This window comes from Streptomyces sp. NPDC054863 (assembly GCF_053610825.1).
On record NZ_JBSGZD010000040.1, the window covers coordinates 1 to 40,523 of the forward strand.

Below are 40,523 nucleotides of genomic sequence, written 5' to 3' on the forward strand. Positions count from 1 at the left end.
TTCCGGGTGCGGCCCCTTCCGCGTGCGCCGTTACGCCGTCGCGGCCCGCACCAGCGCCCGCACCAGGTGTACGTTCTCGGGCGCGGCCCCGCCCGGGTAGGCGAACAGGCGGCGGTTGTAGCCGTACGCGATCCGGTTGCGAGGGTCGGCGAACGCCTGGGAGCCGGCCGCCCCGCTGTGCCCGATCGTCCCGTGGCCGAGCACCGGGTACTTCTCGGCGGACAACGCCCCGAAGCCCACCGCGAACACCGACCGGCTGCCGCCCACCAGGTCGGCGCCGTCGGACTGGATCTGCCCGAACTCGGCGAGGGTGTCCGGGGTCAGCAGCGCACCCTGCTCCAGGCCGTCGCCGAGGATCGCCCGGTACATCCCGGCGAGCCCGCGCGCGGAGCCGACACCGCCGAACGACAGCTGGCCGCCTGCCCGCAGGGCGTACGAATTGCCCGCCTCGACGATGTCGGTGGGCTTCTCGGCATTCAGGTTGAAGGCGATGCCGGTGAGGGAGTGCCGACCGCCCGGGTTCGCGGCGATCTCCGCCTGCTGGGCGACGGTCGGCGCCATCGGCAGGGTGTCCAGCACCCGCCCGGCCTCCGGGTCCGGCAGCCCGACGAAGAAGTCGAGACCGTACGGGGCGCGGACCCGCTCCTCGTAGATCTCCTGGATCGTCCGCCCGGTGACCCGCCGCACCACCTCACCGGCGAGCGCGCCGATGACGTACGCGTGATAGCCGACGGCGGTGCCGGGCCGCCAGTACGGGCGCTGTCCGGCCAGGCGTTCCGCGATCGCCCGGTCGTCGGCCAGCTCCTCGGCGGTGAACCCGGTGTCCGCGCCGACCACCCCGGACCGGTGCGCGAGAAGCTCGCGCACCGTCAGCCGGTCCTTCCCGTGCACCCCGAACTCCGGCCAGTAGTGGGCCACTTCACGGTCCAGGTCGAGTATCCCGTCCTGCACCAGCAGGGCCACCACCAGGTAGACGGCGCCCTTCGTCGACGAATAGACCGGAGTCAGTGAATCGGCCTCGATCTGCGGGCCGCCCCAGATGTCCACGACCAGCTCGCCGCGCACGTAGGCGGCGAGTTGGGCGGAGTGGCCCCGACCCTCGTCCGGGTTGTCGAGTGCTGCCGCGAACTCCTCGCGGACGTCCTCGTAGCCCGCGGCGACGGTTCCCTCGACTTCGATCCCGCTCATGCTGATCAACTCCCCGATGGTGGTGCTTGGTACCTGCACTTGCCTGCACGGGGGTCAAGCACCCGTCGCCGCGAGCTATTCCGGACCCGGCTGTCCATTTCATCGGGACGTTACGTACAGGGCCCGCGCGACCTGCGCGAACTCGCCCTTCGGGTGCGCACGGAACAGCGGCTGCGTACCGAACAGCACGACGCTCGTGCCGTGCGCGGACGTGCCGCTGACGACGGACGGCTGTCCGGCGGCGTCCTGCGGCCCGCCCCTGCCGTCCTCGCCCGCACGCCAGTGCCCGGACACGAGCGGATTGCCGCCCGCCTTCGCGTACGACTGGTCGGCCCTGACACCCTTCCCGAGCCCCGTGAACCAGGTGGGCGAGAAGACGAAGGTGTGCGCGGGCGCTCCGGCGGTGACGGGGCTGGCCGACGCGTTGTCCACCTTCACGACGCCGTTCGCGTCGCCGTTGCCGTGGACGGCCTTCGCGGCGATGAGCCCGGCGTCCGCGTTGAGCTTGGCACCGTCGCCGCCGAGCCCGACCAGCCCGTGCTCCTTGAGGAAGCCGTCGAGCCCCGCCTTCGCGGCAGGCTTCAGCTTCCCGTACTCCAGGTCCGCCGACACGTACAGGGTGTCGACGCCCTTCCACCCGAATCCCGCGTTGAGCACGTCCGTGGACACGGGCGTCACGTCGAAGCCCATCTCGCGCAGCGAGAACAGCTCACCGGGGGAGACGGCGGCGGCGACCCGGGTGCGTGCGATCGGTGCGACGCCCTTGGCCCGCGTGGCATGGAACGCGACTCCGTACCGGTCCGCCAGTCGTACGGCCTTCCCGCGCGCGGAGCCCGGCACGACGGCGGTCCCGTCGGCGGCCCGCCGCACCTTCACGCCGTCCGCGAGGAGGGAGTTGAGCGCGGTCACTTCCTTGGGGTCGTCGAGCCGCAGCCGCAGATCGCCCCACGGTGCGACGTACCCGGTCGCCGAAGCGGCGTGCACGGTCCGGCCCGGAACGTCGACCTTCCCGGACTTCACCTTGTCGACGCTCGCCCCCCACAGCAGCCCGAGGCTCCACCCGGAGATGTCGTACATCGCGGAGACGTCCGCGCTGATGTCCCGCCCCTCGGCCAGAATCACATTCGCCAGGCCGCGCTTGGGCTGCATCATGTCGACGACGTACGACCCGGCCGGATAGCTCTTCCCGCCGAGCCGGAACCCGCGCAGCGCCCGCTCCACCGACACGTCGTTGGCGACGAGATGGTCCACGAGCCGCGCGGCGGCCACGGCGGACCGCTGCCCGCTCCCGCCCGGAATCACATAAGCGCTCGGGAACTCGGTCGTGTAGACGTCCTCGGGCCCGATCCCCGGCACACCCGGCACGGTCTCCTCGGAGACCGGCACCTGCTCGGCCCCGGCCGCACCGCGCCGGAACGTCTCGATCTGGTCGGCGATCACCGAAGTACGGTTCGTGGAGGTGTAGTGGAGGGCCGCCTTGATGGCGGCACCCGCGATGTCCGTGTTGACGGCCGACCGGCGGCGCAGCTCCGCCTCCGGCTGCGAGTCGTACTCCTCGTTGTTGACCTGCAGCGGGATCTCGATGGTGTGCGTGGCGACCGCGCCCTGGAAGGGCATGTACTGCGGGGTGAAGACGGGCGGCCAGTCGTCCCAGCCCTCCTTCTGGTCCCGGAAGGGAATGATCACGGGGTCCACGCCGTCCTTGGCGGGCGTGTACCCGAGGCCGTTGACGGCCTTCTCCATGCCCAGCGCATTGGCGTAGCTGTTCTTCAGGAAGAGGTCGTACTCGTAGTTCTCGCCGTGCGGCGGGGTGGTGGGCTCGATCAGCGTCCCGTTCACATACCCGTGCATGTCGAGCATGACCGCGGGCTGCTTGTCGATGGCGATCTGCCGGATCGCACGGGCCTCGGGCTGCGTGGCCGTGATGAAGTCGCGGTTGATGTCGAACCCGTTGGAGTTCGGCCGGGTGCCGGCGATGCGCCCGTCGGGGTTGGCCGTCACATTGATGTAGATCCGGTTCTGCGCGAGGAGGCGGGCCGTCTTGGCGTCGTTCGCCTTCGCCAGCTCTTCGATGAGCTTCAGGGAGGCGTCCGTCCCCTCCCACTCGTTCCCGTGAATGTTGTTGTTGATGAAGACGGGCGTCTTGTACGCGTCCTTGATCCGCCGGTCCTTGGCGGCGGATGCGGGCTCGTTCTCGATCCGCTCCCGCATCCGCTCCTGCTCACGCGACTGCTTCGCGCTCTCGGGCGCGGTCACGGTGACCAGGTACAGGTCGTGCCCGCCGGCCGACTTCCCGGCCACTTCCACACTCACCCGGTCCCCCAGCTTCTGGAGGGAGTTCAGCTTCGGGGCGATGGAGTGGTACGGGGTGAGCCCGAGCTTGATCGACTTGTCGGCGGGGTTGGGCGCGGGCACGGTGAGCGCGGTCCGCCGGGGGTACCCACCCCGGCCGTGCCGAAGCTCCGGCGCCCCGCTGTCGAGAGCCCGCGCGGCGGAACCGGCGGAGCCCTTCGCCGCCGCCCCCTCCTTCAACTCCTGCGCCACCGGGACGCCTCCACGGTGGTGCGGCCCGTCCCCCTTGCCCCCGGGGCCGGGCCGGGCGGCGGCCGGAGCGGGCGCGAGCAGTGCGGCACCGGCGAGTGCGGCGATGGAGACGAGAACAGGTCTGGGTATGCGGTGTCGGGTGGGACCCATGCGCGAACGTACCTCCGGAGTGGGGCGGAAGATCGGTACGCAGGGGTCTACCGTCTCAACCCCCTTGAGAACAAGGGGTTATGGCTTGCCCGCCCGCCACGCCCGGCAACTCCCCCCACCCCTAGGACCTGGTTGCGCCGGCGCATCCCTCGCCCGAGCCCGCGGTTACCGGCCCGCTGCGGTCGTACGGGTCGAGCTCGGGTCCGCCGCTCGTCGCGGCGGGCCCGAACTCCGGGCGGAAGTAGGCGATGTTGCTGCCACAGCCGCCGTTGGTCATGTTCACCTTGTACGAGACGAGGGAGAAGGTCCCGGGCGAGGTCCGCACCTTGGCGGGGTCGTCCCAGCTCAGCACCACCTCGCGCCGCACGATCGTCCGTACGACCTCGGTGCTGCCCGCCGCCGCCCGCACCACCGGGTACACGTAGGTGACATCGGTGCTCACCCGGAGGGCCCCGCGCTCGCCCTCCCGGTAGGTGATCCGTCCCCGCGTCCTGATCACGTCCCCGACGAGCCGCGCCCGCTCCTGGTCGAACCGGCTGAAGAGCAGCAGCGGGTCGTTCTCCTTGCTCGGCGAGCGGAACGCCTTGCTCAGGAAGTCCTGCACGTCGCTCTGCTGCGGGTTGATCAGTGCGGTCGCCCTCGTGGGGTGCGCGCCGCGCAGTACGCCCGGATCGAGGTGGGACGCGGCGAGGAAGTCCCGGGTCCGGTCGAGGGCTTCCGCGACCTGGGCCGTACTCATCCACCCCGTGGCCCGGGCGGCGGGCACGGTGATTCCGGCCGTGCCGTCCGCCCAGCGCGCGGCGGGCGAACCCCGGAACGGGTCGTCCAGGGTGCCCCGTCGGGCCGAGCCCCCGGGCGGCGCCTCGGACGGCCGCGCCGACTCCGCGGCGAGCGGGCTCTGATCCGCACTCCCGCCGCCGAACCATCCGGCGAGCGTCCCCGGCACCAACGCCACGACCAGCAGAGCCAGTGCGGCCAGCAGTCCGACCACGTGCCAGGCCCTGATGCGCCGTGGTCGGGCCGGCGAGTGCGCCCGCCACGCCGCCGGGTCCGCGGGCTGCTCGCGCAGCCGCCGTGTCACCACCCGGGCCCGCGCGGACGGCTCCTTGGGCGCGTCCGGCACCCCGTTCACCGAGTCCCGGAGAAACCGCTCCCACTCCTCGTCGGAAACCGACGAGCCGTCCTGCTCCCCACCCGTACCCACGCCGAATCTCCCCCTGTCGCCCCCGGATCCACCGCATGATCGCACGGCGTCCCCGGCGCCCCTCCCGAAGGGCTCACCGCATGCGCATCCGCTCTCCCTGCTCCGGCGCGAAGGGCGGGCGGTAGTCGTCGCCGGGGTCGGACTTCAGCTGGTCGGGGAGGAGGACGACACGGGCCGTGTCCGCCAGGTCGAAGACCGTGTCGGGGCCGAGCCGTGCGCTCTGCGCGGCCGTCCGTGAGCCGTTGGCTCCGCCGTACACGCCGATGCTGTCGCACAGCAGCACGATCTCCTGCGAGTCCACCGCACACACCGCGAGTTTCACGGCGGGTTCCGGCAGGGGCCCGGTCAGCGCCGTGCGATAGGTGAAGTGCACGCTGGACTTCAAGGTTTCCCGCTCCGGCGGCAGGATCTCCCACTTCGTGACCCTGACCGTGAGCGGGTACGTCTCCTCCCCGCGTACGACGGTGACTTCGGACGCCGCGGGGCCGTGCGCGTCTCTCTCACCGTCCGACGGGGAGCCGCACCCACTGCTGAGGGCGGCCACCACCACCGTGCAGACACCCGCCACCACCCGCGCCGCCGTGCCCGCCCGGGCTCTTGCCCGCCGACCCATCGCCACCCCGCCCGTCCCCGTCGCCACCTGCCCGGAGCGGGCAGCCTAGCGAGGTTGCAGCCCCGGGCCCGCAGGAACGGCCGCAGGTACGCCCCATAGGGTTGTGGCCATGAGCGATCTCGGGGTGGGCTTCAAGTACTTGGCCAAGGGCCAGCGGTGGATGACGCAGCACGGCCGCAGCTACGGCCTCGGGCTGCTGCCCGGTCTCGTGACGCTCGTGCTGTACGCCGCCGCGCTGTTCGGCCTCGTCGCCTGGTCGGACGATTTCGTCGCGTGGGCGACCCCGTTCGCGGACGGGTGGGGCGAGACCTGGCTGACGATCTTCCGGGGGCTGCTGCGCGTCCTCCTCTTCGCGCTGGCGCTCTTCCTCGCCGTGATCACCTTCACCGCCGTGACGCTCCTCGTCGGGCAGCCGTTCTACGAGGCGCTGTCGGAGCGCGTGGACAAGTCCCGCTCGCCCGACGGCACCGCCCCCGAGTCCGGGCTCTCGCTGATGCGCGAGCTGTGGATCTCGGCGCGCGACAGCGTCCGGGTGCTGCTGCGCGTCCTGTTCTACGGGGTCGTTCTCTTCGCCTGCGGCTTCATTCCGGTGATCGGGCAGACCGTCGTGCCCGTCCTCGGCTTCTGCGTCTCCGGCTACTTCCTCACCGAGGAGCTGACCGCCGTCGCCCTCCAGCGCCGTGGCATCGAACTCAAGGAGCGCCTCGCCCTGTTGCGCAGCCGCCGCTCGCTGGTGCTCGGCTTCGGCGTGCCGCTGACCCTCGCCTACCTGGTGCCGTTCGTGGCGGTGTTCCTGATGCCGGGTGCGGTCGCCGGTGCGACGCTGATGGCCCGCGACCTGCTGGGCGAGCCGTCCGTGGACGACGGGAGCGACAGCGAGAACGGCGGCGGCGCGCCGGTCATCGCCGGGGGGCGGTAGACGGTACGTCGGCCAGGGTGAGGCCCGGCGTCCGCCCGTCGGCCTGCGCCAGCAACGCACCGTCAGGACCCCACACCGCACTGCGTCCGCACGTGTCGTACGGGCCGGCCTGCCCGACGTGGTTGGCCAGGGCCACGTACAGGCCGAAGTCCTTCGCCAGGGCGGGGTACACGGCGGCGATCTCGCGCTCGCCGTTGCCCCGGCCGTACAGCGAACTCGCCAGGTACACCGTGCAGTTGTCGGCTGCGGCGCGTTCCGCGATCTCGGGGAAGTGGTTGTCGAAGCAGGTGGCGAGGGCGAAGCGGACGCCGTCCAGCTCGAAGCGGCCGTCCGTGGTGCCCGCGCGGAAGACCTCGTCCTCACCGGTGTGCAGGTGCTGCTTCGCGTACCGGGCCAGCAGCTCGCCGCCCGGCCCGTACACGTGACTCATCAGCAGCCCGTCGGCCGCGCAGTTCACCACGGCCGCGGTGCCGGCCGCCCGGCAGGCGTCCCGGACCGGGTCCAGACGCGGGTCGTCGGGGGCCGTCCAGAGGGTGGGATCGGCTGCCAGCGAGGCCAACTCGTAGCCGGGCACGGCCAGTTCGGGGAAGACGGCGATCTGCGCTCCGGCCGCACCCGCCTCCCGTACGAGATCCGCCAGGGCGGCGGCGTTGCCCGCGACATCGGCGGGGCGGGACGTGAGCTGGGAGACGGCGATACGCATGGGGTCGGATTGTTCCAGCATCCGGAAAGGCCTTGATCGGCGGGGTGCCGGGGCGGACGATCATCCCATGACCGAAGTGACAGCCGTCGCAGTGATCACCCTCCTCGCCGTCATCAGCCCCGGCGCGGACTTCGCCATGGTCGTCCGCAACAGCTACCTCTACGGCCGTGCGACGGGCCTGCTCGGGGCGGCCGGGGTCGCGGCAGGCGTGCTGGTCCACGTCACGTACACCATGCTCGGCGTGGGGCTGCTGATCGCCTCGTCGACCGCCCTCTTCACGGCGATCAAGCTGCTCGGCGCGGCCTACCTCGTCTACATCGGGCTGCGGACCTTCTTCGCGAAGAACGACCTGGACGTCGACCTGGAGAACGGCGCGAAGCACACCCTCTCGCCGCTCGGCGCCCTGCGCACCGGCTTCCTCACCAACGTCCTCAACCCGAAGACGACCCTCTTCGTCGTGTCGACGTTCACGCAGGTCGTGGGCCCGGAGACGGCGCTCTGGCAGCAGGCGGGCTACGGGCTCTTCATGTCGGTCGCGCACTTCGGGTGGTTCGGACTCGTCGCGCTGTTCTTCTCCGACAGCAGGCTGCGCAGCGCGATGCTGCGCCGCCAGAAGGCGCTGAACCGGGGGATCGGATCGGTGCTGGTGGGGCTCGGAGTGACACTGGGTCTCGCCCGCTGAGCCCCACCAGCCGGTGGGCGGAGGCTACTCGGCCGCCGCCACCCGCAGGATCTCCCGGATCTGCGCGACGATGTCCGACCGGTTCTTCACGAACACCGGATCGGTGATCTCCGTGCGGTTCGCCTCGTCGAACTCCAGCACCGGCGTGTGCAGATGGCCGCCCGGGGTCTTCAGTCCGAGCCGGTCGCGCAGCAGGGTCGCCCGGTAGGCGATCTCGTTGGAGAGGTAGTCGCCGCCGCCCCCGGCCCGCGCCGCCGAGCCCGGTGTGGGCCCGTCCGGCCGCACCACGGCCCCGGCCCCGCCCGCCGGGACCTCCGTCACCGAGGTGTTGTCGTACACCGGGAACGGGCCGGTGCGCGCCGCGACGATGCGTGCGTACGGGAGGGACGTCCGCGTCCACTGGGGCTGCGAGGCAGGATCGGAGACGGGGACGGGCCCGGTCCGCCCGACGTTCAGGTTGTCGCCGAAGCCGCCCCGCCACGCCCCGTTGAACCGCTCGACGTCGAAGCGGCCCGCCCGGCCCTGGCTGATGGTGGTGAACAGGTCGACGTGGGGGAGGTGCGGGCGCAGCGCACGCTCCACCTCGCCGGAGGCGAAGTCGTCCCAGCGGACCGGGAAGACGGCCGTCTCGACACGGGCGAGCCGTCCGTCGGCGGTACGGATCACGGTGCCGTCCAGTGCGAGGGCGGTGGCCCCCGACGGATTGCCGATCCGGATGTCGCGGTCCAGCGTGAACGGGTCGAAGCCTGTCACCAGTACCCGCTTCAGGCCCTTGGACCGCGCGTCGGGACCGGCGTCGAGGCCGGCGTCGAGTCCCGCGTCGGGACGGGAGCCGACGCCGGCGCAGTGCCCGGGGAAGCTGATGCCGTCCTGCCCGCGCGAGGACCGCTCCAGGCGCTCAAGGAGACGGTCCCTGTTCCGGTCGGAGAGCCCGAACCCCGGTGCCCAGGAGCGGAGTTCGCCGGTCATTGCCAGGCGGGCCCAGTACAGCGGGCGGTCGTCGCCCCGGCTCAGGTCGCCGCGTGCGGGCCCCCGGCCCTGTGCCCGGTCGACCGCCCGCCGCCACAGCTTCGCCCCGTCCTCTGCGACGGCCCGCTCGGCCGCCCGGTAGGAACCCGCCCGCCGGAGCGCACGGGCGAACTCCGGCGCCACCGCGTCGAATCCGCTGCGCCGCAGGATCTCCTGGGGCACGTCCCCGGCCAGCCGCTGTTCCTCGACGGTCGGGGCGCTCGCGGGGGCCGCCGCGGCGAGGGCGGATCCGGCGTGCGCCGGGGTCTGGACCGCGAGGGTGGCCAGGACGGTGGTGCAGGCGAGTGCGGAGAGCGTCAGGGCGGTCAACCGCCGCCGGGCACCTCGCGGGTGTGGGGGTCGTCGCACGCCGGGTCCTTCCGTGGTTCCGGGTCCCGGGGTCGCCGGGCCGAAGGTCCCGCCCAGTATCGGAGCCGGGGCGGGGGTGACGGAAGGGGACACCGTGACGAGTGCGTCGGCAGAGGTGCAGTGACCGGAACTGCGCGTACCGCTACGGGCGCTGCTGCGGCTGTCGCAGCAGCGCCAGGAAGTGGCGGAACGACCCCGGCATGTCCACCGACTCCGGGTCCAGCAGCCACTGGTACTGGAGCCCGTCCATCACGGCCACCAGCAGCGGAGCCGCCTGTTCCGGGGTGAGCCCGCTCGGCAGCCGCTCACCGAACTCGGCGCGCAGCGCCCCCGCCATTCCGCCGCGCACGGCCTGGTAGCGGTGGGTGAAGAAGTCCCGGGCCGGGTGCCCGTCGGTGACGCTCTCACCGAGCAGGGCGGAGAAGGTCTGGACGACGCCCGGGCGCATCGCGTTGTACTCGACCAGGGAGTCCATCAGGTCCAGGCGCCACGACTCGGGGCTGAGCGCGCCGCCGGTGTCCCACTGGTCCCGCTCCTCCAGCACGGCGACGAGCAGCGCGTCCTTGGTCGGGAAGTAGTGCAGCAGACCCTGCTGGGTCAGGCCCACGCGCTCGGCCACCGATGCCAGCGACGCCCCGCGGTAACCGCGCTCGGCGATCACCTCGAAGGCGGCCCGCAGGATCTCCGCCCGACGCTCCTCGCTCCTTGCCCTTGCCCTGGCCATGCCGGTGTCCCTTCCCCTGGGCGCTGCCGTTGTGATCTTGCCGGTCAGGACGGTACGCCATCCGCAAAAATCACGAAGAGATAACGAAGCCTACCGAATTACAGGTGGACGGAGTAACTATGGGGCGACAGCAGATCTCAATGAGGAGGTACGGCCGTGGCAGGCGAGCCCACCACCCGCAACACCCATGACGACCAGGTCCGCGAGGACGTCGTCAGTGCCGCACTCGGCAAGCTCGACCTCGACGCCAAGGCCCGGCTGCTGGCCGGCCAGGACATGTGGTCGCTGCCCGCACTTCCCGGGATCGGACTGGGGTCGCTGGTCTTCTCCGACGGCCCGATCGGGGTGCGCGGCGTCCGCTGGACCGCCGACGACCCGTCGATCGCCCTCCCGTCCCCGACCGCGCTCGCCGCGACGTGGGACCCGGAACTGGCCCGCCGGGCCGGCCGTCTCCTCGCCCAGGAGGCCCGCCGCAAGTCCGTGCACGTCCTCCTCGCCCCGACCGTGAACCTGCACCGCTCGCCGCTCGGCGGCCGGCACTTCGAGGCGTACTCCGAGGACCCGTACCTCACCGGAGCGATCGGTTCCGGTTACGTGAACGGCGTCCAGGACGGCGGTGTCGGCACCACCGTCAAGCACTTCGTCGCCAACGACGCCGAGACCGACCGCTTCACCGTCGACAACGTCATCGCCCCGCGCCCGCTGCGCGAGCTCTACCTCGCCCCCTTCGAGGCGATCGTCGAGAACGCCCACCCGTGGGGCATCATGTGCGCCTACAACTCGGTCAACGGCACCACCATGTCGGAGCACCACCACCTCCAGAACGAGGTGCTGCGCGGCGAGTGGGGCTTCGACGGCGCGATCGTCTCCGACTGGATGGCGGCCCGCTCCACCAAGGGCGACATCGAGGGCGGCCTCGACGTCGCCATGCCGGGCCCGCAGACCGTGTACGGCGAGGCGCTCGCCGGGGCCGTCCGCGCCGGTGACGTCGAGGAGTCCGTGGTCGACGAGGCGGTACGCAACGTGCTGCGGCTCGCCGCCCGCGTCGGCATTCTCGACGGCGCCCCGCCGGTCGTCCCCGAGCCCGCGCTCCCCGCCGCGATCGACGGCCAGGCGCTCGCCCGCGAGGTCGCCCACCGCGCCTTCGTCCTCGTACGCAACGAGGGCGGAGTCCTGCCCCTCGACCCGGCCCGCACCGGCACGGTGGCCCTCGTCGGCGCCGCCGCCCGCGATGCCCGGGTCCTCGGCGGCGGCTCCGCGACCGTCTTCCCCGAGCGCGTCGTCTCCCCGCTCGACGGTCTCCGTGACGCCCTCCCCGCCGACGCCCTCACCTTCACGCTCGGCGCCGATCCGAGCGACGAACTCGCCGTCGCCGACAGGGGCTTCGAGCTGCGCGCGGTCTGCCGCGACGAGGCGGGCAACGTCGTCGGCGAGGGCTCCCTGCCGGGCGGCCAGGTGCAGTGGATCGGCGACGACCTCCCCGAGGGCGCCACCCACGAGAACCTGCACAGCATCGAGGTCACCGGCACCTTCACGCCGCGCGAGGACGGCGGACACGTCTTCGGCACGCGGGGCCTGGGGGCGTACACCCTCAAGGTCGCGGGCGAGACCCTCTTCGACGGCGTCCAGCGGATGAGTGAGGGTGCGGACCCCTTCGAGGCGTTCTTCGGCGCGCCGCAGGAGCGCGGCCGGGCCACGCTGACCGAGGGCGTGCCGGTCGAGGTCTCCCTCACCCACACCCTCGACAGGAACACCGGCGCGCCGATCCAGGCCGTCATGTTCTCGCTCACCCACCTCGGCCCGCAGCGCGACGCGGACGAGCTGATCGCGGAGGCCGTGGCGGCAGCCCGTACGGCGGACACCGCGGTGGTCGTGGTCGCCACCACCGACCGCGTCGAGTCCGAGGGCTTCGACCGCAAGGACCTCGAACTCCCCGGCCGCCAGAACGACTTGGTGCACGCGGTCGCCGCCGCCAACCCCCGCACCGTCGTTGTCGTCAACTCCGGCTCGCCGGTGGAGATGCCGTGGCGCGAGGAGGTCGCGGCGGTGCTCCTCACCTGGTTCCCCGGCCAGGAGGGCGGCGCGGCACTGGCCGACGTGCTCCTGGGCGCGGAGGAGCCGGGAGGCCGCCTCCCCACCACCTGGCCGGTGTCCTTCGCGGACGTGCCGGTGACGGATGTCGTGCCGGTGGACGGTGAACTCCCTTACGCCGAGGGTGTGTTCATCGGGTACCGGGCGTGGGAGAAGGCGGGTGTGGCTCCTGCCTACGCCTTCGGGCACGGGCTCGGCTACACGACGTGGGAGTACGAGTCGGTGACGGTGTCGGGCACGACCGCCACGGTCCGCGTCCGCAACACGGGCACGCGGCCCGGTCGCGAGGTCGTCCAGGCGTACCTGGCGCCGGTCGCCGACACGGCCGAGCGGCCGGGGCGGTGGCTGGCGGGGTTCGCAAGCGTGACGGCTGCGGCGGGTGAGGTGGTCGAGGTCGCGATCGAGCTGCCGCGCAGGGCGTTCGAGATCTGGGACGAGGCGGCCGGTTCCTGGTCGCTGGTGAAGGGTTCGTACGAGGTCCAGGTCGGCCGGTCGATCGCGGACCGGAGGGTGTCGGCGGCGCTGCAGCGATAGGGCAGCGGTCACGGAGGGGGCGCGCCCCGCGTGGGGGGCCGCCCCCTTGCCCACCCGCCCCCCCCGGGGGCGGGGGCAAGCATTTAGGGGCGCGGGGAACTGCGCGACCAGCCACGACGCACCCGCACGAAGCGCTACACACCCGCACCCGTACCTGCCTACGCACGCGCACTCGGCTACGCACCCGCACAGTCGCGTACAGCGGAACGCACTTCCGCCCTATCCGCCCGCGTTCGCCCCCGCCACTCCCCGATAAGCCATCTCCGCCAGCCGCCCCTGCCCGTCCCTGCTGGGATGGAACCAGTCCCAGGGGCTCAGCTGCGTTCCGGTGAACGCGTAGTTGAAGACCGCGCCCCCGTCGAACCGGCACTTCGCGTCCTTGGCGCACACGTCCGCGAGCACGCGGTTGTACGACACCACCCGCTCCCGCACCGTGTCGCGCCGTGTCATCGCCCGCTCGTCCATCGCGTCCGCGTCACCGAGCATCGACTGGCAGATCCCCAGCTTCCACACCTGCTTGCCGAGCGGATTGCCCCGGCCCTGCGACCACAGCCTCTTGAGGTCCGGCACGCTCGCCACGTACACCTGCGTCCTGGGCAGTTCGGCGCGGAGCGTCCGCAGGGCCGACTCGAACGAGGTGCGGAAGTCCGCGACCGGCGTCATGTCCCGCACCGAGCTGCGGCACGCGTCGTTGGCGCCGGTCATCACCGTGACCAGTTCCGGCCGGTGCTCCACGGCCCGTTCCATCTGCTGCGGCAGGTCGGAGATGCGCGACCCGGACACCGCCACGTTCCAGCTGCGCTCCGCCGCGCCCCGGGCGCCCAGCAGCCGCCGCGCCAGGCTGTTCACCGCGGCGTCCGTGCCGGTCGCCCAGGACGCCTCCGGGCAGTCCGCCAGTACCGAACACGCGTCGAACCCACGTGTTATCGAATCGCCGACGGCAACGAGCGAGGACGGCGAACGGTCCCACGTGGGAGTGGGTTTCGGCGTCGGCCGCCCCGCAGCCTTCGTGGCGGGCCCCGAAGGCCCCTCGCCGCCCCCGCCGCAGCCGGCCGCCCCGCCGAGCATCAGCACTGCCAGCGCCGCCGCCCCCGCACGTGAACGGCGGTCGCGCCCCCGCCCGTTCCCACTGCCGTTCCGCATGCTCCGCTTCCCTCCGAAAAGCCCGGAAACCCCGGTATTTCCCCGCTCCCGGACCGACAGTACGTCACACCCCGGCGCACGCCGCACGGTAGCTTTTCCCCACGGCGCACCGCAGCAGCAGCACGACAGCGCCCACCCTCCGGCACCCCGTCCGAGTGGTACCGGTAAATTACATGACGTCACATACTGTCCCTTTTCATGAGATTCACTCCTGATGCTGTTTACTGTTGACAACCTCGGGAGCCGGCCAGGTGCGTCACCTCGACCGAATGGCCAGGGAGCACGAGGCCGCAGGTGTTGGCGAACCTCGACCCACACAGCAGGAGGTCCCGGTGACGACACGTGGAGTTCTCTACGTCCACTCCGCACCGCGCGCGATGTGCCCCCACGTCGAATGGGCAGTGGGTTCCGTACTCGGTGTGCGCGTCGGTCTCGACTGGATCAGGCAGCCGGCGGCGCCCGGCACCTGGAGATCCGAATTCTCCTGGCAGGGCAGGCCGGGTACGGCCTCCAAACTCGCGTCCGCCCTGCGCGGCTGGGAGATGCTGCGCTTCGAGGTGACCGCGGAACCCTGTCCGACGGCGGAGGGCGAGCGGTACAGCTCGACGCCGGCGCTCGGGATCTTCCACGCGGTGACGGGCATGCACGGCGACATCCTCATCCCCGAGGACCGGCTGCGGGCGGCGCTCGCGCGCTCCGTACGGGGTGAGAGCGATCTGGAGGCGGAGGTCTCCAGTCTGCTCGGCAAGCCGTGGGACGACGAGCTGGAACCGTTCCGCTACGCGGGCGAGGGAGCCCCGGTCCGCTGGCTCCACCAGGTGGTGTAGTTCTCCGCGGGTGTGTGGTGGCTGGTCGCGCAGTTCCCCGCGCCCCCAAAAGCAGATGGCCCGCCCCTCGCACGAGGGGCGGGCCATCTGCGTACGTACGAAAGACTCAGACCGTCCGGAACGCCAGCACCACGTTGTGGCCGCCGAACCCGAACGAGTTGTTGATCGCCGCGATCGTGCCCTCGGCCGGCAGCGCACGCGGCTTGTCGCGGACGATGTCCGCCTCCGCCGCCTCCGGGTCGAGGTCGTCGACGTTGATGGTCGGCGGGGCCGTCCGGTGGTACAGGGCGAGGACGGTGGCGACCGTCTCGATGCCGCCCGCACCGCCCAGGAGGTGACCCGTCATCGACTTGGTGGCGGAGACCGCGACGTGGTCCAGGTCGTCGCCCAGGACCTTGCGCAGCGCCTTGATCTCGGCGACGTCGCCCTGCGGGGTGGACGTCGCGTGCGCGTTGAGGTGCATGATCTCGGACGGGGCGAGGCCCGTCGCGTCGAGCAGCTGCTGGAGGGCGGCGGCGATGCCGCGGCCCGTCGGCTCCGGCTGCGCGATGTGGTGGGCGTCCGAGGACAGGCCCTGGCCGATGGCCTCGCAGTAGACCTTGGCGCCGCGTGCGGCGGCGTGCTCCGCCGATTCCAGGATGACGATGCCGGCGCCCTCGCCGAGGACGAAGCCGTCCCGGCCGGTGTCGTAGGGGCGGGAGGCCTTCTCGGGATCGTCGTTGTTCTTCGACATCGCCATCATGTTGGCGAAGGCGGCGATCGGGAGCGGGTGGATCGTCGCTTCCGTACCACCGGCGATGACGACGTCGGCGCGGCCGGAGCGGATCATCTCGATCGCGTAGCCGACGGCCTCGGCGCCCGACGCGCACGCGCTGACCACGGAGTGCACGCCCGCCTGGGCGCCCATCTCCAGGCCGACGTTGGCCGAGGGGCCGTTCGGCATGAGCATGGGGACGGTGTGCGGGGAGACGCGGCGTACGCCCTTCTCCTTCAGCACGTCGTACTGGTCGAGCAGGGTGGTGATGCCGCCGATGCCGGAGGACACGACCGCGCCGAGGCGCTCGGGGGCGATGTTCTGGTCCTCACCGGCCTTCGCGGTGAAACCGGCGTCGGCCCACGCCTCGCGGGCCGCGATGATCGCGAACTGCGCGGAGCGGTCCAGCTTGCGGGCGAGCGGGCGGGGCAGGACCTCGGACGGGTCCACCGCCGCCTGCGCGGCGATGCGCACGGGCAGCTCGGCGAAGCGCTCGCCCTCCAGGGGGCGGACGCCGGACCGGCCGGCCAGCAGACCTTCCCAGGTCGATGCGGCGTCGCCACCCAGCGGGGTTGTTGCGCCGATACCGGTGACGACCACGGTGCGATTGGTCGGGCTCACAGGAATTCTTTCTCCACGTGTAGAGGGGGAAGTGTTCACGGCGCCACCGCCGGGTGGCGAGTGCAGCGCTACAGGCCTGATCAGCCCTGGTGCTTCAGGATGTAGGCGGCGGCGTCGCCGACCGTCTTGAGGTTCTTGACGTCCTCGTCCGGGATCTTCACCTCGAAGCGCTCTTCGGCGGCGACGACGACCTCGACCATGGACAGCGAGTCGACGTCCAGGTCGTCGGTGAAGGACTTGTCCAGCTCGACGTCCTCGACGGGGATCCCGGCGATCTCGTTGACGATCTCGGCGAGACCCTTGAGGATCTCTTCCTGCGTGGCGGCCATGGTGGCGCTCCTTCGGTGTATGTGAATCAGAGGGTGCGGGCGGTGTCGGGTATGAAGCGACAAGTGCCCTAGGGGAGGGTAACGACCGTAGCGGCGTACACGAGACCCGCCCCGAAGCCGATGACGAGGGCGGTGTCCCCGCTCTTCGCCTGACCGGTCGCCAGGAGCCGCTCCATCGCGAGCGGGATCGAGGCGGCCGAGGTGTTGCCGGTGGTCTCGATGTCACGGGCGACCGTGACGTGCTCCGGCAGCTTGAGAGTCTTCACCATCGAGTCGATGATCCGCATGTTGGCCTGGTGCGGAATGAAGACGTCCAGGTCGTCGGCGGAGATCCCGGCCGCGTCCAGCGCCTGCTGGGCGACCTTCGCCATCTCGAAGACGGCCCAGCGGAACACCGCCTGGCCCTCCTGCGTGATGGCCGGGAACTTGATCTCGCCCGCGCTGTCCAGGGGCAGTTCGGAGACGTCGCCGACGTGGAACCTGTCCCAGGAGACCGTCTGCTTGATCGTCTCGGACTTGTCGCCCTCGGAACCCCACACGGTCGGGCCGATGTGCGGCTCGTCGGAGGGCCCCACGACGACCGCGCCCGCGCCGTCACCGAACAGGAAGGCCGTCGCGCGGTCCTCCAGGTCGGTGAGGTCGCTGAGCCGCTCCACGCCGATGACCAGCACGTATTCGGCAGAACCCTCGACGATCATGCCCTTGGCGAGGGTCAGGCCGTAGCCGAAGCCCGCGCAGCCGGCGGAGATGTCGAAGGCGGCCGGGCGGCCGGCGCCGATCTTGTGCGCGATCTCCGTCGCGACGGCGGGGGTCTGCTTGAAGTGCGAGACGGTGGAGACGATCACCGAGCCGATCTGCTCGGGAGAGATCCCGGCGTCGGCGATGGCCTTGCCCGACGCCTCGATCGACATCATCGCCACGGACTCCTCGTCGGAGGCCCAGTGGCGGGTGGCGATGCCGGAGCGCGAGCGGATCCACTCGTCGGACGAGTCGATCTTTTCGAGGATCACCTCGTTGGGCACGACCCGGGTGGGGCGGTAGCCGCCGACACCGAGGATGCGTGCGTACGGGGCGCCCTTGCTGGGCTTGATCTTCGACATGCTGCTCGCTCCTTACGCGCCCGCGTGCTCGGCGAGGAGCGCGCGGGCCGCGTCGAGGTCGTCGGGGGTCTTGAGCGCGAGGGTCTTGACGCCGGGCATGGCGCGCTTGGCCAGCCCGACGAGCGTGCCGCCGGGGCAGACCTCGACCATCGCGGTCGCACCCAGCTCCTGGAAGGTCTCCATGCACAGGTCCCAGCGGACCGGGTTGGAGACCTGGCTGACCAGGCGCGAGACGACCTCGGAGCCGGCGGCAACGGACTTGCCGTCGGCGTTCGAGACGTACGTCAGGGTGGGGTCGGACACCGTCAGGTCCTGGGCGGCCTTGCCGAGTTCGGCGACCGCCGGGGCCATGTGCGAGGTGTGGAACGCGCCCGCGACCTTCAGGGCCACGACGCGGCGCACGCCCTCCGGCTTGTCCGCCTCCAGGGCGGCGATCTGCTCGGCGGTGCCGGCGGCGACGATCTGGCCGGCGCCGTTCACGTTCGCCGGAGTCAGGCCGAGCCGCTCCAGGTGAGGGATCGTCACCTCGGGATCGCCGCCGAGCAGGGCGGCCATGCCCGTCTCGGTGACGGCGGCGGCCTCCGCCATGCCGAGTCCACGCGTCCGTACGAAACGGAGCGCGGCGTCCTCGGCCAGTACGCCCGCGAACACGGCGGCGGTGATCTCACCGACGCTGTGCCCGGCGACGGCGCCGACGCGGGAGATGTCACCGAGCGCGGACGCCGAGAGCAGACCGGCGGCGACCAGCAGCGGCTGGGCGACGGCGGTGTCACGGATGGCGTCGGCGTCGGCCTTCGTGCCGTAGTGGGCAAGGTCGAGCCCGATGGCGTCGGACCAGGCCGCAATGCGGTCGGCAGCGCCGGGAAGGTCGAGCCAGGGGGTCAGGAAGCCGGGCGTCTGAGCGCCTTGGCCGGGAGCGACGAGTACGAGCACCCTCACACTCTCTCTTGTGGGCGGCGTCTTCTGCCCGTGGGGACTGGGACGAAGAACCGTCGGGGGAATTGTTTGTATCCAACAAAAGTCTAGGCCGGAGAGTCACCGTCGGCCAGGCGCCCCAGGATCAGAGCGATACGAAGCGTGAAGGCCGACCGGACATCGGACGGTGACCAGCCGGTGACGTCCGTCACACGTCGCAGCCGGTAGCGCACGGTATTGGGGTGCACGAAGAGCATCCGCGCGGCCCCTTCGAGACTGCTCGCCTGCTCCAGATAGACGCTCAGCGTCTCCAGGAGCGCGGAGCCGGCCTCCTCCAGCGGTCTGTAGATCTCCTCCACCAACTGGTCCCTGGCAGCAGGGTCGGAGGCGATCGCCCGCTCCGGCAGCAGATCGTCCGCCAGGACGGGCCGCGGTGCGTCCTGCCAGGCGGTGCACGCCTTGAGCCCGGCGGCTGCCGCCTGCGCGGACTTCGTCGCCGCGAGGAGGTCCGGCACGATGGGCCCCGCGACCACGGGCCCGGCCGCGTACGGCCCGATCAGCGCCTTCGCGACGTGCAGCGGATTGTCGTTGCCGCCCGCGATGACGACCAGCCGCGAGCCGAGCACTCCGGTCAGCACCTGGAGCTTGGCGTGGCGCGCGGCCCGCCGGATCGCCTCCACCGTCAGCTCGGAGTCGCCGTCGGGGGCGGGGCCCAGGACGACACAGACGTGCTCCGGCGAATTCCAGCCGAGGGCGGCGGCCCGGGACACGGCCCCCTCGTCGGCCTCCCCGGACAGCACGGCGTTCACGACCAGCGATTCGAGACGGGCGTCCCAGGCCCCGCGCGCCTCCGCCGCCTGCGCGTACACCTGGGCGGTCGCGAAGGCGATCTCCCGCGCGTAGACGAGCAGCGCCTCCCGCAGCACCGACTCGTCGCCGGGAGCGGCGACCTCCTCGATCGCCGACTCCATGACCTCGATCGTCGTACGCACCATCTCGACGGTCTGGCGCAGGGTGATCGCCCGCGTCAGCTCGCGCGGCGCGGTCCCGAAGACGTCGGTCGAGATCGCCTGCGGAGTCTCCGGATGCCGGAACCACTCCGTGAACGCCGCGATGCCTGCCTGGGCGACCAGGCCGATCCACGACCGGTTCTCGGGCGGCATCGCCCGGTACCAGGGCAGCGTCTCGTCCATGCGCGCGATGGCGCTCGCGGCGAGGCTGCCGGAGGACCGCTCCAGCCGCTTGAGAGTCGCGGAGTGCGGATGGGCGGCGGGCGCCACGGGCTCGGGCTGCTGCAGGGGCTGCTGGTCTGGCTCGGGTCGGGGCACGGGGACAAGACTGCCTTATCCGGCGGCCGACCCCGTGTGCCGGGGCATGTGCCGGGGCTACCGTGGTCCCGTGATATCCGTACGACGCGCCACGGACCGCTATCGCGGCGGCGACCCGGCCACCGGCATCGAGTCCCTGCACGCCTTCTCCTTCGGCCACTTCTACGATCCCGAAAACCTCCGCTTCGGCCCCGTCCTGGCCTGCAACGAGGAGCGGCTCGCCCCCGGCGCGGGCTTCGACGAACACCCGCACAGCCACACCGAGATCGTCACCTGGGTGGTCGAGGGCGAGCTGACGCACCGCGACTCCGCAGGTCACACCACGGTCGTAGGCCCCGGCGACGTCCAGCACCTGAGCGCGGCGGACGGGGTGCGGCACGTCGAGCGCAACGCGGGGGACGCGCCGCTCGTCTTCGTCCAGATGTGGCTCGCCCCGCGCACGCCGGGCGGCGACCCGGCCTACGAGCTGGTGCGCCAGATCGCCGACGCCACCCCGTACGCAGTGCCCGCGGCGGGCGCGGTGCTGCACGTGCGGCGGCCGGGACCGGGGGAGCGGATGCCGGTGCCGGAGACCGCCTACCTCCATGTCGTACGAGGCCAAGTGGCGTGCGGGGGCGAGGAGTTGGGTCCCGGGGACTCGGTGCGGGCCGACCTGGAGGCCGGACTGGAGCTGGCGGCCGTGACCGCTGCCGAGGTCCTCGTGTGGGAGCTGGCGGGCGGTCAGTAGCCGGACCTGGCGGGCTCCTCGGCGTTGCGCCACAGCGTGAGGTCCACGGTGACGTAGTCGCTGGGGTCGGACTCGGCGGACCTGCCGCGGAAGGTGACCAGGCCGATGTGGCCCGACTCCGTGTGGACGCAGATCTGCGAACCGGAGGAGACCTGGCCGATGGTGAGGCGCTCGGTGAAGCGGGTCTCGTCGCGGCAGGTCCGGAGGGAGCCCTTCTGGGAGTTGTTCAGGAGGGAGATCTTCTTGTCCCTGCTGCCCAGGTAGCGCTCGTTGCTCCAGTAGTAGAAGTCCGCGTCGTCCTCGTAGGCGGCGTCGCTGGAGCTGATGGGCTTGGGCGGGGAGTCGGCGAACCGGATGTAGTAGTCGTTCGTCAGGTTCACGCCCTTGTACGTGACGGGCTTGGGGTCGGGGCGCTGCTTGCCGTCGCTCCCGGCGGAACCGGTGGCGCCCGCGGACGCGGAACTGCTGCTCCGGTTCTTCTTGGCGGCGTCGGTCGCCATGCTCGCGAGGAACGCGGCGCAGCCGCCGACCGGCAGCAGCACCGCGGCGATGACGATGAGCGCGATGGCCCCGCCGCCCATCTTCTTCTTCGGCGGCGGCTGCGGCGCCCAGCCGGGCTGGGGCTGCTGCGGGTAGGGAGCGGCGTGCAGGCTGTGCGGCGGGGGCGGGGTGGGGTGCTGCCCGGGATACGTACCGGGGTAGGCGGGCCCGCCCGTCTGGGGAGCCTGGGTGGCACCCGGGTAGGTGCCGGGGTACGGCGGCGGCGTGTGCGCAGCGGCGGCCGCAGCCGTCGGATGGTGTGCGAGTCCTGGCGGGGTCGGGGGAGCGGCGGGCGCAGCCGGGGCCGCGGCCGGCGGCGTGGAGAGGTCGCCGGGGGCGGTCGGCGCACTCGCCACGGACGCCGGTGATCCGTCGGACGTCTCGGAAGGTTCCGCCTTCGCCGACATCGACGTCAGCATCTGTGCCGAGGCCCGCGTCCGCATCTCGATGTCCTCGGACATCCGCTCCGGCAGCCAGCTCCCGTGCTGGCTGAGCGGGGTGGCCGAGGCGGCCCGGCACAGTTCGATGATCTCGGCGGGCTCGGGACGCTGCGCCGGGTCCTTCGCCAGGCAGCGCGCCAGGAACCCCAGCTCCTCGGGCAGGCCGGTCAGATCGGGTTCCTCGTGCACGATCCGGTACAGCACGGCATGCGAATTGCCCTCTCCGTACGCCGTGTTGCCGAGAGCCGCGTACACCCCCACCTGCCCCAGCGCGAAGATGTCCGACGCCGGACCGACCTCCTTGCCCGCCGCCTGCTCCGGCGACATGAAGGCGGGCGTCCCGATCGTGACACCCGTCCCCGTCAGCGCGGTCGCGTCGGCCGCCCGCGCGATCCCGAAGTCGATGACGCGCGGCCCGTCCGACGCCAGCAGTACGTTCGCGGGCTTGAGGTCCCGGTGCACGATGCCCGCGCCGTGGATGACCTTCAGTGCCTCCGCCATCCCGGCGAGCAGCCGCAGTACGGTCGCCACCGGGAATCCGCCGTGCTCGGCGACGGCCACCGCGAGCGAGGGCCCGGGCACGTAGGCCGTCGCCAGCCACGGCCGGCCGCCCTCGGTGTCGAAGTCGATGACGGGCGCGGTGTACAGCCCCTGCACCCGCTGCGCCGCCTGCACCTCCAGCCGGAACCGCTGCCGGAACCCGGGATCCTCACCCAGCTCCGGCCGGATCACCTTGACGGCGATCGGATGGCCCCCGGGCGTGTACGACAGGTACACCTGCCCCATCCCACCGGCCCCGAGCCGCGCGGCGATGCGGTAGCTCGCCACCGTACGGGGGTCGTTCTCCTCCAGCGGGTGGAACTGTCCGCCTGTCGCCTGACCTTCGTGCATCTTCTTTCCCACCCGTTGGACTGTGTGCCGGTCGTCGGGTGGGAGGGTATCCGAAGGGGTCGGCGGACGCTCTCCACCGTGCGGAACGAGCCCTGGCCCGGCTCAGGCGGTGCGTGCCTCCGCCAGTACCGCGTCGATGAAGGGCGGCCAGGCCTCCGCCGCCCACGGGCCGAAGGCGCGGTCGGTGAGGGCCACGATCGCGATCCCCGCGTCGGGGTCGACCATCAGGAACGTACCGGACTGGCCGAAGTGGCCGAAGGTGCGCGGGGAGGCCGAACCACCCGTCCAGTGGGGGGACTTGGAGTCGCGGATCTCGAAGCCGAGGCCCCAGTCGTTGGGGTTCTGGTGGCCGAAGCCGGGGAGGACGCCCTTGGTGGAGGGGTAGTGGACGGTGAGGGTGGCCTCGGCGACGGTGCGGGGGTCCAGGAGGCGGGGGGCCTGGAGCTCGGCGGCGAAGCGGGCGAGGTCGTCGACCGTGGAGACGCCGTCCCTGGCGGGGGAGCCGTCCATGGTGGTGGCGGACATGCCGAGGGGTTCGAGGACCGCCTGACGGAGGTAGTCGGGGAACGGGATCTCGGTGGCCTTGGCGATGTGGTCGCCGAGCGCGTCGAAGCCGGCGTTGGAGTAGAGGCGCCGGGCGGCGGGCTCGGAGGTGACGCGGGGCTCGTCGTAGGCGAGGCCGCTGGTGTGGGCGAGTAGATGGCGGACGGTGGAGCCGGGGGGCCCTGCGGGCTCGTCGAGCTCGATCGCGCCCTCCTCGTACGCCACCAGGGCCGCGTAGGCGCCGAGGGGCTTGGAGACGGAGGCGAGGGGGAAGCGGTGCCCCGTCGGGCCGTGGGTGGCGAGGACGGTGCCGTCGGCCCGTACGACGGCTGCGGCGGCCGTGGGGACGGGCCAGGACTCGATCATCGTCACGCTCTGCATGCCCCGAGCCTAACCGGAACGGGAACGGGGCTTTCCGACTGCCGCCGCCCCTGGCTCCCCTTGGTCACTGCGGGGCCGCCGCCCCAGCCCCCGTGGTCGCGGCTGACGCCCCCAGCCCCGAGCCCCCTTGGTCCCGGGCTGGCGCCGCCGACCCCCGAGCCCTCTTGGGCAGCGGGGCCGCCCCCCCGGGGGGGCAGTGGGGTCTCCCCTGCTCCTTAAGAGCTTGGCGGGGGTCCCCCCTGCTCGAACGAAGTGGAGAGCTTGGGGGCGGGTGGGCAAGGGGGCGGCCCCACGCGGAGCACGCCCCTCCGCGATCGCGCAACCTCGCTGCCGCCGAGGTTCGGCGAGTATCCCGGCACACGAGCAAGCCGAACGAGGGGTGGCCCGCGGCGAGGGGGGCCGCCCTTTGCCCACCCGTCCCGCCCCTTCAGGGCGGCACCAGTGCCCACAGGGCGGGGCGGCACCAGTGTCCGCAAGGCGGGGGGGCGGAAGTGCCGACAGGGCGGGGCGGTGCCAACGCCGACAGGGCGGTGGCTGCCCGGCCCCCAGGCCGTGGAGTGCAAACTGTCCCAGGTATCCGCTTGCTTCGAGTGCACTCCAAGGTCCTAGCGTGGAGGCCATGACGGTGATCGACAGCAGTCCCGTACGGATACCGGCCGACTCGGAGCGGGCGCCGCTCACTTGCGGCCCCGGCGGCGGGCATCCCCTGCCCGAGGGCCGTGACCACTACACGATCAGCGAGGTGGCCCAGGTGACCGGGCTCACCGCGCACACCCTGCGCTGGTACGAGCGGATCGGCCTGATGCCGCACGTGGACCGGTCGCACACCGGTCAGCGACGGTTCCGCAACCGGGACCTGGACTGGCTGGCGCTCGTCGGCAAGCTGCGGCTGACCGGGATGCCGGTCGCCGACATGGTGCGGTACGCGGAACTGGTGCGCGAGGGCGAGCACACCTTCGAGGCGCGCCAGGAGCTGCTGGAGGAGACCCGTCGTGCCGTACGGGCGCGGATCGAGGAGCTTCGGGACACCCTCGCCGTGCTCGACCACAAGATCGACGTTTATGCGGACGCCCGGCGGGCGTCGGAGAGGTTCTGAACACCACATGAGCAACACGGAGCGTACGGAGCGCATTGCCACCACCCGTCTCGGCGGCCCCGGCGGCCCCGAGGTCGGCGTCCAGGGCCTCGGCTGCATGGGCATGAGCTTCGCGTACGGGCCGACCGACGCCGGTGAGGCGCGGGCGACCCTGGAGCGGGCGCTGGAGCTGGGCGTCACCCTGTACGACACGGCGGACGCCTACGCGGACGGCGAGAACGAGAAGTTCCTCGCGCCGTTCGTCGCCGCGCACCGGGACGAGATCACCCTCGCCACGAAGTTCGCACTGGCCGTGGACCCGGACGACAGCACGAAGCGGTACATCAGCAACGATCCCGCGTACATCCGCCGGTGCATCGACAACAGCCTGAGCCGCCTCGGCGTCGACGTCATCGACCTCTACTACATGCACCGGCGGGACGTGTCCGTCCCGATCGAGGAGACCGTCGGCGTCATGGCCGAGCTGGTCGCGGCGGGCAAGGTCAAGCAGCTGGGGCTGAGCGAGGTGACCGGCCCCGAGCTGCGGGCCGCCCACGCCGTGCACCCGATCGCGGCCGTGCAGTCGGAGTGGTCGCTGTTCAGCCGGGACATCGAGGCGGGCGTCGTGCCTGCCGTCGCCGAGGCCGGGGCCACCCTGGTCGCGTACTCGCCGCTCGGCCGGGGCTTCCTCACCGGCGCCTTCGCCAGCGCCGAGAAGGACCTCGCCGCGGACGACTTCCGCCGTCACCAGCCCCGCTTCAACGGCGCCAACGCCGAGGCGAACGGCGCACTGCTCGACCCCGTGCGCGAGGTCGCCCGCGCCCGTGGCATCACGCTCGGCCAGGTCGCCCTGGCCTGGGTGCAGCAGCAGGCCCAGGTGCACGGCCTCTCCGTGGTACCGATCCCGGGGACGCGGAAGCGGACCCGCGTCGAGGAGAACACCTCCGCGACCCGACTGGTGCTGTCCGCCGACGAGTTGGCGCTGCTGGAGCCGATCGCCGGACAGGTGTCGGGCGGGCGGTACGCGGACATGGCGTTCGCCTCGGCCGGCCGGGAGTAGTCCGCGTACGTTCGGGAGCAGTCCTCGTACGGCCGGGAGCAGTCCTCGTGCGTTCGAGAGCAGTCCTCGTACGGATCCACGGGGCTCATGCCAGCCCCAGCGCGAAGGCGGTGAAGCCCGCCGCGAGCAGTCCCGCGACTGCCCGGCGGGCCTTCGTCGTGTCCAGCCCCTTGCCGGTCGGGTGCTCGAAGACCCGGGTGTACTTCCCGATCACGACCAGCAGCACCGCGAACAGCGGCAGCCACGCGATCCGCGCCGCGATCCAGCCCGGCGTGTCGGGGGCGGAGGTCAGGCCCGGGATCGTACCGAGGTACGAGCCGGGGACGGCGGCGGCGAGCATCGCACTCTGGTGCCAGCACAGGATCGTCATCGCGGAGAGGTTGATGACGACGACGGGCGCCCAGAGCGCGGGGTGCCGCAGGACCTTGGCGATGCGGTCGCGCAGCAGGATCGCCGCACCGCTCTGCGCGGCGGCCAGGGCGAGGACGAGCAGCGACGGCGGGTGCGAGTTGGTGCGGTCCTGGCCGGGGACGCCGACCATCGACGCCGGGTAGTGGAACGCGAGCAGCAGCGCGGCGAAGAGGGCGGTGCCGCCGACGAGGAGGACGTACGCGGTCTTCCTGCTGAGCTTCTTCTCGCCCCAGGCGACGCCGAGTTGGTACGCGAAGAGCCAGCCGGGGAGCAGGTTGAGGAGGCTCAGCCAGGAAGGCATGGCATCGGCGTACGGGCCGTAGCGGAGGAAGTCGACGACGGCGACGGAGCCGATCAGCGGGGCCGCCGACCAGGCACCCGTGCGGCGGGCGACGCGGATGCACAGTGGGGTGAGGGCGGTGATCGCCGCGTACACGGCGACGAACCACAGGGGCTGCACCACCAGTTTCGCGCCGGTGCGCAGGGTGGCTTCGGGCACTCCGAGCCCGTACAGGACGGGGATCATCAGCGCCCAGACGGCGGTCACCCCGAGCACGGGCCGCCCCAGCCGCACCAGTCGGCTCTTCAGCCACTCGGCGCTCGACCCCTTGCGCCTGTGGTACGAGAGGACGGAGGCGTAGCCGCCGACCAGGAAGAAGATGCCCAGCATCTGGAGGATCCAGCTGGCGGGGGCGAGCGCGGAGAAGGAGGAGAGCGGGCTGGCGTTGTGCAGCGAACCGACGTCGGCGTCGACGGTGAACCCGCCGAGCAGCCAGTGCCCGGTCGGCACGGCGAGCAGCGCGAGAGCCCGCAGTCCGTCGATGGCACGGTCGCGGTGGGCGGGGGTACGGGCGTCGACCTTGGTGGCGAGGGCGGAGAGACTCATCGGGGGTCCTTGGGTGAGGTGGATTCTTCAGCCCGTCCGGGCAACTTCAGCCAGTCCGGCGTTCGAGGGCGCGCGGACGGGGTCCGGGCACGGGGCGCGGCCCCGGGCACCAGCCCCCACCGGCGTGAGGCGTGCTCATTCATCCGCCGGCACCGGGCCGGCGGCCCGTCCCTCCGCTATCGCCGCGAACGCCCGCAGCGAGTCCGTCCCCGGTGCGAAGTACCCGGTGTGGCCGTGCGCCCCGGTCGCCGGGACCCGCCGCGCACCGAATTCCGCCGCCGTCGGATCCGCCCCGTGCCCCATCCCCAGCACCTGCACGTTCGGCACGTTGTCGATCCAGTCGGTGGGGTCCTTCGCCGCCCACACCCGCGCCCCGGTCCGCAGCTCTCCCGCGCTGTCCGCCCGCATTCCGGGCGAGGCGAACGCCACGATGTCGGCGGCGTCCAGCCGGTGTGCGGCGATCCCGCACACCACCGATCCGTAGCTGTGGCAGAACACGGCGGGGTCGCTCGCCCCGACCGCGTCGAGTCCCTCGGTGAACCGGGCCAGCCGCTCGGCCCCCGCCTCGGCGAGATCGCCCGTGGCGGCGTCGATGCCGACGCCGACGGGGGTGGTGTAGCCGACCCAGGCCACCACTGCCGTACCGGCCGGGTCGGTTGCCTCGCGCAGGCTCCTGGCCATCCCGGCCGGAGTGCCGTACGGATCCTTCGCCCGGTCGTACGTCGCGGCGTCCATGTCCGACCCGGGCACGATCACGGCCACGTGCCGCGAGCGGGTCAAGTCCCCGTACACCTCGGCCACTTGGCCCCGGCCCCGCGGATCGAAGGCGAGGATCTGCTTCCCGGGGGCGAGCAGCCTGTCGAACCGGCCGTCGGCCGCGACGCTCGCCCGGTTGGCCGCGTACCGCAGTGCGACGGGCGCACCGTCCAGGTTGCCGACCACGAGAGGGTGGCGGCGTACGAGAGCACGCTGCTCCCGCTCGCCCAGCCCGCGGAAGAAGGCGGCCACTTGGGCAGGAGTGCCGGCGGCCGGGTCGATCAGCCCTTCGCTCCGCCAGGCGTCGGTGCCCGGCGGCGGCCCGGTGACGGCGGTCTGCGCGTCGGCGGAAGCCCACCCCGCGGTGCCGCCGATCATGGCCGTCACGGCGGCGACGGCCGCCAGGGTCCTCCTGAACCGGTGCATGTCCCCGTCCTCTCCACTGCCCTGCTCCGCGTACGTCTTGATGCAGAGGAAGGTAGGAAGAGGACACCGCCCCGGGCGTCACACCACGGGGCCAACTCCCCCGTGATACCGCAGTACTGGAGGATTTCCGCAGGTGGGAGGGTGGTGCTGCCCCCACTGTCGGGGGTACGGGATACTCCCCCGGGCGGTGGAGAACCCCTGGCCGCAGGGCTGACGCGACGGGGCCGCCCGCGGTGCGAACGTGGCGCCATGACCGACATCACAGAGGCAATGGTGACCGGCATCACACCTCGATCGGGCCCCGGAAGCCGTGAATCGCTGCCGTTTCGGCGGCTGCTGCTCGCGTGGGCCGGGGTGCACGCGGTGTTGGCGGCCGGATGTTACGCCGCCGGGGTGCCGCTCTTCGGGATCGGGCCGCACGTGACGCCCGACGTGCTGAACCGGTGCGCCGTCGCGGTGGCCGTGGCCCCCGCACGTCACTCCGTAGCCTCAGCCCGCGTCCCCCGGTGACACCAGCCCCGACTCGTACGCGAAGATCACCGCCTGGGCGCGGTCCCGCAGGTCCAGCTTGGCGAGCACCCGCCCGATGTGGGTCTTCACCGTCTGTTCGGCCAGGATCAGGTGGTCCGCGATCTCGTGGTTGGACAGCCCGCGCGCGATCAGCTCCAGTACCTCGGTCTCGCGCGGCGTCAGACCCTTCAGCCGCAGGCTCGGGTTCCGGCGCGGGGCGGGGCGCTGCGCGGCGAAGTCCGCGATCAGGCGGCGCGTCACGGACGGGGCGAGCAGGGCCTCCCCGGCCGCCACCACCCGTACCGCCGCGATCAGATCGGCCGGCGGGGCGTCCTTCAGCAGGAACCCGGACGCACCCGCGCGCAGCGCTTCGTACACGTAGTCGTCGACGTCGAAGGTGGTCAGCATCAGCACCTTCGGCAGGTGGACCACCCCCACCGGCGGGTTCAGGAGCTCCCGCGCGGCGGCCAGCCCGTCCATCTCCGGCATCCGGACGTCCATCAGCACGACGTCCGGATGCGTGGAGCGGCTGACCTCCACGCCCTGCCGTCCGTCCGGTGCCTCGCCCACCACGTCGATGTCGGCCTGCGCCGAGAGCAGCGCGGCGAATCCGGCCCGCACCATGGCCTGGTCGTCGACGATGATCACGCGAATGGTCATGGGGCGGGGGAGTCCTTCTCTGCGGAGTTCTTCGGTGTGGAGTTCTTCGATGATTCGTCCGTGGCGTCCGGCGGTGTCCGCGGCGTCAGCGGCAGCCGGGCCGCGACCCGGAAGCCGCCGTCCGGCAGCGGTCCGGTGTCGAGCGTGCCGCCGGTCAACCGTACGCGCTCGCGCATTCCGACCAGCCCGTGCCCGCCCGCTCCCTTCGCCTCCACCCTCGAAGTCGGTTCGGGGGCGGGCCCGTTGACGATCAGCACCAGCAGGTCCAGGTCCTCCACCCGCACCGAAACCCGCGTCACCGCCCCCGGTGCGTGGCGCACCACATTGGCGAGGGCCTCCTGCACGATCCGGTACGCCGACAGGTCCACCGCCTGCGGTACGGGCGGCGCGTCCGGGCCCGCGCCCAGTTCCCCCGCCATCGACAGCTCGGCCGGCACCCCGGCCCGTACCGTCGCCTCCACCAGCTGCTGCACCTTGTTCAGCCCGGGCTGCGGTGCCCGCTCGCCCTCGGTGCCCTCGCTGCGCAGCACCACGAGCAGCCGCCGCATCTCCGTCAGTGACTCCCGCGCGCTCGCCGCGATCGAGGCGAACTCCTCCTGTGCCTCCGCCGGGAGCCCGCCGATCCGGTAGGGGGCCGAATCGGCCTGCACCGTGATCATCGACATGTGGTGCGCGACCACGTCGTGCAACTCCCGTGCGATGCGCGTCCGTTCCTCCAGGAGGGTCCGGTGGGCACGCTCCGCCTCGCTGATGGTCTCCTGCTCCACCAGCCTGCGCTGTACCTCGCCGCGCTCGCGGAGCACTCCGCCGACAACCAGCACGACGGCGCTCAGTACGACGGTCAGCAGGTTGGTGCCGTCGCTCGCCTCCGGGTGGAGCTGCCCGAGACCGATCCCGGTCAGCGCGACGAAGAGCCACACCCCGACCAGCGTCCGCCGGCGCTCGCGCAGTGCCAGCGCGAACAGCAGGAAGAGCAGGCCGACGATCGTCGGCGCGGGCCACGGCCAGATGGACCGGACCTCGCCGCCGCCCTGAGGGAAGAGGAAGAAGCTGCCCAGCACTCCCGCGGGCAGGACGATCCAGCACGCCTGGAGCGGCCGGTGCGCCATCATCAGGAGCGGCAGCGCCTGGAGCGCGCCGAGCGACCCCGCGATGCCGCCGGACACCTTGTAGTCGTTGGCGAGCACGGTGATCGTGACGGGGAAGAGCACGCCCACGACGGCGAGGACCACCGTGTACGGCAGCAGCCGCTGCCAGCGCTTGGGCGCGTCCGCGAGCAGCGGCGTCGGCGGGTGCGAGGGGTGGGTGACGGCGTGCAGCAGCTCGCGCAGCTGGCGCGCCGCCGCGCTGAACAGGCCGTCGGCGACAGGGCCTGCGGCGGGCTCGGACGAGGGCATCGGAGGGACGGCGGGCCGCGGGGGAGGAGACGGAGTCGGTTCTCTCATGGCTCCCTCAGCGTAGGCAGCACACTCGTTTTCCCACGTCATACCGTGGTTCGGAGCTTGATCTCATACCGTGGTACGACGACCGGGCCCCGGTCGTTTCCGCCCGTCATCCTGCGGTTTCCCCTACAGCTCCGCCAGCAGCTCCGCCTTCTTCGCGCCGAACTCGTCGTCCGTGATCAGTCCCGCCCGGTGCAGCTCCCCGAGGTGGCGGATCCGCTCCGCGATGTCCGCCGGGTCGCGCCGTCCCGCCCCCACCACCGAGGCCGGCACCCGGTCGGTGACCGCCGCGGGCACCGCGCTGCGTACCGCCGCCAGCACCGCCGCCGCGAACGGCAGCGACTCGTGCACCGGCCCGTACCCCAGCCCGAACACCACCGCCGCCGGATCCTGGTCCGCAGGCCCCGGTGCCCGCTGCGCGGCCCCGTCGGCAGCCCCATCGCGCGGCAGCAGCCGCAGATGCCCGTCGAGGAAGTCGGGAGAACGCCACTGGACACCGCTCAGCGAGGTCACGGGAAAGCTCTGGTCGCCGACTTTCCACTTCGCCGACGAAGCGCCCGTCCAGAACCAGCGGAAGGTCACGTCCGTGCCGTCGAAGCCGGCCTTGCCGTCGTACGCCTTGAACTGCAGCGGTCCCTCGGGCGCCGCCACCAGGAAGCGCTCCGCCGGTTCGACCGCCCCGGCGGCCCCGGACGCCTCGCGGACCTGTTGGCGCAGCTCGTCCGCGTAGTACTCCGCGAGCACCTCGCGCTCCGCGGGCAGCACCAGCCGGTACGGGTCGCAGCCCTCCTTGAGCTGTCCCGCCGCGGCGTCCATCAGCGGATCCGCACCCGGTCTCACCCTCGCGTGCAGCACGACCGTGCCCCGCTTCCCGGGGGTCAGCGTCACGTCTGCCAGCGCCTCGTGCGGAATGCGCCGCTCACCGAGCGCGGAGAGCAGTTTCGGCGTACGTATCCCCCGTTCGAAGCGGATGAGCACGGAGTCGCTTTCGAACTCCCAGGTGGCATGAATTCCGGCCAGCACATCACCCATGCGGCTCATCGTATGCGGCACCCGCCCCCACGTCGCCCCTCGACGGCCATCCCGATTCCGGTACTTCTACGCGCGTCGGACACCTCAGACACCCCCGTAGGACCCGCCGGAGCCCGAGCCGGAGCCGTCACCTTCGACCCCGTTCCGGCAGGTGTCGCCGCCGCTCGCGCAGCTCAGCCCCGCGTACGAGCCGACACCGATCCTGGCGAAGTTGCCGACGCTCTCGGTGCCCGGCACGAAGTATCCGGTGTGCCCGACGGCGTCCGCCGCCGACAGCACCCGCGCGCCGAACTCCGCCGACACCGGGTCGGTGCCGTGGCCGAGTCCGCCGAGCTCCAGGTACGGCACGCCCTGGATCCAGTCGTCCGCGTCCCGCATCGCCCACACCCGGGCCCGCGCGCCCAGGTCCGCCGCGGTGTCCGCCCGCATGCCGGGGCTTCCCGCCACCGCGATGTCGGTGACCCGCTCGGGCAGCTCGCGCGCCGCCATCCCGCAGACCACGGAGCCGTAGCTGTGGCAGAACAGCGACACCGGTACGGACGAGGCGCCGGGCAGCGCCTCGGTCAGCGAGATCAGCCGGCGCGCTCCCGCCTGGGCGGGCACGCCGACCATCGCGTCCATGCCGAGCCCGGCCGGAGCGGTGTAGTCCGCCCAGGCGATGACGGCGACCCGGCGGTCGGGGGCGGCCTTGCGCTCCGCCTCGTACAGCGAGCTCGCCATGCCGACGGGCGAGGAGTAGCGGCGGTAGGTCCGCTCGAAGTTCACGATGTTCGTGTCGACGCCGGGTACGACGACCGAGACGCGCTCGGCGTGCTCCAGGTCGCCGAAGACCTCGGCGGCCCGTCCGCTGCCGTCCGGGTCGAACGACAGGATCTGCCGGTTGTCCCGCAGCAGCGCCGCGAACCGGTGCATCCGCCGGTCGGCCTCCTGCTTTCCGGCCTTGGTGAGCCGGTCGTCATGCATCCGCTTCTCCTCGACGGACCGCGCCTGGGCCAGCGACTGCCGGTTGGCGGCGAAGCGCAGGGGCACGGGAGCACCGTTGAGGTTGCCCACGACCTGTGGGTGCCGGCGGACCAGGCGGTCCTGCTGGTGGCCGGAGAGCCCGTCGAAGAAACGGGCCACCTGCTGCGGCGGGCCCTGGGGGTCGGGCAGCAGGCGGCCGTCGAACCGGCCGTGCTGCCAGGCGGCGAAAGCCTCCTTCAGGGACACGTCGTCGTCGCGCTGCTGGTGGATGGCGGTCCAGCCGGTGATCGCGAGCATCACGAACACCACGGCCAGGGCAAGAAGCGCCCGCCACGCGGTCAAGGTGGGGGAGGAGTCGAAGGAAGTCACTATCGGGACAGCGTAGGAGAACGACGGCGGCCCGTGGCTATTCCGTGACGCGGATCACGTTTCGATAAAGGTGTGGAGGTCAGGCTGTGTATGCGGCCGTGGTACGCCCCCGCGCACCCGGCCCCGTGCCCTGCTCGCCACCCTGTGCGGCGCCCGGCGTGGTGGCCGGTTCCGGGCCCCGCCAGTTCCCGGCGAGCGCAGGCCCCAGGTGGTCCAGGCAGCGGGCCGTCATGTCCCGGATCGCCTCCAGGCTGGCGTCCTCCCGCTGGCCCCACATCCGGCCGGTGAGCCGCATCACCCCGCCGAAAGCGGCCACGATGATCCGCGGCCGGAGGTCCTCGTCCGCATCGAGCCCCTCCCGCTCGGCGATGAGCGTGGCGATCGCGTCCTCCAGCTCGGTGGAGCGCCGCAGATGGACCGCGAGGAGAGCCGGGGTCGACTCGATCATCTGGTAGGTCCGCATGTGCAGCTCGATCGGCACCACGGCCTCGATCGCCTCGCTCAGGGAGTCCCACGCCCAGGTCACCGCGTTGCGCAGGGCGGTGAGGGGGTTCTCGTCGGCGGGCCGCTCGCGGATCGCCTCCAGGAAGCGGGCCTCGACCATCGACACCACGGTGAAGGCGACCTCCTCCTTCGAGGCGAAGTAGCGGAAGAAGGTGCGCTGCGAGACCTCGACGGCTTCCGCGATCTCGTCGACGGTGGTCCGTTCGTACCCCTGTGAGGTGAACAGTTCGAGCGCGACGCGCAGCAGCGAGTCCCGGGTGCGCCGCTTCTTGCGCTCGCGCAGACCGCACATCCGCGACCCGATGGGGCTTGCCGCATCCCGCTGGTCTGCCATCGCCTCGGTCCCGTTTCTCTGATTTGTCCAGCTCAGCTTACCTGTGAGCTACGTGACAGTTACCGGCTTGTGAATTGGTTCGTCAACTGTCAGTGGCTGACACTAATCTGGAATCATGACTGCACAGACCACGCTCGACAAGGCGCCGCCGGGCCCCGACCCCGTACCGCAACAGGCCAAGGGGCTTCGCGGCCACCCGTGGCTGACGCTCTTCTCCGTGGCGATCGGCGTGATGATGGTCGCCCTCGACGGCACCATCGTCGCCATCGCCAACCCCGCCATCCAGCACGACCTCAAGGCGTCGCTCGCCGACGTCCAGTGGATCACCAACGGCTATCTGCTGGCGCTGGCCGTCGCGCTGATCACCGCGGGAAAGCTCGGTGACCGCTTCGGCCACCGCCAGACCTTCCTGATAGGCATCGCGGGCTTCGCCGCCGCGTCCGCCGCCATCGGCTTCTCCAAGGAGATCGGCCTGGTCATCGCGTTCCGCGTGCTCCAGGGTCTGTTCGGCGCACTGCTCATGCCGGCCGCGCTCGGCCTGCTGCGCGCCACCTTCCCCGCCGAGAAGCTGAACATGGCGATCGGCATCTGGGGCATGGTCATCGGCGCCTCCACCGCGGGCGGCCCGATCGTCGGCGGCCTGCTCGTCGAGCACGTCTCCTGGCAGTCCGTCTTCTTCATCAACGTGCCGGTCGGCGTCCTCGCCCTGGTCTTCGGTCTGGTCGTCCTGCGCGACCACCGTGCCGCGAACGCACCGCGGTCCTTCGACATCCCCGGCATCCTGCTGCTCTCGGGCGCGATGGGCGCACTCGTCTACGGCCTCATCAAGGCCGGTGAGTCCTGGGGCTGGGGCGGTACCAACACCTGGCTGTGCGTGGGCGGTTCGGTCGCCCTGTTCGTGATCTTCGCGATCTGGGAGACCAAGGCGAAGGAACCGCTGATCCCGCTGGCCATGTTCCGCTCCGTGCCGCTGTCGGCCGGTGTGGTCCTCATGGTGCTGATGGCGTTCGCGTTCATGGGCGGCCTCTTCTTCGTGACGTTCTACCTCCAGGGTGTGCACGGCCTGAGCCCGGTCGACAGCGGTCTGCACCTGCTGCCGCTGACCGGCATGATGATCGTCGCCTCGCCGGTGGCGGGCCTGCTGATCACCAAGTTCGGGCCGCGGGTGCCGCTGGTCGGCGGCATGGTGTGCACCGCGGTCGCGATGTTCGGCATGTCCCAACTGTCCGCCGGTACGGGCACCCTGACCATGTCGCTGTGGTTCGGAATGCTCGGCATGGGCCTCGCGCCGGTCATGGTCGGCGCCACCGAGGTCATCGTCGGCAACGCCCCGCTGGAGCTGTCCGGCGTGGCAGGCGGCCTCCAGCAGGCCGGCATGCAGGTCGGCGGCGCGCTCGGCACGGCCGTCCTGGGCGCCGTGATGTCCTCGCGCGTCAACTCCGAGTTCGCGGGCAACTGGAAGGAAGCGGGCATTCCGACGCCGCCCTCGCCGCAGCTGGAGCAGGCGGCGGAGTTCGGCATCGTGCCGAAGGAACTGGCCCAGGCGCCGGGCATGACGCCGGACGCCTTCAAGACCGTCTCGGGCGTCATCCATGACACGTTCGTGTCGGGCATGGGCTTCGCCTTCTCCATCGCCGGCGGCGTGGCCGTCGTCGCCGCACTCGTCGCCTTCTTCACCAAGCGCGGTGCGAACGCGGACGCGGCGGGCGGCGGCGTCCACATCTGACGCCGTCCGACGTCCCGCGCGGACGTCAACCGCACGCCCGTACAGCCCCGCCGGAATGGTTCCGGCGGGGTTGTCGCCTATCCGGGTGATCCGCTACGAGACCCCTTCCGGGCCCACGTTTCTGCAGGTCACAGTGCATGCACGTGATCCGCACGAAATCGGGGGACCTCATGAAGCTGATCTGTACGACCGCGCTGGCCGTCGCACTCACCGCCACCGCCCTGCTGCCGCAGACCGCCCGGGCGGGGGTGCAGCTCGGCAACTGCGCCGCCGGTGAGCTCTGCCTCTGGCAGAAGCCCGACTTCAAGGGCAAGCGGTACGCCCACGAACTGGCCGGCACCGACATCGAGTCCTGCGTCCCGCTGCCGCCCGGCGCCGACGCGCAGTCCCTGGCCAACCGCACCGGCCGCCCGGTCACCACGTACCAGTCGGCCGAGTGTGCCGAGACGGGCGAGTTCGACACCTATCCGGGCAACGGCAGCTGGGTGCCCCAGTCCCCCTACCGGGTAAGGGCGTTCAAGGTGTGGGAGAGCTGACGCCGGGGCCGGGCAGCTGAGGGGGAACGGCGGGCGGACTCTCGGAGCCCAGCCGTCCGACCTCCGCCCTGAGCTCCTTGACCTCCACCATCAGTGCTTCGAGGAGCGCCGTCCGGCGGCGCTCCTCGACGTCGTCCCGCTCGAAGCGGGCGATGAACCAGGCCGCGATGTTCGCCGTCACCACACCGAGCAGCGCGATCCCGGACAGCATCAGGCCCACCGCGAGGAACCGGCCGAGCCCGGTGGTGGGGGAGTGGTCCCCGTACCCCACCGTGGTCATCGTGGTGAAGGACCACCACACGGCGTCACCCAGCGACTTGATGTTCCCGCCGGGCGCGTCCCGCTCGACCTCCAGGACGGCCAGCGAGCCGAACATCAGCAGGCCCACCACCGCGCCGACCACATAGGCGGTCAGCGTGATCTGCGAGGCCATCCGCGCCCGCCGCCCCACGAGCAGCAGCGTCGACACCAGCCGCAGCAGCCGCAGCGGCCTGGCCAGCGGCAGCAGCACCGCGAGCAGGTCCAGCGGATGGCTCCGTACGAACAGCCACTTGGCCGGAGTCAGCGCCAGCCGTACCAGGTAGTCCAGCGCGAACGCGCCCCACACCACCCACTCGGCCCACGTGCACGCCCGGTGCACCCCGCGCGGGGCGTCCGGGGCCACGATCGGCACGGCATAGGCGACGGCGAAGGCGAGCGCGAGTGCCAGCAGGGGGTTCTGGGTGCGCCGCTCCCACCGGACCTGGGCGGTCTGTTGCTTCATGCCCGGCATCGTAAGACGCGCGAAGGCGGCGGGAACCCGGGGGTTCCCACCGCCTTCACCGAAGACCGGGCGGTGTTACGCGTCGCCGCCCGCGGCGCCCGGGTCGGCCGCCGTCACGTCGAGCAGCCGGTAGCGGTCCACCGCCTGCTTGAGTGCGGAACGGTCGATCCTGCCCGCCTTGGCCAGCTCGGAGAGCGTCGCCAGGACGATCGACTGCGCGTCGATGTGGAAGAAGCGACGGGCCGCACCACGCGTGTCCGCGAAGCCGAAGCCGTCCGCACCGAGCGAGGTGTACGCACCCGGCACCCAGCGCGAGATCTGGTCCGGAACCGAACGCATCCAGTCGGAGACCGCCACGAACGGTCCCTCGGCGCTGTCGAGCTTCCGCGTCACGTACGGCACGCGGATCTCTTCCTCGGGGTGCAGGAGGTTGTGCTCCTCGCACTCCACCGCCTCGCGCCGCAGCTCGTTCCAGGACGTCGCGGACCAGACGTCGGCCTTGACGTTCCACTCGTCGGCGAGGATCTGCTGCGCCTCGACCGCCCACGGCACGGCCACGCCGGACGCCATGATCTGGGCCGGAATGGAGCCTTCCTCACCGGCCTTGTAGCGGTAGATGCCCTTCAGGATGCCGTCGGCGTCGACGTCGTCCGGCTCGGCCGGGTGCTGGATCGGCTCGTTGTAGACGGTCAGGTAGTAGAAGACGTCCTCGGCGTTCTCGCCGTACATCCTCTTCAGGCCGTCCTGGACGATGTGCGCGATCTCGTACCCGAAGGCCGGGTCGTACGACACACAGCCCGGGTTGGTCGACGCCAGCAGCTGCGAGTGGCCGTCCGCGTGCTGGAGGCCCTCACCGGTCAGCGTCGTACGACCGGCGGTCGCGCCCAGTACGAAGCCGCGCGACAGCTGATCGGCCATCTGCCAGAACTGGTCACCGGTGCGCTGGAAACCGAACATCGAGTAGAAGACGTACACCGGGATCAGCGGCTCGCCGTGCGTGGCGTACGCCGAACCCGCGGCGATCAGCGAGGCCGTGCAGCCCGCCTCGGAGATGCCGTCGTGCAGCATCTGACCGGTCGGCGACTCCTTGTAGGCGAGGAGCAGATCGCGGTCCACAGCCTCGTACTGCTGGCCGAGCGGGTTGTAGATCTTCGCGCTCGGGAAGAACGCGTCCATGCCGAAGGTGCGGTACTCGTCGGGCGCGATCAGCACGAAGCGCCTGCCGATCTCCTTGTCCCGCATGAGGTCCTTCAGGACACGTACGAACGCCATGGTCGTGGCGATCGACTGCGAGCCGGAGCCCTTCTTCGCAGCCGCGTACGTCTTCTCCCCGGGCAGTGCGAGCGGCTTCGCCCGCACCACACGGCTCGGTACGTAACCGCCCAGGCTCTTGCGGCGGTCGTGCATGTACTGGATCTCTTCGGAGTCCCGGCCCGGGTGGTAGTACGGCGGCGCGCCGTCCTCCAGGTCCTTGTCGGCGATCGGGATGTGCAGCCGGTCGCGGAAGCGCTTCAGGTCGTCCGCGGTCAGCTTCTTCATCTGGTGCGTGGCGTTGCGGCCCTCGAAGTTCGGTCCGAGCGTCCAGCCCTTGACCGTCTGCGCGAGGATCACGGTCGGCTGGCCCTTGTGCGCCTTGGCCGCCGCGTACGCCGCGTACACCTTCTTGTGGTCGTGGCCGCCGCGCCCCAGGTGCAGGATCTGCTCGTCCGACATGTCCTTGACCATGTCGCGCAGCCGCTGGTCGTCACCGAAGAAGTGGTCGCGGATGTACGCGCCGGTCTCGGTGGCGTACGTCTGGAACTGGCCGTCCGGGGTCGTGTTGAGCTTGTTGACCAGGATGCCGGTGCGGTCCTGGGCCAGCAGCGGGTCCCAACTCCGGTCCCAGACCAGCTTGATGACGTTCCAGCCGGCGCCGCGGAACTGCGACTCCAGCTCCTGGATGACCTTGCCGTTGCCGCGCACGGGTCCGTCGAGGCGCTGCAGGTTGCAGTTGACGACGAAGGTCAGGTTGTCGAGGCCCTCGCGGGCGGCGATGGAGAGCTGGCCCAGCGACTCGGGCTCGTCCATCTCGCCGTCGCCGAGGTAGGCCCAGACGTGCGACTTGGAGGTGTCGGCGATGCCGCGCGCCTCCATGTAGCGGTTCATCCGGGCCTGGTAGATCGCACCGAGGGGGCCGAGACCCATCGAGACGGTCGGGAACTCCCAGAAGTCCGGCATCAGCCGCGGGTGCGGGTACGAGGAGAGACCGTTCGGGAACTTCGACTTCTCCTGGCGGAACGCGTCGAGGTTCTGCTCGGTCAGCCGGTCCAGCAGGAACGCGCGGGCGTAGATGCCGGGGGACGCGTGCCCCTGGAAGAAGATCTGGTCGCCGCCGTCGCCCTCGTCCTTGCCGCGGAAGAAGTGGTTGAAGCCCACGTCGTACAGCGAGGCGGAGGAGGCGAAGGTGGCGATGTGGCCGCCGACGCCGATGCCGGGACGCTGGGCCCGCGAGACCATCACGGCCGCGTTCCAGCGGGTCGCGTTGAGGACCCTGCGCTCGATCTCCTCGTCGCCCGGGAAGAACGGCTCGTCCTTGGTGGCGATCGTGTTGACGTAGTCCGTGCTGCGCATCTCGGGCACGGCGACGCGCTTCTCGCGCGCGCGCTCGATCAGACGGAGCATCAGGTAGCGGGCGCGCTCACGGCCCCGCTCGTCGACGGCCGCATCAAGCGAGTCGAGCCATTCCTGGGTCTCCTCGGGATCGAAATCCGGGACCTGGCTCGGCAGGCCGCCAATGATGATCGGGTTGCGATCGGATCCGGAAGCCACGCTGTTCCTTCACTGGTAGGGAAGTGACCGCACACGTGGGCCGTCACGGAGGTGTCGGCCACCGCGTATGCAGCTGTCTGGAGGTGTCTGTACGGGGGTGTGTCGCGCCACAGCCATCGTGTACCCAGGGGACGCAAACGTCATCTCTACCGAGCGGTAACCGGGGGTGGTACCGCCACCGCGGGCCGACCGCCCGGCCGGCGCCGTGGTGCGGCATCGACCAAATCGCAACCTTACGCCCAACCCGTTCATGTGTTCCGTAAGGCTGTTCGTCCCCGATGGGCGCACCGAAGGGTCAAAGCATTGCAAAGCGTCCAAAATGGTGTGGGATGAATCACTGCGCGGGCTCCAGAGGGCGTCAGGAGTTGCGGCGGGGGCGCCCCATCCGTCACCGTTTCGGCGGTCTCGACGGCCGGGTACTTGCGCGATCGGTCCCGTCCGTGTGGACTACGGCCAATGCCGCGCACGCGCGCGGCTCAGGCACATCGCTGAAAAAGCACTTCCCGAAAAAAGATCAGGAGGCAAACCGTGAGCGCGACCGCGGACCACGCGGAGGAGCGGACCAACCCTGCCGCGAGGCTGGGTTTCCAGCCCGAGCAGGTGGTCCAGGAGATCGGCTTCGACGACGATGTCGATCAGGAGCTCCGCGAAGCCATCGAGGAGATCATCGGCGGCGAACTCGTCGACGAGGACTACGACGACGTGGCTGACGCCGTCGTCCTGTGGTTCAGGGACGAGGACGGCGACCTGACGGACGCGTTGGTCGACGCCACGCAGCTCGTCGACGACGGTGGCACCGTCTGGCTGATGACTCCGAAGACCGGCCGTGACGGCTATGTCGAACCGAGCGACATCAACGAAGCCGCACAGACCGCCGGTCTCTCGCAGACCAAGAGCATCAACGCGGCCAAGGACTGGACGGGCAGCCGTCTGCTTTCCCCCAAGGCGGCGAAGTCCGGCAAGCACTAGCAGCCGGAGACACCCCATCACGCAG

General features: G+C 71.5%; 35 protein-coding genes. 11 read left to right on the plus strand and 24 right to left on the minus strand.

Annotation, left to right across the window (positions count from 1 at the left end):
- Window positions 1-30: 30 nt before the first annotated feature.
- The 4 genes from ACWGIG_RS10915 to ACWGIG_RS10930 all read right to left on the minus strand — a co-directional run bounded on the left by ACWGIG_RS10915 (window position 31) and on the right by ACWGIG_RS10930 (window position 5,726).
- Window positions 31-1,188, minus strand: a complete 1,158-nt coding sequence (locus ACWGIG_RS10915) for a serine hydrolase domain-containing protein (RefSeq protein ID WP_453321222.1) — start codon at window positions 1,186-1,188, stop codon at window positions 31-33.
- 99 nt (window positions 1,189-1,287) lie between these two features.
- Window positions 1,288-3,882 (minus strand): M14 family zinc carboxypeptidase, encoded by a 2,595-nt coding sequence (locus ACWGIG_RS10920; protein WP_453321223.1) that lies wholly within the window; start codon window positions 3,880-3,882, stop codon window positions 1,288-1,290.
- A 121-nt stretch (window positions 3,883-4,003) separates the two neighbouring features.
- The gene (locus ACWGIG_RS10925) at window positions 4,004-5,086 is read right to left on the minus strand and encodes a hypothetical protein (RefSeq protein WP_453321224.1); all 1,083 of its coding nucleotides are present in this window, start codon (window positions 5,084-5,086) and stop codon (window positions 4,004-4,006) included.
- A 73-nt stretch (window positions 5,087-5,159) separates the two neighbouring features.
- Entirely contained in the window at window positions 5,160-5,726 is a 567-nt protein-coding gene (locus tag ACWGIG_RS10930) for a hypothetical protein (RefSeq protein WP_453321225.1), read from the minus strand.
- Window positions 5,727-5,808: 82 nt separating this feature from the next.
- On the opposite strand from ACWGIG_RS10930, the gene ACWGIG_RS10935 reads away from it, so the two are divergent.
- Window positions 5,809-6,618: an EI24 domain-containing protein gene (locus tag ACWGIG_RS10935; protein ID WP_453321226.1), complete on the plus strand. Its 810-nt coding sequence runs from the start codon at window positions 5,809-5,811 to the stop codon at window positions 6,616-6,618.
- Here ACWGIG_RS10935 and ACWGIG_RS10940 read toward each other — a convergent pair.
- A complete protein-coding gene (locus ACWGIG_RS10940; protein ID WP_453321227.1) occupies window positions 6,599-7,321 on the minus strand; it encodes a carbon-nitrogen hydrolase family protein in 723 nt (240 codons plus the stop codon). The genes ACWGIG_RS10935 and ACWGIG_RS10940 overlap by 20 nt on opposite strands.
- A 67-nt stretch (window positions 7,322-7,388) precedes the next feature.
- Between ACWGIG_RS10940 and ACWGIG_RS10945 the strand changes: the two genes are divergently transcribed.
- Window positions 7,389-8,003: a LysE family transporter gene (locus ACWGIG_RS10945; RefSeq protein ID WP_453321228.1), complete on the plus strand. Its 615-nt coding sequence runs from the start codon at window positions 7,389-7,391 to the stop codon at window positions 8,001-8,003.
- Between the two features lie 24 nt (window positions 8,004-8,027).
- On the opposite strand, the gene ACWGIG_RS10950 is transcribed toward ACWGIG_RS10945, so the two are convergent.
- Both ACWGIG_RS10950 and ACWGIG_RS10955 read right to left on the minus strand, forming a co-directional pair.
- On the minus strand, window positions 8,028-9,341 hold the full coding sequence (locus tag ACWGIG_RS10950; RefSeq protein ID WP_453321229.1) for a pyroglutamyl peptidase: 1,314 nt from the start codon (window positions 9,339-9,341) through the stop codon (window positions 8,028-8,030).
- 181 nt (window positions 9,342-9,522) lie between these two features.
- Entirely contained in the window at window positions 9,523-10,104 is a 582-nt protein-coding gene (locus ACWGIG_RS10955; RefSeq protein ID WP_453321230.1) for a TetR/AcrR family transcriptional regulator, read from the minus strand.
- Between the two features lie 156 nt (window positions 10,105-10,260).
- On the opposite strand from ACWGIG_RS10955, the gene ACWGIG_RS10960 reads away from it, so the two are divergent.
- A complete protein-coding gene (locus ACWGIG_RS10960; RefSeq protein ID WP_453321231.1) occupies window positions 10,261-12,729 on the plus strand; it encodes a beta-glucosidase in 2,469 nt (822 codons plus the stop codon).
- A gap of 219 nt (window positions 12,730-12,948) precedes the next feature.
- Here ACWGIG_RS10960 and ACWGIG_RS10965 read toward each other — a convergent pair whose 3' ends face one another.
- Window positions 12,949-13,872, minus strand: coding sequence for an SGNH/GDSL hydrolase family protein (locus ACWGIG_RS10965; RefSeq protein ID WP_453321232.1), 924 nt, complete (start codon window positions 13,870-13,872; stop codon window positions 12,949-12,951).
- Window positions 13,873-14,204: 332 nt separating this feature from the next.
- Here ACWGIG_RS10965 and ACWGIG_RS10970 point away from each other — a divergent pair, with 332 nt between their 5' ends.
- On the plus strand, window positions 14,205-14,699 hold the full coding sequence (locus tag ACWGIG_RS10970) for a DUF3145 domain-containing protein (protein ID WP_453321233.1): 495 nt from the start codon (window positions 14,205-14,207) through the stop codon (window positions 14,697-14,699).
- A 106-nt stretch (window positions 14,700-14,805) separates the two neighbouring features.
- On the opposite strand, the gene fabF is transcribed toward ACWGIG_RS10970, so the two are convergent.
- From fabF to ACWGIG_RS10995, 5 genes are all read right to left on the minus strand, one after another.
- On the minus strand, window positions 14,806-16,074 hold the full coding sequence (gene fabF, locus ACWGIG_RS10975) for a beta-ketoacyl-ACP synthase II (RefSeq protein ID WP_453321234.1): 1,269 nt from the start codon (window positions 16,072-16,074) through the stop codon (window positions 14,806-14,808).
- 80 nt (window positions 16,075-16,154) lie between these two features.
- Entirely contained in the window at window positions 16,155-16,403 is a 249-nt protein-coding gene (locus ACWGIG_RS10980; protein WP_453321235.1) for an acyl carrier protein, read from the minus strand.
- A 68-nt stretch (window positions 16,404-16,471) separates the two neighbouring features.
- Window positions 16,472-17,503 (minus strand): beta-ketoacyl-ACP synthase 3, encoded by a 1,032-nt coding sequence (locus ACWGIG_RS10985; RefSeq protein ID WP_453321236.1) that lies wholly within the window; start codon window positions 17,501-17,503, stop codon window positions 16,472-16,474.
- Between the two features lie 12 nt (window positions 17,504-17,515).
- Window positions 17,516-18,436: an ACP S-malonyltransferase gene (locus tag ACWGIG_RS10990; RefSeq protein ID WP_453321237.1), complete on the minus strand. Its 921-nt coding sequence runs from the start codon at window positions 18,434-18,436 to the stop codon at window positions 17,516-17,518.
- Between the two features lie 89 nt (window positions 18,437-18,525).
- Window positions 18,526-19,716, minus strand: a complete 1,191-nt coding sequence (locus ACWGIG_RS10995; RefSeq protein WP_453321254.1) for a PucR family transcriptional regulator — start codon at window positions 19,714-19,716, stop codon at window positions 18,526-18,528.
- 100 nt (window positions 19,717-19,816) lie between these two features.
- Between ACWGIG_RS10995 and ACWGIG_RS11000 the strand changes: the two genes are divergently transcribed.
- Complete coding sequence (locus ACWGIG_RS11000) at window positions 19,817-20,473, plus strand: pirin family protein (protein ID WP_453321238.1); 657 nt, start codon at window positions 19,817-19,819, stop codon at window positions 20,471-20,473.
- Here the strand turns inward: ACWGIG_RS11000 and ACWGIG_RS11005 are convergent.
- Entirely contained in the window at window positions 20,467-22,344 is a 1,878-nt protein-coding gene (locus tag ACWGIG_RS11005; protein ID WP_453321255.1) for a serine/threonine-protein kinase, read from the minus strand. The genes ACWGIG_RS11000 and ACWGIG_RS11005 overlap by 7 nt on opposite strands.
- A 102-nt stretch (window positions 22,345-22,446) precedes the next feature.
- Complete coding sequence (locus tag ACWGIG_RS11010) at window positions 22,447-23,268, minus strand: serine hydrolase domain-containing protein (protein WP_453321239.1); 822 nt, start codon at window positions 23,266-23,268, stop codon at window positions 22,447-22,449.
- Between the two features lie 619 nt (window positions 23,269-23,887).
- Here ACWGIG_RS11010 and ACWGIG_RS11015 point away from each other — a divergent pair.
- A complete protein-coding gene (locus ACWGIG_RS11015) occupies window positions 23,888-24,364 on the plus strand; it encodes a MerR family transcriptional regulator (RefSeq protein WP_453321240.1) in 477 nt (158 codons plus the stop codon).
- A 7-nt stretch (window positions 24,365-24,371) separates the two neighbouring features.
- Window positions 24,372-25,403, plus strand: coding sequence for an aldo/keto reductase (locus ACWGIG_RS11020; protein ID WP_453321241.1), 1,032 nt, complete (start codon window positions 24,372-24,374; stop codon window positions 25,401-25,403).
- Window positions 25,404-25,488: 85 nt separating this feature from the next.
- On the opposite strand, the gene ACWGIG_RS11025 is transcribed toward ACWGIG_RS11020, so the two are convergent.
- Both ACWGIG_RS11025 and ACWGIG_RS11030 read right to left on the minus strand, forming a co-directional pair.
- Window positions 25,489-26,700, minus strand: a complete 1,212-nt coding sequence (locus ACWGIG_RS11025; protein ID WP_453321242.1) for an acyltransferase family protein — start codon at window positions 26,698-26,700, stop codon at window positions 25,489-25,491.
- Window positions 26,701-26,835: 135 nt separating this feature from the next.
- On the minus strand, window positions 26,836-27,882 hold the full coding sequence (locus ACWGIG_RS11030) for an alpha/beta hydrolase (protein WP_453321243.1): 1,047 nt from the start codon (window positions 27,880-27,882) through the stop codon (window positions 26,836-26,838).
- 249 nt (window positions 27,883-28,131) lie between these two features.
- Between ACWGIG_RS11030 and ACWGIG_RS11035 the strand changes: the two genes are divergently transcribed.
- The gene (locus ACWGIG_RS11035) at window positions 28,132-28,392 is read left to right on the plus strand and encodes a hypothetical protein (protein WP_453321244.1); all 261 of its coding nucleotides are present in this window, start codon (window positions 28,132-28,134) and stop codon (window positions 28,390-28,392) included.
- Here the strand turns inward: ACWGIG_RS11035 and ACWGIG_RS11040 are convergent.
- The 5 genes from ACWGIG_RS11040 to ACWGIG_RS11060 form a co-directional block, all read right to left on the minus strand.
- On the minus strand, window positions 28,372-29,052 hold the full coding sequence (locus ACWGIG_RS11040; RefSeq protein WP_453321245.1) for a response regulator: 681 nt from the start codon (window positions 29,050-29,052) through the stop codon (window positions 28,372-28,374). The genes ACWGIG_RS11035 and ACWGIG_RS11040 overlap by 21 nt on opposite strands.
- Window positions 29,049-30,449, minus strand: a complete 1,401-nt coding sequence (locus ACWGIG_RS11045; RefSeq protein WP_453321246.1) for a sensor histidine kinase — start codon at window positions 30,447-30,449, stop codon at window positions 29,049-29,051. The genes ACWGIG_RS11040 and ACWGIG_RS11045 overlap by 4 nt, the downstream gene beginning before the upstream one ends.
- A gap of 171 nt (window positions 30,450-30,620) precedes the next feature.
- Window positions 30,621-31,535: a DUF4429 domain-containing protein gene (locus tag ACWGIG_RS11050; protein ID WP_453321247.1), complete on the minus strand. Its 915-nt coding sequence runs from the start codon at window positions 31,533-31,535 to the stop codon at window positions 30,621-30,623.
- 75 nt (window positions 31,536-31,610) lie between these two features.
- A complete protein-coding gene (locus ACWGIG_RS11055; RefSeq protein ID WP_453321248.1) occupies window positions 31,611-32,858 on the minus strand; it encodes an alpha/beta hydrolase in 1,248 nt (415 codons plus the stop codon).
- A 79-nt stretch (window positions 32,859-32,937) separates the two neighbouring features.
- Complete coding sequence (locus ACWGIG_RS11060; RefSeq protein WP_453321249.1) at window positions 32,938-33,696, minus strand: TetR family transcriptional regulator; 759 nt, start codon at window positions 33,694-33,696, stop codon at window positions 32,938-32,940.
- 115 nt (window positions 33,697-33,811) lie between these two features.
- Between ACWGIG_RS11060 and ACWGIG_RS11065 the strand changes: the two genes are divergently transcribed.
- Both ACWGIG_RS11065 and ACWGIG_RS11070 read left to right on the plus strand, forming a co-directional pair.
- Entirely contained in the window at window positions 33,812-35,422 is a 1,611-nt protein-coding gene (locus ACWGIG_RS11065) for an MFS transporter (protein WP_453321250.1), read from the plus strand.
- A gap of 170 nt (window positions 35,423-35,592) precedes the next feature.
- Window positions 35,593-35,958 carry a peptidase inhibitor family I36 protein gene (locus tag ACWGIG_RS11070; protein WP_453321256.1) on the plus strand — a complete coding sequence of 122 codons (366 nt, stop codon included), beginning with the start codon at window positions 35,593-35,595 and terminating at the stop codon, window positions 35,956-35,958.
- Here ACWGIG_RS11070 and ACWGIG_RS11075 read toward each other — a convergent pair.
- Both ACWGIG_RS11075 and aceE read right to left on the minus strand, forming a co-directional pair.
- Window positions 35,939-36,730, minus strand: coding sequence for a potassium channel family protein (locus ACWGIG_RS11075; RefSeq protein WP_453321251.1), 792 nt, complete (start codon window positions 36,728-36,730; stop codon window positions 35,939-35,941). The two genes, ACWGIG_RS11070 and ACWGIG_RS11075, sit on opposite strands and share 20 nt — an antisense overlap.
- Before the next feature lie 66 nt (window positions 36,731-36,796).
- Complete coding sequence (aceE, locus tag ACWGIG_RS11080; RefSeq protein ID WP_453321252.1) at window positions 36,797-39,529, minus strand: pyruvate dehydrogenase (acetyl-transferring), homodimeric type; 2,733 nt, start codon at window positions 39,527-39,529, stop codon at window positions 36,797-36,799.
- A gap of 528 nt (window positions 39,530-40,057) precedes the next feature.
- Between aceE and ACWGIG_RS11085 the strand changes: the two genes are divergently transcribed.
- A complete protein-coding gene (locus tag ACWGIG_RS11085; RefSeq protein WP_453321253.1) occupies window positions 40,058-40,498 on the plus strand; it encodes a DUF3052 domain-containing protein in 441 nt (146 codons plus the stop codon).
- Window positions 40,499-40,523: the final 25 nt, after the last annotated feature.

What these genes read in the sequence shown, in the direction of transcription:
- ACWGIG_RS11050 (WP_453321247.1), bottom strand. Translation starts at nt 31,535, where the DNA reads ATGAGCCGCATGGGTGATGTGCTGGCCGGAATTCATGCCACCTGGGAG.
- ACWGIG_RS11005 (WP_453321255.1), bottom strand. Translation starts at nt 22,344, where the DNA reads ATGCACGAAGGTCAGGCGACAGGCGGACAGTTCCACCCGCTGGAGGAG.
- ACWGIG_RS10955 (WP_453321230.1), bottom strand. Translation starts at nt 10,104, where the DNA reads ATGGCCAGGGCAAGGGCAAGGAGCGAGGAGCGTCGGGCGGAGATCCTG.
- ACWGIG_RS11030 (WP_453321243.1), bottom strand. Translation starts at nt 27,882, where the DNA reads ATGCACCGGTTCAGGAGGACCCTGGCGGCCGTCGCCGCCGTGACGGCC.
- ACWGIG_RS11045 (WP_453321246.1), bottom strand. Translation starts at nt 30,449, where the DNA reads ATGCCCTCGTCCGAGCCCGCCGCAGGCCCTGTCGCCGACGGCCTGTTC.
- ACWGIG_RS11040 (WP_453321245.1), bottom strand. Translation starts at nt 29,052, where the DNA reads ATGACCATTCGCGTGATCATCGTCGACGACCAGGCCATGGTGCGGGCC.
- ACWGIG_RS10945 (WP_453321228.1), top strand. Translation starts at nt 7,389, where the DNA reads ATGACCGAAGTGACAGCCGTCGCAGTGATCACCCTCCTCGCCGTCATC.
- ACWGIG_RS10940 (WP_453321227.1), bottom strand. Translation starts at nt 7,321, where the DNA reads ATGCGTATCGCCGTCTCCCAGCTCACGTCCCGCCCCGCCGATGTCGCG.
- ACWGIG_RS11010 (WP_453321239.1), bottom strand. Translation starts at nt 23,268, where the DNA reads ATGCAGAGCGTGACGATGATCGAGTCCTGGCCCGTCCCCACGGCCGCC.
- ACWGIG_RS11060 (WP_453321249.1), bottom strand. Translation starts at nt 33,696, where the DNA reads ATGGCAGACCAGCGGGATGCGGCAAGCCCCATCGGGTCGCGGATGTGC.
- ACWGIG_RS10985 (WP_453321236.1), bottom strand. Translation starts at nt 17,503, where the DNA reads ATGTCGAAGATCAAGCCCAGCAAGGGCGCCCCGTACGCACGCATCCTC.
- ACWGIG_RS11075 (WP_453321251.1), bottom strand. Translation starts at nt 36,730, where the DNA reads ATGCCGGGCATGAAGCAACAGACCGCCCAGGTCCGGTGGGAGCGGCGC.
- ACWGIG_RS10935 (WP_453321226.1), top strand. Translation starts at nt 5,809, where the DNA reads ATGAGCGATCTCGGGGTGGGCTTCAAGTACTTGGCCAAGGGCCAGCGG.
- ACWGIG_RS11020 (WP_453321241.1), top strand. Translation starts at nt 24,372, where the DNA reads ATGAGCAACACGGAGCGTACGGAGCGCATTGCCACCACCCGTCTCGGC.
- ACWGIG_RS10915 (WP_453321222.1), bottom strand. Translation starts at nt 1,188, where the DNA reads ATGAGCGGGATCGAAGTCGAGGGAACCGTCGCCGCGGGCTACGAGGAC.
- ACWGIG_RS11025 (WP_453321242.1), bottom strand. Translation starts at nt 26,700, where the DNA reads ATGAGTCTCTCCGCCCTCGCCACCAAGGTCGACGCCCGTACCCCCGCC.
- ACWGIG_RS10980 (WP_453321235.1), bottom strand. Translation starts at nt 16,403, where the DNA reads ATGGCCGCCACGCAGGAAGAGATCCTCAAGGGTCTCGCCGAGATCGTC.
- ACWGIG_RS11015 (WP_453321240.1), top strand. Translation starts at nt 23,888, where the DNA reads ATGACGGTGATCGACAGCAGTCCCGTACGGATACCGGCCGACTCGGAG.
- ACWGIG_RS10920 (WP_453321223.1), bottom strand. Translation starts at nt 3,882, where the DNA reads ATGGGTCCCACCCGACACCGCATACCCAGACCTGTTCTCGTCTCCATC.
- ACWGIG_RS11065 (WP_453321250.1), top strand. Translation starts at nt 33,812, where the DNA reads ATGACTGCACAGACCACGCTCGACAAGGCGCCGCCGGGCCCCGACCCC.
- ACWGIG_RS11035 (WP_453321244.1), top strand. Translation starts at nt 28,132, where the DNA reads ATGACCGACATCACAGAGGCAATGGTGACCGGCATCACACCTCGATCG.
- ACWGIG_RS10965 (WP_453321232.1), bottom strand. Translation starts at nt 13,872, where the DNA reads ATGCGGAACGGCAGTGGGAACGGGCGGGGGCGCGACCGCCGTTCACGT.
- ACWGIG_RS11070 (WP_453321256.1), top strand. Translation starts at nt 35,593, where the DNA reads ATGAAGCTGATCTGTACGACCGCGCTGGCCGTCGCACTCACCGCCACC.